The 57671-nt window shown below is 61.4% G+C and carries 53 protein-coding genes and 1 pseudogene (2 of these 54 cut by a window edge); 29 read left to right on the top strand and 25 right to left on the bottom strand.

Translation table 11 applies throughout. The annotated features are described in order from the left end of the window. The 4 genes from G8E03_RS15990 to G8E03_RS15975 form a co-directional block, all read right to left on the bottom strand. On the bottom strand, positions 1–129 hold the 5' end (the start) of the coding sequence (locus G8E03_RS15990) for a GumC family protein (protein ID WP_166194939.1). The gene continues 1998 nt to the left of window position 1, outside the view; the window shows 129 of its 2127 coding nt (coding positions 1–129); the start codon lies at positions 127–129; its stop codon lies off the left edge, out of view. A gap of 84 nt (positions 130–213) precedes the next feature. Further along, positions 214–936, bottom strand: coding sequence for a metallophosphoesterase (locus G8E03_RS15985; RefSeq protein WP_205793477.1), 723 nt, complete (start codon positions 934–936; stop codon positions 214–216). Positions 937–992: 56 nt separating this feature from the next. After that, positions 993–2480, bottom strand: coding sequence for an O-antigen ligase family protein (locus G8E03_RS15980; protein WP_166194933.1), 1488 nt, complete (start codon positions 2478–2480; stop codon positions 993–995). Then, positions 2477–3166: a hypothetical protein gene (locus G8E03_RS15975; protein WP_166194928.1), complete on the bottom strand. Its 690-nt coding sequence runs from the start codon at positions 3164–3166 to the stop codon at positions 2477–2479. The genes G8E03_RS15980 and G8E03_RS15975 overlap by 4 nt, the downstream gene beginning before the upstream one ends. Before the next feature lie 145 nt (positions 3167–3311). Here G8E03_RS15975 and G8E03_RS15970 point away from each other — a divergent pair, with 145 nt between their 5' ends. Continuing rightward, on the top strand, positions 3312–3836 hold the full coding sequence (locus tag G8E03_RS15970; protein ID WP_166194925.1) for a hypothetical protein: 525 nt from the start codon (positions 3312–3314) through the stop codon (positions 3834–3836). A 96-nt stretch (positions 3837–3932) separates the two neighbouring features. Here the strand turns inward: G8E03_RS15970 and G8E03_RS15965 are convergent, their stop codons facing one another. Both G8E03_RS15965 and G8E03_RS15960 read right to left on the bottom strand, forming a co-directional pair. Further along, entirely contained in the window at positions 3933–4955 is a 1023-nt protein-coding gene (locus tag G8E03_RS15965; RefSeq protein ID WP_166194922.1) for an NAD-dependent epimerase/dehydratase family protein, read from the bottom strand. Continuing rightward, entirely contained in the window at positions 4952–6277 is a 1326-nt protein-coding gene (locus G8E03_RS15960) for a UDP-glucose dehydrogenase family protein (RefSeq protein WP_166194919.1), read from the bottom strand. The genes G8E03_RS15965 and G8E03_RS15960 overlap by 4 nt, the downstream gene beginning before the upstream one ends. 293 nt (positions 6278–6570) lie before the next feature. Here G8E03_RS15960 and rfbC point away from each other — a divergent pair, with 293 nt between their 5' ends. Genes rfbC through rfbA form a run of 4 tightly spaced genes read left to right on the top strand, consistent with a single transcriptional unit; the run spans position 6571 to position 9936 of the window. Then, the gene (gene rfbC, locus G8E03_RS15955) at positions 6571–7155 is read left to right on the top strand and encodes a dTDP-4-dehydrorhamnose 3,5-epimerase (protein ID WP_166194916.1); all 585 of its coding nucleotides are present in this window, start codon (positions 6571–6573) and stop codon (positions 7153–7155) included. Continuing rightward, a complete protein-coding gene (gene rfbB / locus G8E03_RS15950) occupies positions 7152–8189 on the top strand; it encodes a dTDP-glucose 4,6-dehydratase (protein WP_166194913.1) in 1038 nt (345 codons plus the stop codon). The genes rfbC and rfbB overlap by 4 nt, the downstream gene beginning before the upstream one ends. After that, positions 8186–9037 carry a dTDP-4-dehydrorhamnose reductase gene (gene rfbD / locus G8E03_RS15945; RefSeq protein ID WP_166194910.1) on the top strand — a complete coding sequence of 284 codons (852 nt, stop codon included), beginning with the start codon at positions 8186–8188 and terminating at the stop codon, positions 9035–9037. The genes rfbB and rfbD overlap by 4 nt, the downstream gene beginning before the upstream one ends. After that, entirely contained in the window at positions 9034–9936 is a 903-nt protein-coding gene (gene rfbA / locus G8E03_RS15940) for a glucose-1-phosphate thymidylyltransferase RfbA (protein ID WP_166194907.1), read from the top strand. The genes rfbD and rfbA overlap by 4 nt, the downstream gene beginning before the upstream one ends. A 19-nt stretch (positions 9937–9955) precedes the next feature. Here rfbA and G8E03_RS15935 read toward each other — a convergent pair whose 3' ends face one another. The 3 genes from G8E03_RS15935 to G8E03_RS15925 form a co-directional block, all read right to left on the bottom strand. Then, entirely contained in the window at positions 9956–10834 is an 879-nt protein-coding gene (locus G8E03_RS15935; protein ID WP_166195002.1) for a tetratricopeptide repeat protein, read from the bottom strand. A gap of 348 nt (positions 10835–11182) precedes the next feature. After that, positions 11183–12094 carry a phage head spike fiber domain-containing protein gene (locus tag G8E03_RS15930; protein WP_166194904.1) on the bottom strand — a complete coding sequence of 304 codons (912 nt, stop codon included), beginning with the start codon at positions 12092–12094 and terminating at the stop codon, positions 11183–11185. Then, positions 12094–12366, bottom strand: a complete 273-nt coding sequence (locus G8E03_RS15925) for a spike base protein, RCAP_Rcc01079 family (protein WP_166194901.1) — start codon at positions 12364–12366, stop codon at positions 12094–12096. Before G8E03_RS15925 ends, G8E03_RS15930 begins: the two co-directional genes overlap by 1 nt. A 219-nt stretch (positions 12367–12585) precedes the next feature. On the opposite strand from G8E03_RS15925, the gene G8E03_RS15920 reads away from it, so the two are divergent. The 4 genes from G8E03_RS15920 (at position 12586) to G8E03_RS15905 (ending at position 17389) form a co-directional block, all read left to right on the top strand. Beyond that, positions 12586–13839, top strand: a complete 1254-nt coding sequence (locus G8E03_RS15920; protein ID WP_166194898.1) for a lipopolysaccharide biosynthesis protein — start codon at positions 12586–12588, stop codon at positions 13837–13839. Positions 13840–14010: 171 nt separating this feature from the next. Further along, positions 14011–15132 carry a Coenzyme F420 hydrogenase/dehydrogenase, beta subunit C-terminal domain gene (locus G8E03_RS15915; RefSeq protein ID WP_166194896.1) on the top strand — a complete coding sequence of 374 codons (1122 nt, stop codon included), beginning with the start codon at positions 14011–14013 and terminating at the stop codon, positions 15130–15132. A gap of 5 nt (positions 15133–15137) precedes the next feature. Next, complete coding sequence (locus G8E03_RS15910; protein ID WP_166194894.1) at positions 15138–16490, top strand: O-antigen ligase family protein; 1353 nt, start codon at positions 15138–15140, stop codon at positions 16488–16490. After that, positions 16487–17389 (top strand): glycosyltransferase family 2 protein, encoded by a 903-nt coding sequence (locus tag G8E03_RS15905; protein WP_166194891.1) that lies wholly within the window; start codon positions 16487–16489, stop codon positions 17387–17389. Before G8E03_RS15910 ends, G8E03_RS15905 begins: the two co-directional genes overlap by 4 nt. Here the strand turns inward: G8E03_RS15905 and G8E03_RS15900 are convergent. Then, complete coding sequence (locus G8E03_RS15900; protein ID WP_166194888.1) at positions 17386–18285, bottom strand: hypothetical protein; 900 nt, start codon at positions 18283–18285, stop codon at positions 17386–17388. The two genes, G8E03_RS15905 and G8E03_RS15900, sit on opposite strands and share 4 nt — an antisense overlap. A 361-nt stretch (positions 18286–18646) precedes the next feature. Between G8E03_RS15900 and G8E03_RS15895 the strand changes: the two genes are divergently transcribed. Together G8E03_RS15895 and G8E03_RS15890 are read left to right on the top strand one after the other, a co-directional pair. Next, positions 18647–19765 (top strand): polysaccharide pyruvyl transferase family protein, encoded by a 1119-nt coding sequence (locus tag G8E03_RS15895; RefSeq protein ID WP_166194885.1) that lies wholly within the window; start codon positions 18647–18649, stop codon positions 19763–19765. Next, positions 19762–20508 carry a WecB/TagA/CpsF family glycosyltransferase gene (locus G8E03_RS15890; RefSeq protein WP_166194882.1) on the top strand — a complete coding sequence of 249 codons (747 nt, stop codon included), beginning with the start codon at positions 19762–19764 and terminating at the stop codon, positions 20506–20508. Before G8E03_RS15895 ends, G8E03_RS15890 begins: the two co-directional genes overlap by 4 nt. A 9-nt stretch (positions 20509–20517) precedes the next feature. Here G8E03_RS15890 and G8E03_RS15885 read toward each other — a convergent pair whose 3' ends face one another. The 5 genes from G8E03_RS15885 to betI all read right to left on the bottom strand — a co-directional run bounded on the left by G8E03_RS15885 (position 20518) and on the right by betI (position 27012). Then, positions 20518–21462, bottom strand: a complete 945-nt coding sequence (locus G8E03_RS15885; protein WP_166194880.1) for an NHL repeat-containing protein — start codon at positions 21460–21462, stop codon at positions 20518–20520. Positions 21463–21661: 199 nt separating this feature from the next. Then, positions 21662–23323, bottom strand: coding sequence for a choline dehydrogenase (gene betA, locus G8E03_RS15880; protein WP_166194877.1), 1662 nt, complete (start codon positions 23321–23323; stop codon positions 21662–21664). Beyond that, on the bottom strand, positions 23323–24774 hold the full coding sequence (gene betB / locus G8E03_RS15875) for a betaine-aldehyde dehydrogenase (protein ID WP_166194873.1): 1452 nt from the start codon (positions 24772–24774) through the stop codon (positions 23323–23325). The genes betA and betB overlap by 1 nt, the downstream gene beginning before the upstream one ends. A gap of 124 nt (positions 24775–24898) precedes the next feature. Further along, a complete protein-coding gene (gene betC / locus G8E03_RS15870; RefSeq protein ID WP_166194870.1) occupies positions 24899–26419 on the bottom strand; it encodes a choline-sulfatase in 1521 nt (506 codons plus the stop codon). After that, a complete protein-coding gene (betI, locus tag G8E03_RS15865; RefSeq protein ID WP_166194867.1) occupies positions 26416–27012 on the bottom strand; it encodes a choline-binding transcriptional repressor BetI in 597 nt (198 codons plus the stop codon). Before betI ends, betC begins: the two co-directional genes overlap by 4 nt. Positions 27013–27276: 264 nt before the next feature. Between betI and G8E03_RS15860 the strand changes: the two genes are divergently transcribed. From G8E03_RS15860 to G8E03_RS15840, 5 genes are all read left to right on the top strand, one after another. Beyond that, complete coding sequence (locus G8E03_RS15860; RefSeq protein ID WP_166194864.1) at positions 27277–28239, top strand: ABC transporter substrate-binding protein; 963 nt, start codon at positions 27277–27279, stop codon at positions 28237–28239. A gap of 232 nt (positions 28240–28471) precedes the next feature. Next, positions 28472–29521 (top strand): ABC transporter permease, encoded by a 1050-nt coding sequence (locus tag G8E03_RS15855; protein WP_166194861.1) that lies wholly within the window; start codon positions 28472–28474, stop codon positions 29519–29521. 4 nt (positions 29522–29525) lie between these two features. Beyond that, complete coding sequence (locus tag G8E03_RS15850; protein ID WP_166194858.1) at positions 29526–30590, top strand: quaternary amine ABC transporter ATP-binding protein; 1065 nt, start codon at positions 29526–29528, stop codon at positions 30588–30590. 86 nt (positions 30591–30676) lie between these two features. Beyond that, positions 30677–31366 (top strand): class I SAM-dependent methyltransferase, encoded by a 690-nt coding sequence (locus G8E03_RS15845; protein ID WP_166194855.1) that lies wholly within the window; start codon positions 30677–30679, stop codon positions 31364–31366. Between the two features lie 19 nt (positions 31367–31385). Next, entirely contained in the window at positions 31386–32234 is an 849-nt protein-coding gene (locus G8E03_RS15840) for a glycosyltransferase (protein ID WP_166194852.1), read from the top strand. Between the two features lie 4 nt (positions 32235–32238). Here G8E03_RS15840 and G8E03_RS15835 read toward each other — a convergent pair whose 3' ends face one another. From G8E03_RS15835 to G8E03_RS15820, 4 genes are read right to left on the bottom strand one after another with little or no spacing between them, the layout of a single operon-like run. Next, positions 32239–33168, bottom strand: coding sequence for a glycosyltransferase family protein (locus G8E03_RS15835; protein WP_166194849.1), 930 nt, complete (start codon positions 33166–33168; stop codon positions 32239–32241). Next, positions 33161–33862, bottom strand: a complete 702-nt coding sequence (locus G8E03_RS15830; protein ID WP_166194846.1) for a class I SAM-dependent methyltransferase — start codon at positions 33860–33862, stop codon at positions 33161–33163. Before G8E03_RS15830 ends, G8E03_RS15835 begins: the two co-directional genes overlap by 8 nt. Before the next feature lie 42 nt (positions 33863–33904). Next, on the bottom strand, positions 33905–37252 hold the full coding sequence (locus G8E03_RS15825; protein WP_166194843.1) for a glycosyltransferase family 2 protein: 3348 nt from the start codon (positions 37250–37252) through the stop codon (positions 33905–33907). Further along, the gene (locus G8E03_RS15820; RefSeq protein WP_166194840.1) at positions 37252–38121 is read right to left on the bottom strand and encodes a glycosyltransferase family 32 protein; all 870 of its coding nucleotides are present in this window, start codon (positions 38119–38121) and stop codon (positions 37252–37254) included. Before G8E03_RS15820 ends, G8E03_RS15825 begins: the two co-directional genes overlap by 1 nt. A 229-nt stretch (positions 38122–38350) precedes the next feature. On the opposite strand from G8E03_RS15820, the gene G8E03_RS15815 reads away from it, so the two are divergent. The 9 genes from G8E03_RS15815 to G8E03_RS15775 all read left to right on the top strand — a co-directional run bounded on the left by G8E03_RS15815 (position 38351) and on the right by G8E03_RS15775 (position 46067). Next, complete coding sequence (locus tag G8E03_RS15815; protein ID WP_166194837.1) at positions 38351–39562, top strand: glycosyltransferase family 2 protein; 1212 nt, start codon at positions 38351–38353, stop codon at positions 39560–39562. Positions 39563–39678: 116 nt separating this feature from the next. Further along, positions 39679–40878: a GSCFA domain-containing protein gene (locus G8E03_RS15810; RefSeq protein ID WP_166194834.1), complete on the top strand. Its 1200-nt coding sequence runs from the start codon at positions 39679–39681 to the stop codon at positions 40876–40878. 43 nt (positions 40879–40921) lie between these two features. Further along, positions 40922–41155, top strand: a complete 234-nt coding sequence (locus G8E03_RS15805) for an acyl carrier protein (protein WP_166194832.1) — start codon at positions 40922–40924, stop codon at positions 41153–41155. A gap of 8 nt (positions 41156–41163) precedes the next feature. Beyond that, positions 41164–42111 carry an LbetaH domain-containing protein gene (locus G8E03_RS15800; protein WP_166194829.1) on the top strand — a complete coding sequence of 316 codons (948 nt, stop codon included), beginning with the start codon at positions 41164–41166 and terminating at the stop codon, positions 42109–42111. Further along, positions 42108–42719, top strand: coding sequence for a hypothetical protein (locus tag G8E03_RS15795; protein WP_185804941.1), 612 nt, complete (start codon positions 42108–42110; stop codon positions 42717–42719). The genes G8E03_RS15800 and G8E03_RS15795 overlap by 4 nt, the downstream gene beginning before the upstream one ends. After that, positions 42716–43660 (top strand): ketoacyl-ACP synthase III, encoded by a 945-nt coding sequence (locus G8E03_RS15790; protein ID WP_166194823.1) that lies wholly within the window; start codon positions 42716–42718, stop codon positions 43658–43660. Before G8E03_RS15795 ends, G8E03_RS15790 begins: the two co-directional genes overlap by 4 nt. Then, a complete protein-coding gene (locus G8E03_RS15785; RefSeq protein ID WP_166194820.1) occupies positions 43650–44078 on the top strand; it encodes a sugar 3,4-ketoisomerase in 429 nt (142 codons plus the stop codon). Before G8E03_RS15790 ends, G8E03_RS15785 begins: the two co-directional genes overlap by 11 nt. Beyond that, positions 44075–45199 carry a DegT/DnrJ/EryC1/StrS family aminotransferase gene (locus tag G8E03_RS15780; RefSeq protein WP_166194817.1) on the top strand — a complete coding sequence of 375 codons (1125 nt, stop codon included), beginning with the start codon at positions 44075–44077 and terminating at the stop codon, positions 45197–45199. Before G8E03_RS15785 ends, G8E03_RS15780 begins: the two co-directional genes overlap by 4 nt. 136 nt (positions 45200–45335) lie before the next feature. After that, positions 45336–46067, top strand: coding sequence for a LysM peptidoglycan-binding domain-containing protein (locus G8E03_RS15775; RefSeq protein ID WP_166194814.1), 732 nt, complete (start codon positions 45336–45338; stop codon positions 46065–46067). 22 nt (positions 46068–46089) lie between these two features. Here the strand turns inward: G8E03_RS15775 and G8E03_RS15770 are convergent, their stop codons facing one another. Beyond that, the gene (locus G8E03_RS15770; protein WP_166194811.1) at positions 46090–47457 is read right to left on the bottom strand and encodes a phosphohexomutase domain-containing protein; all 1368 of its coding nucleotides are present in this window, start codon (positions 47455–47457) and stop codon (positions 46090–46092) included. Between the two features lie 281 nt (positions 47458–47738). Between G8E03_RS15770 and G8E03_RS15765 the strand changes: the two genes are divergently transcribed. The 4 genes from G8E03_RS15765 (at position 47739) to G8E03_RS17525 (ending at position 50257) form a co-directional block, all read left to right on the top strand. Beyond that, entirely contained in the window at positions 47739–49445 is a 1707-nt protein-coding gene (locus tag G8E03_RS15765) for a bifunctional sulfate adenylyltransferase/adenylylsulfate kinase (RefSeq protein ID WP_166194808.1), read from the top strand. A gap of 215 nt (positions 49446–49660) precedes the next feature. Continuing rightward, positions 49661–49792 carry a hypothetical protein gene (locus G8E03_RS17620; RefSeq protein WP_283810369.1) on the top strand — a complete coding sequence of 44 codons (132 nt, stop codon included), beginning with the start codon at positions 49661–49663 and terminating at the stop codon, positions 49790–49792. 7 nt (positions 49793–49799) lie between these two features. Continuing rightward, positions 49800–50003 carry a hypothetical protein gene (locus tag G8E03_RS15760; protein WP_166194642.1) on the top strand — a complete coding sequence of 68 codons (204 nt, stop codon included), beginning with the start codon at positions 49800–49802 and terminating at the stop codon, positions 50001–50003. A gap of 8 nt (positions 50004–50011) precedes the next feature. Continuing rightward, the gene (locus tag G8E03_RS17525) at positions 50012–50257 is read left to right on the top strand and encodes a hypothetical protein (RefSeq protein ID WP_240910496.1); all 246 of its coding nucleotides are present in this window, start codon (positions 50012–50014) and stop codon (positions 50255–50257) included. A gap of 34 nt (positions 50258–50291) precedes the next feature. Here the strand turns inward: G8E03_RS17525 and G8E03_RS17725 are convergent. From G8E03_RS17725 to G8E03_RS15735, 5 genes and pseudogenes are all read right to left on the bottom strand, one after another. Beyond that, positions 50292–50396, bottom strand: a pseudogene (locus tag G8E03_RS17725) (hypothetical protein); the annotation flags it as partial. A 452-nt stretch (positions 50397–50848) separates the two neighbouring features. Beyond that, positions 50849–54178: an error-prone DNA polymerase gene (locus tag G8E03_RS15750; RefSeq protein WP_166194802.1), complete on the bottom strand. Its 3330-nt coding sequence runs from the start codon at positions 54176–54178 to the stop codon at positions 50849–50851. Positions 54179–54233: 55 nt separating this feature from the next. After that, positions 54234–55760: a Y-family DNA polymerase gene (locus G8E03_RS15745; RefSeq protein WP_166194799.1), complete on the bottom strand. Its 1527-nt coding sequence runs from the start codon at positions 55758–55760 to the stop codon at positions 54234–54236. Next, a complete protein-coding gene (locus G8E03_RS15740) occupies positions 55663–56367 on the bottom strand; it encodes an ImuA family protein (RefSeq protein ID WP_240910495.1) in 705 nt (234 codons plus the stop codon). Before G8E03_RS15740 ends, G8E03_RS15745 begins: the two co-directional genes overlap by 98 nt. A gap of 175 nt (positions 56368–56542) precedes the next feature. Beyond that, positions 56543–57671, bottom strand: the 3' portion of a protein-coding gene (locus G8E03_RS15735; RefSeq protein ID WP_166194793.1) for a phospholipase D family protein. Its footprint extends 410 nt past the window's final position; only the last 1129 of its 1539 coding nucleotides appear in the window; its start codon lies beyond the right edge, outside the window; its stop codon occupies positions 56543–56545.

The following is a 57671-nucleotide window of genomic DNA, read 5'->3' as shown; positions in this document are numbered from 1 at the left end:
GAGTGGCGTTAATGAAAACAGCCATAATGTCGTCAGGCCGAGTATCAGCACAACAGTGTAAAAGATGACCCTCAGTTGACGACGCAGCACGCCTAGCAAACCGCGAATGTCGATGCTGTTTTGTTCCATATGGATTGCCGAAACCCTCAAATGACTTCAATTCGGTATGCTAACCGGAGGTTGACTAGCAAAGCAGCTAGGTAGCAACCAGTCTTAATCTGTCTGTATGACACAAGGTAGGTCAATGCCATCTAGCCGCACTGCGGTAAGTGGCCCGCCGGAATATACGCCTGTATCCACATTGATGCGCCATTCCAACAGTTCAGGCTGCTTGCAGGGAGTATGTCCGTGCACAATTACACGGTCGAGCACACAGTCGGGCGGGACCTCGTGGTTCAGGAAGGAATTGCGGATCCACAACAGCGTGTGTTCGTCCTGCTCATCCAGCGGGCGCATCGGATCGACGCCGGCATGGCACAGGAAATGCGTCCGCGTAGAGAAAGCCAGCGGCAGCCCCGCCATGAAGTCCATATGCTCCTGGGGGACCACGGACTGCACCATTTGCGCAGCGTGGCGCGGTACAGTCTGCATTTGATCGGTATACAACCCGTATGAAGCCAGCGTTTCGCGCCCGCCCATGTCCAGCCACGGGGCGTTCAGATCGGGTGCCTGCAGAAACTGCTCGAACATGACCTCGTGATTTCCCTTGAGGCTGTGACGCTCGACCCCCGGCGGGGGCGGGGCGCTCAACCGATCAAGCACGCCGGCACTGTCGGGGCCGCGATCAACATAATCGCCCAGCGTCACGATGCGGACGCGGTCCTCGCCCCTGGCGTGTGCATCGGCCAGAATGGCTGCCTCCAGCCGGTCATAGTGAGCCAGATGACCGTGAATGTCGCCCACGGCATATAGCGGCCCTTCGTCGAGGATTTGCACGGGGGCATATGTTTGTAACTGTCTGGAAGGACGTCCGAACAGGTGCGAAAGTGGATTCATGATCTGCGCCGTCTCCGTTTGCGCACATGTTTCTCCTCTGACGCTTGAGGGTCTGTTTTGCGGGCTGCTTCACTGCGTGTGATCTGCGCACCAGTCCGGTTCCCGCCTAGGGCCAGTGCAACCAATGCGAGAAATAGCCAGACATTTGCCTGCATTTCTAGGCTGAAATCAACCAGAGAGTGTATGGCGCCGGTCGCAATCACTCCTGCGCCGATGGCAGGCAGCACGATATCGCTTTCGCGCCGCAGGGCCGCGCCGAGGCAGGCAACAAAGGCGCCTCCTACCAGCAGAAGCGGGATCGAACCGAACAGAACGCCGGTTTCCGACCAATGCGCCAGATAGGTGGAATGCGCACGCGCCCAACTGAATTCCGACGAGACAGGGGGCGCGCGAAAGGCCCGGTAGACCACTTCGAAACTATCCGCCCCCCAACCGGTCAGCGGACGCTGCGAAATCATGTCCAGAACCTGCCGATAGACAGCCAGACGGACATCCGCGTTTTCCTCAACTGTGCCCAGACGATCGAACAGAACGCCGCCATATAGCCATGCAGCCCCGCCACCTACAGCCAACAGAACCAGCGGCACCAGCAGGATCGTTCCGCGGCCCAATCCCAGGCGACGCGCCAGAATCAGGGTCAGGGTCAGGCCCGCGCCGATCAGCCCGGCAAAAACCCCCATCCGCGAATTGGTCTGCAGCATCGTCGCCAATAGGACCAGGCAGGTCAGGATCAGCAGATAGACATGCATTGTTCCCGCATTGGTCAGCCGCGTGGTGACGCTGTCGCTTCGCACTCCGCCGCGACGTGTTGCGCGATCTGCGGCCAGCCCCAACCCCGTGATCAGACCCATGGCGAGAAAGGTCGCGAACGAATTGCGGTTTACGAAGGGGCCGGTCGCGGATCCCAGATAGGCCCATTTCTCAAACAACAGGATCGTATCGCCGAACTGAAGCAGCGCCAGCAATCCATAGAGCGCCCAACCGGCCACGATAAACACCAGCGCCTGCGCAACATATTTCGCGCGATCCCGGTTTCCCGCGATCTGCAACACCAGCATGAATACCATGCCGTAACCCGCAACCCGCAGGGCTGCCAGGGTCGTGGCGCCAGGGGTCAGGCTCAACGTATTGGTCTCGACGACCAGCCCCGAGGGCAGCAGGGTTTCAAACCCGCCCAGTATCAGGCCCAGTGGCAGCACCTGCACCACAATCCAGCCTAGATATAGCCCGCCCAGGGCAATGGCGGGCTTCAACCAGCGTGCCGATATACGGGTGCGTTCGCCGCGCAGGGCGAAGGCACCGAAATAGAGGGCTCCGCCCAGTCCCGCGACCAGGGCGCCGAGGGCCCAGAACACGGGGCGGTTCGATCCCAATGGCAGGGGCGACAGGGCGAGGGCGATCAGAATCGCGACCATCAGAATGGTTTGGGCGCTGCTTTTCTCGCGCGAGCGGGATCCGGCTGTTGAGGTGGACTGTGTACTCATCCCTGCAGATCCTGTCCGATTGCTCTGACATTTCCCAGGAATCTTCTTTGCTGTCTGGGCGGCAAGGTCTCGATGAGGTCTACGATCCGCTCACGGAAATCCTCGTCAGACCAATACCGGTCTGCCAGGCGGCCGACACCACGACGGCTTTGCGCAAGAATCAGAAGATCGGCATTCTGGCCCCGCGCCTGTTCCGGGTCGGTTTGCAGAACTTCGATGCGCTCATCCAGCCGTGCTCGGCGCAATGCGATCCATAACTCATAGGGGGCAGTCTGGCGCGAACGCTCAAGCGCGGCGAAAACTTCGGGTATATTGCCCCGTTCCATCTGCAGGGCCGCCTTGGCCCACCATACAAAACTGTCACTGGGGGCATGGGCCAGCGCGCGATCGACCTGCGTTTCGCAATGCACGCGAATCGCCTCGCGCTGCGCTGCATCCACCTGCAGAATCGCGGGATTGCTGATCGTATCGACACACAAATCAAGGACACGTTTTTGGGAATCCGTCGAGAACCCGACTTGCGGTCTCCCTGATTCCATCGCCTGCATGCGTGTGGCTTGTGAATGCCCCGCGCCAACCACGGCACGCAGTTCACTCATTAGAACCGGCATCGAGGCTATAGCGAGGAAAACCCCCGCTAAAGCTGGATAAATAGACTTCATTGTTGCACATACCCCCAAGGGCATAGCTACCCCATCTCAAAAACCAGGGGAAGTTACGTTGTTATCAATTCGTTAGTTTCGGCGCGACGTAAAAATACACGTTTTTGGGTCAGGACGTCGCTGCGCATGAGATACAGGTTGTATTTTTGATGCAGTGCGACGTAAACTCATGTATAATCTCGTGTATCAAGGCGTTTATTTTTATCTGGAGGCTATCATGACCCTCACTCTCCGCGCTGCACTTGCAGCCCTCGCGCTCGTGCTCGCGTCTGTGCCAGCTTCCGCTCAGGATGACGGACGCGCCTTCGACGTACAGATCGCTGATCAGATCGCTGCAGCATGCGGTTCGGATTCCGGCGCATGTGCCGCTATCCTCGCAACCATTCCTCCAAATAGCCCCCTGCACGAGCAGGCGATGGTCGCGGCTATTTCCAGCGGGATGTCCGATGCAGAGGTTGCACAGGTTGCACAGGCCGCCAAACTCTCCCCGGCACAGGCTCAGCGCGTTCAGACTGTTGCTGCGGTACAGGGCCGCACTTCGGGAGCTGTCTCTGCAGCGATCGCGGCGGCCACAGTCGGGGTTACTACAACCACGACTACGACCACGACTGCAGGAAACACGAACACTTCAAATACTACGCCTTCCAGCGACAATGACGACGACGATGATGAGGATGAAGGCAGCCCCACATAAGCGACTGCCAGCATTGTTGAGATATCCAAAGGGGGCTTCGGCCCCCTTTTTCGTGCGATCCACACTGCATTTGAACTTTCCCGGGCGTGTTCCCAATCAGCCGCGACGCTCCCGATACCAGTCTACAAAGGCGGCCACGCCCGTGCGCAGGTCGGTGCGGGGCAGGGGGGCACCGGTCAAGGCGCGATACAGGTCGGTACTGGCCCAGGTTGCAGGTACATCGCCCTTTTGCATGGGCATCAGGCGGCGCTCGGCTTTCTGTCCCATCGCGGCCTCGATCGCCTCGACAAAATCAGCCAAGCGGCTGGGAGCGCCATTTCCGATATTAACCACACGCCATGGTGCGGCCGGGCTGAGGCTGTCGCACGGATCGAGTGTGAATGCACCGCGCGCGTCCACTTGTGGAGGCTGCACGTCGATCAGAGCCGCGATTCCCGTGACCAGATCGTCGACATAGGTGAAGTCACGGGACATATCGCCATTGTTATACAACTCGACAGGATTGCCCGCCTCCATCGCGGTCACGAATTTATAAAGCGCCATGTCGGGCCGGCCCCATGGGCCGTAAACAGTAAAGAACCGGAACAGCGTCGTGGGGATCCGCCACAGATGGGCATAGGAATGCGCCATCGCCTCGTTCGCCTTTTTCGTCGCGGCATACAGCGTCAGCGGATGATCGGCTGCGTGAACCTCGGCAAAGGGCATTTCGGTATTCGCGCCGTAGGCCGAGGAGGTCGAGGCCATCATCAGATGCGCGGGTTCATGCATCCGCGCGATTTCGAGCACATTGAAGCCGCCAACCAGATTCGCCTCGACATAGGCGCGTGGCGCTTCGAGGCTGTAGCGCACCCCTGCCTGCGCTGCGAGATGTACGATCAGGTCGGGCTGCGCGGCATCTGCTGCGGCTTCCAGCGCGGGCATATCCTCCAGCATGGCCTCATGCGCGGTGAAGCTCGGATGTCTGTCCAGCAGGGCATGGCGGTCGCGCTTCAGGCTGACATCATAGTAGTCGGTCATACCGTCATAGCCGTGCACGACCCAACCCGCATCCAGCAGGTGGCGGGCAAGGTGGAAGCCGATGAACCCGGCGGTGCCGGTGATGAATGCGCGGCGGCTCACGCGTTTGTTCCGTCTGTCAGGCCCCGGCCGATGGCGATGGCCTTGAACCCGGCGGCGGTCAGATCCTCACTGCGATAGATGTTGCGCAAATCGGCAATGGCGGTGCCGCGCATCGCCTTGCGCAGACGCGTCAGGTCCAGTGCCCGGAACTGGTTCCATTCGGTCAACAGAACCACGGCGTCGGCCTCTTGCACGGCGTCATAGGGATCCTCGTGCCATGTCACGCCGGGCAGCAGACGCTCCCCCTCGTGCCGGCCCTGCGGATCGGTGACGCGAACCTCGGCCCCTGCGCCGACAAGGGCGGGGACGATGGTCAGCGAGGGGGCCTCACGCATGTCATCGGTATCAGGCTTGAACGTCACGCCCAGCACGGCGACCCGTTTGCCGGCGATTCGTCCGTCGAGCATGTCGAAAATCTTGTCCACCATGCGCCGTTTGATCGCCTCGTTCACGTCGATCACGGTTTCCACGATGCGCTGGGGGACGGCGTGCTCCTGACCGATGCGGGCCAGGGCGCGGGTGTCCTTGGGAAAGCACGATCCGCCATAGCCGGGGCCTGCATGCAGGAATTTGGGCCCGATCCGACCGTCCAGTCCCATCCCCTTGGACACCTGCTTCACATCGGCACCGACCCGTTCACATAAAGAGGCGATTTCGTTGATGAAGGTAATCTTGGTCGCCAGAAACGCATTGGCGGCGTATTTGATCATCTCCGCCGAGGCCAGATCGGTGAACATGACCGGCGCGTCGCGCAGGCTGAGCGGGCGATAGATCGCCTGCATCACGTCGCGGGCGCGGTCATTCTCGACACCGACAACCACGCGATCAGGGCGCATGAAATCCTCGATCGCGGCACCTTCGCGCAGGAATTCAGGGTTGGAGGCCACATCGAAATCAGCCTCGGGCGCGGTTTCGGACAGGATCCGGGCAACCCGCGCATTGGTCCCCACAGGCACGGTCGATTTGGTGACCACGACCGTATAATCGGTCAGGGCTGTTGCGATTTCGCGGGCGGCCGCCTCGACATAGCTGAGGTCGGCATGGCCGTCGCCACGGCGGGTCGGGGTGCCCACCGCGATGAACACCGCATCGGCCTGCGCGACTGCATCTGCAAGGTTGGTGCTGAAATCCAATCGCCGGGCCGCCATGTTGCGCGCCATCAGCTCATCCAGACCCGGTTCATAGATCGGCACTTCGCCCGCACTGAGTCGGGCGATCTTGTCCGCGTTCAGATCAACACAGGTGACGCTGTGGCCGAAATCGGAAAAACAGACGCCTGACACGAGGCCGACATATCCGGTTCCTATCATCGCAATACGCATGACCGTTCCTTTCGCCAATATTCTGCATCTTGTGTCTTTTCCGCTCACAAAAGCCAAGCGCAGCCCGAAGCATACAGACAGGACACAGCGAAAGCGCAAGGTAGAGGAATACCTGCTTTCAATTGTATTCCGGCTTTTGCCGTGCATATTTCCGTTGCAATGCAGCGTAAGCCGCCGGATCGTAGCAGAAGCGGGATTTACCATCCTGCCAGGTGTAGGGAAAAGATGCGCAGTATTACGGGCCTCTTCTCCGGTCGCGATTACCGGCTGGAAAACTGACGGATGGAAATTCAGTGGACTTTCGACAAACCGAACTGCCTGGCCTGTGTATTCTGACCCCCGACCGATTTGGGGATCATCGCGGCTTCTTCTCCGAAAGCTGGAATCGCAACAGGCTCGCATCTCACGGTATCGATGCGGATTTCGTGCAGGACAACCATTCGGTTTCCGAACGTGCCGGCACGTTGCGCGGCCTTCATTTTCAGTCGCCCCCTCATGCGCAGGCCAAGCTGGTGCGCTGCGGACGCGGGCGGCTATACGATGTGGCGGTGGATATCCGCAAAGGCTCCCCAACCTACGGACGCTGGGTGGGTGAGGAATTGAGCGCGCAAAACGGGCGTCAGTTGTTCATTCCGGCGGGGTTCCTGCACGGATTTGTCACGCTCGAACCCGATACGGAGATTGTCTACAAATGCACGGATTACTACGCGCCCGAATGTGATGGTGCAGTGCGGTGGGACAGCGCTGTGCTGGCCATCGACTGGCCTCTAGAGGGTGCTCCGCATATCTCGGACAAGGACGCCGCCGCCCCGGACATGGCTGATTTCGACAGTCCGTTCGTGTGGGACGGCCAGATACCCGGGGGGGGCCGGGCATGAAGATTCTGATTACAGGTGGTGCGGGCTTTATCGGCTCCGCCGTGGTGCGGCAGGCCATTCGTGACGGCCATAGCGTCGTTAACCTGGACGCGCTGACCTATGCGGCCTGTCTGGCCAATGTGGCGGAGGCCGCGAAAAGCCCCGATTATGCGTTCGAGCAGGCCGATATCTGCGATGCCGCTGCCCTGACACGCATTTTCGACACGCACCAGCCTGATGCGGTGATGCATTTGGCGGCCGAAAGCCATGTGGACCGGTCCATCGACGGGCCGGGCGCCTTTATCCAGACCAATATCACAGGCACCTATACCCTGTTGCAGGCGGCGCGGGCCTATTGGGAGGGGCGGCGGCAACCAGCTGATTTCCGGTTTCATCATGTATCCACAGATGAGGTATTCGGCTCGCTTGGCGAAACAGGCCAGTTCACCGAGGAAACGCCCTACGATCCGCGCTCACCCTATTCCGCATCCAAGGCCGCATCCGACCATCTGGTGCGCGCATGGGGCGAAACCTATGGCCTGCCCGTGGTGTTGAGTAACTGCTCGAACAATTACGGCCCGTTCCACTTCCCCGAAAAGCTGATCCCGCTGGTGATCCTCAAGGCCTTGTCGGGCAAACCGCTGCCGGTTTACGGCGATGGCTCGAATGTGCGCGACTGGCTGTATGTCGAGGACCACGCCAATGCATTGCTGACCGTATTGCAAAAGGGTGAGCTGGGCCGCAGCTATAATATCGGCGGTGAGAACGAGCGCACCAATCTGCAAATCGTAGAGGGCATTTGCAGCATTCTCGACGAAATCCGCCCGGTCAATCACCCCCATGCGGAACTGATAACCTTCGTCGCCGATCGCCCGGGCCATGATCAGCGCTATGCCATCGATCCCGCCCGCATCCGTACAGAGCTGGAATGGCGCCCCTCGGTTACGGTCGAGGAAGGCCTGCGCAAGACCACCGAATGGTATCTGGCCAACGAGGGCTGGTGGCGCCCCTTGCTGGAACGCGACGGCGTCGGCAAACGGTTGGGCGTGGCATGAAGGCACTGATCTTCGGAAAGACCGGACAGGTCGCACGAGAACTGGCACGCTTGCTGCCCGATGCGGTGTTCCTGGGGCGCGATCAGGCGGATCTGGGTGTGCCCGGCATGTGCGAGGCCGCAATTGCCGCGCATCCGTCGGATGTGATCATCAACGCCGCCGCCTATACCGCCGTGGATAAGGCGGAGAGCGAGAGCGACCTGGCCCATGCCGTCAACGGTGCCGCCCCCGCTGAAATGGCGCGCGCGGCGGCGGCGCAGGGTGTACCCCTTGTCCACATCTCCACCGATTACGTCTTTGACGGCGGGGGTGAGGCCCCGTGGAAGCCAGATGATGAAACCGGACCTTTGGGCGTATACGGGGCGAGCAAACTGGCCGGAGAGCAGGGCGTTCGCGCGGCTGGTGGCGTTCATGCAATCCTGCGGACATCGTGGGTTTTCTCGGCCCATGGCGCGAATTTCGTAAAGACGATGCGACGGCTGTCCGGCACTCACGACCAGCTGCGCGTCGTGGCCGATCAGATCGGCGGACCGACAGCGGCGGCGGATATCGCGGCGGCGGCCGTGCGCATGGCGCAGGTCCTCAACAGCACGCCCGAGCAGACCGGCACCTATCACTTCTCAGGCTTTCCCGAGACGTCATGGTCAGATTTCGCCCGCGAGATCTTCTCGCAACTGGGCACCGGCACCACGGTCGAAGATATTCCCAGCGCCGATTATCCCACCCCGGCGGCGCGGCCCTTCAATTCACGTATGGATTGCTCCTCTCTGAGGGCATCCTTTGGCATCCACCGACCTGACTGGCGTAACAGCCTGCGCGACGTAATCGCAGAACTGGAGAGCACATGACCCGACGCAAGGGCATCATTCTGGCAGGCGGCTCCGGTACGCGGCTGCATCCGATCACGCTGAGCGTGTCCAAACAGCTCTTGCCGCTCTACGACAAGCCGATGATCTATTATCCGCTGAGCGTCCTGATGCTGGCTGGCATCCGCGAGATTGCGATCATCACGACCCCACGTGATCAGGGCCAGTTCCGCGACTTGCTGGGCGACGGCAGCCAGTGGGGACTGGAACTGACCTGGATCGAGCAGCCATCCCCCGACGGGTTGGCCCAGGCGTTCATTCTTGCAGAAGACTTTCTGGATGGCGCACCTTCGGCGCTGGTGCTGGGGGACAACGTGTTCTTTGGCCACGGCCTGCCCGAAATGCTGGATCACGCGGATCAGGCCGAAAGCGGCGCGACGGTATTCGGCTATCACGTGGCCGATCCGGGCCGCTATGGCGTGGTCGGTTTCGATGCGGATGGTGTGGTAACGCGCATCGTGGAAAAGCCCAGCGACCCGCCCTCGAACTATGCCGTGACAGGGCTGTATTTCGTGGATGGCACCGCGCCTGCCCGCGCGCGCGCCGTGACCCCGTCCGAGCGGGGTGAACTGGAAATCACCACATTGCTGGAAATGTATCTGGATGATGGTGCGCTGACGGTAGAACGGATGGGCCGGGGGTTCGCATGGCTGGATACCGGCACCCATGAAAGCCTGCTGGATGCGGGCAATTTCGTACGCACCTTGCAGGAACGACAGGGGTTGCAGGTCGGCAACCCGGACGAGATCGCATGGCAAAACGGCTGGATCGACAATGCGACGCTGGCCGGGCGGGCCGAACTGTTCCGTAAAACGCAATACGGACGCTATCTGGCGCAACTGCCCCGTATCTCGAAGCCTCGTACCAAGGGCGCGACCTGACGATCGCGCCCGGCGATTATCAGCGGAAGCTGCGGATCAGCGCGACCACGGTGTCGCGGTCAGCATTGACCGTCGTGCAATCGAGCGTGACGTTGTTGTTGCCACACCATTGCGTGACAGCAACGGCTGTCGCATCATCCATATTGCCTGAGAATGGCCCGTTATAGGCGCCCTTGGAGGCCAGTTTTTCCTGCATCCAGGCGACGTAATATTCAGGCGCGCCATACTGGATCAACAGCAGCAATGCGCCGGCGTTATCCGTCTCGCGGGCGATGCGGTACAGATTTTCAATCCCTGCATCGCGATCCGCGACCATGCCCCGGCCGGTAATCTGCGAGATAGCAAGCTGCAATTCAGCGCGCACACTGCCCGCTGCGGCACCTTGCTGGAAATAGGCGTTTGCCTGATTGAGATCCCGTTCGACCACATTGCCGCGCAGGCTTTCGCGGCCCAGATTGACGTAGGCGTCGCCATTGCCCATCTGGGTTTGCTCGACCAGCACGGCCAGCCCTGCCTGCGGATCGTAAACCGGGCTCTCCTCATCGAGATAGAGCAGGGAAAGCGGCAACCACGCATTCTCATCGCCATTTGCGTTCAGCTCTGCATAAAGTTCCGCCGCCTGCACGGGGTCATAGAGCGCGCCCTCGGGATCATTGGAAAGCTCGGCAAATGTACGCAGGTCGTCCTCGCTCTCGGGCAGGGATTCAAGCTCGCTGTACAATTCCGCCGCGCGGGCAGGATTATAGAGCGACAGGCTGTCATCAAGGTAATAGCGGGTCAAAATTCGCTTGGCCGTTACATTGCCCAGTTCGGATGCCATCTCGTAATAACGGACGGCCTCGACCGGATCAGCCTCGACCCCTGTGCCCCGGCGATATGCGCCTGCGATGATCAGCATCGCGCGCTCATCCCCCTTCTCAACCATCTTTTGAAGCTGGCGCAGACCATATTTCTGACGCGAGCTGTTGGGCGATTCGCGTAGAAAAGTCTGGGCTTCCCACCGCGTGAGCGAGGATTCGAATGGCAACGGTGTGGCGACATCACATGCGGCAACAGATGTGATGAGGGCCAACGCAGGAAAGCAGCGAAAATTAATCATCTAAAGGGTATCTCTCTTCGCAAAGGTAAGGGGGGAAGGGTACTCTCCTGATATCATAACGCAACTGCGAACAGAATTCCATCACAACGCAGATGCGAAGAGAACTCCACCGCGCCGTTATTCAGGGCGCGGTGGAGCGAAACGCTGTCAGGCCCGGATCAAAAGCATTCCCGCCAGAACTGAACCGGCAATATCGGGGCGGTACCCATCGCCGATCTCAATGGCGTCCAGAACTGTTTCCAGCCCGTCGCCATCGCGCAAATAGACGTCAAACACCCCCGAGACCCCGGATATCGCGATCCGATCGGCCATGCGCGTGACAGGCTGATCGGTCGTCGGGATGTAGCTGGTCGGGGCGGTCCCCGCCTCGCATTGCAGGGCCAGCAGGATCACGTCCTCTCCCTCGACCCCGCTATTTGGACCGATCCCGATCGTGTAAAGATCGCTCGCCGCAGGGATGAAGACGACATCGCACATGATCGTGGAATCCGGCAGCACCGTCTGGGCCAATACGCTGATCTCTCCCGCTCCGTCGCTGACAGTCGCGAATTCCCCCGGGGCGCCGTTGACCATTGAGAAGGTCGAACTGCCCGCCCGTACAATCAATCTGGCCGAGGGCGAACTGCCCGCCTGCAGGAACAGGCGCAATGCATAGGCTTGACCGCCTGTCATGGAGATTTCCGCGCTGTTGAGGCGGTGGGACACCGACCCGTGCGAGATGACCCGAACACCCGGAAACAGCCCCAGCGCGTTCACGGACAGATCCTGTGAACTGGCACCGAAATTTTCCCACGTAGCAGAGGTTGCTGCGGAATAGGGCACCAGATTGGTCGCCTCCCCCTCAATCACCGTGCCCAGCCGCGCGCCCCCGTGCGGTGCATGGGCGGGGCGCTGTATGTTCGGCGGATAGGTTGCGATCTGCCCCTGCGCGTCAAAGGCGGTGGCGCTGCCCGCACGGGTGAAGCCTGCCCGTGCGCCCAGGCCGCCGATTCCCGCAATCCGTATGGGATGCAGGCCCGTCATCGCGCGGTTGCTGACCCCAAGGCGAACCGTCAGCATCAGGCCGCCCCGATTGTGAAGGCGTGCAGCCCACCGGCGGTCGTGCCGCTGGCCAGGACACGGCGAACCTGAACGGGCAGGATCGTCATGTCGGCGACGGCAACGGTGCGTGTTGCGCCGCGAAGCGAGACAAAGGCCACATCGCCGCCCACTTCGACATAAAGCGCGGTTGCTGTCGTGGGCAGGTCGGCCTGATCATCGGGAACAATCGGCATAAGGTCGGTTGCGGAACCGCTGGTCGCGGCCGCGCGACCGGAATGTGCATTGGACATGTAAAAATTCCTATGTTTTCAAATATGAACCGGATCAAAATGAAGCTGCCGCCTATCACTTGCGGCAGGCCGATAATGACGTTTGAAAGGTTAATATCGGGTGAAATCCGCAGCAGAAGGCTTTCCCGCAGGCGTTCTTGTTGCAGCGCGCCATAGCTTCCGGTAAGGATTTTTTAAAATTACAGACCCTGCGCAGCGACTTTTCTTGAGGTTTCGGCAATGAAGGAAAGTTCCGCACGGCTGGTTCTGCTACGCTTGATTCAAAGCGGCGCTGGAATCATTGCCAGTGTGCTGGGCACTATCTTTATCTTTATTCTTGTGGCGCGCAGTCTGGGGCCCGCTGATTTTGGTCTGTTCGCGCTGGCTTATGCGACCGCCTCACTTTTCGGGATCGCCTTCGACTTCGGATATGTGACGCGGCTGCTGCGCGATACGGGCGGTCTGATGACCGCGCATGGCGGCCTTCCGGGCCGGATAGTGCAGACCAAGATCATGCTGTTTGTCGTGCTGACGCCGTTACTTTTGCTGGTTGGATGGATTGCACAGATGCAGCTGGGCCTGCTGTTGGCGATCTGGCTGGGTGTGGCCAGCCTGTCCGTCGGAAACCTGTTTGGCACCATGCTCAAAAGCGTTGATTTGCACTTGCGCGATTCCCTGCACTTGCTGTGCGCCAATGGTGCGGGTGTGATTGCCGCACTGATCCTGACGCAAATGCAGGCACCACCGGCGGGATTTGCACTGATCTTCGTGATCATCGGTACAATCTATACTGCGCTGACCGTGCGATTGTGGCGGCATCATTTCGAACACAGGCCCGAGGCATGGAACATGCGCGCCATCACCACCGAGATCCGGTGCAATCTGTCCTATGCGCTGGATGTCTTTACCCAGCGCAGCTTCGGTTTTCTGGACATCGCGATCCTGTCCATCGTGACCAACCCTGCCGCAGTGGGTCTGTATCAGGCGGGGCAGAAGGTCGCGCAGGGGGCGGGCGTTCTCTCCCAGCCGTTCAACAGTGTCATGTTGCCTCGGTTGAGTCGTATCACACATGAGCAGAAACGCTGGCGTAGCCTGGCCATACGGTTTTTCGCGATGCAATCGCTTGTCGGGTTCGCAGCCCTCGCAGGGCTTAGCCTGCTGGGGCCGTGGATGATCAGCCTGATCTACACCGCGGAATACGATCCGGTGCGCGGCGATATGTGGTTGTTTGGTGTGCTTATGTGCGTGAGATACATCTCAGCCGCGCTAGGACTCATGGTTACGTCGCTAGGGCAGCAGAGGAAACGCATGATCGTCAATATGGTTGGGGTGGTGGCCTTCATCTTATACGCTCCCGTTCTCGCCAATAATTTTGCGATTGAAGGTATGCTCTCTGCCATGGTCCTTTCGGCTCTCAGTATTTTGTCCGGCTATCTCATCGTTCTGGCAATGACCCTGAAAACGAATGATGCAAAGGCGTTCCATGATGGCTGAGTGCGAAACGCATCCCATGAACATCGCGGAGGACCTCGTATGAGCGGGACCGGAACGACAGCGTCCGGGGTCGTGGAGAACGACCTGTGTATCGGGTGCGGTTATTGTGCCAGCCTTTCTGGAATCGGGATGGCGCTTTCGGCGCAGGGGTTCTTGGAACCGGATGCCACGATGCACCAATCGCCGGCCGATGATGCGCTGGTCGCGGCGGCCTGTCCCGGGCGCAACGGACGCGAGGTTGTGGTAGCGGGGCAAGGCCCGGCCGGGGCCACCGATGATTACATGTGGGGCCGTCATCATGAGGTCGCCACCGGATATTCCACCGATGCGCAGGTGCGCCAGCTCGGCTCCTCGGGTGGGGCGCTGACCGGATTGGCGCGCTGGCTGATCGCCTCGGGCCGTGTGGAGCGTGTGTTGGTCACGACCTATGATCCGGCCTATGCCATTGGCACCCGGTCAGGTGCCACGTCAGAGGCAACGGTCATTCTGGACGGCGCGGGCTCGAAATATTGCCCGGCGGCGCCCCTGGTCGCATTGTCGGATTTACGCGCAGAGGGCGATACCGGGCGTGTGGCCGTTATCGGCCGGCCCTGTGATGTTGCCACCTTGCGCCGTGCTATCGCAGCAGGTGATCCGGTAGGCGCGCGGGTCGAGGTCTTGCTCTCCTTCTTTTGTGCGGGCACACCCAGCGATACGGGCAACCGCGAATTGCTGCGCGATCTGGGGGTGGACGATCCTGCGCAGGTCACCCGGTTTCGCCATCGCGGCAATGGCTGGCCGGGCGATACCCGCGCCGATCTGGCCGATGGCGATGCCAGGACCTGCACCTATAACGAAAGCTGGGGCAAGATCCTGCGCCGTCACGTCCATTCCCTGTGCAAGATCTGCCCCGATGGCATTGGCGAGCAGGCCGATATCGTCGCCGCGGATGCGTGGTACGGGGATGATGACGGCTATCCGACCTTTACCGAGGCAGACGGCCGCAGCCTGATCATCGCACGCACACCGCTGGGGCAGGAATTGCTGAATGCGGCCCGCACCGACGGCGCAATAGCGACCGAACCGCTGGATATACGCGAGATCGACCAGATGCAGCCCGGTCAGATCAACCGTCGTCGCCAGTTGCGCATCCGTATCTTTGCCTATCGCCTGATGGGCCACGCCGTGCCTGAGTATAACAGCGCAGCGCTCGCAGGATATCAAAGGGATCTGTCGCTTAAGGCGCGGGCCCGTATTCTGGTCGCGACATTGCGCCGGTTGATTGTTCTGCGCCGCAAGGCTTCGAAGGGCTAGAGCGGATGTATCTTCCCCGGCTTTACCTGTTCGCGCTGCTTTGCATCCCCTTCTATATCGGGCCGGAGCTTGCGGCGAATGTGCAGCTGAATGTTGAGCGTTTGACGCTGGCATTGATGGCGGCGGCGGTGCTGACGGGCGTCTATGGCAAGGTGATCCGCCCTGCTATCTCCCAACTATGGCGGACCAGTCCGGTCTTTCTGTTGAGCTTTATCGGCTTTTTCCTGTGGCGCGCGCTGGCGGCGTTCATGTCGCCATATACGGTCTCGCAATATCTGGTCATCAACGAGGTGGCCAGCAATGCCTTTGTATTCATTTTGTTTTTCTGGCTCTACTTTCAAAACGGCACCATACAGCCGGTGCTCAGGATTTTGACATTCAGCGTGTTCTGGATGGCGGCAGTGGTGGCGATCGAACTGGCAACCCAGTCCAACCCGTTTACGCCCTTTGCCTCCGCCAGTGCGGGGGATGCGATCCTCAATGCCAGTATCGAACGGGGGGGCATGTTGCGATCCAAGGGGGCCTTCGAACATCCGCTGACACTGGGACAGTATGTCGTTTTCCTGCTGCCCATCGTGCTGTTCATGGACCGGGCGCAATTGCCTTTGCGCCGTGCCTTTCTGGTGGCGGTGCTGTTGATCGGGATCGGCATTGCCACCGGATCGCGGGCGACCCTGCTGATCCTGACAGCGCAAATCCTGATCTATCTGCTGTTCTGGGGACTGCGGGTCGGGATTTCCGGGCGTCAGGTCAATTTGGGTGTGTTCCTGTGGATTCTGGTGCCCGTCGCGGCCGTGTTCGTGGCAGCGCTGGCTGAGCGGATCACGGGGAACGAGCTGTTCTCGTCCTACACGCGTGTTGCGCAGATCGTGAACGGGCTGATTGCAGCTGGAAACGCGCCGTGGTTCGGTTTTGGTCAGGGGCCGGGCGGAACGCAGGCGATTGCGGATGCCGTGACCTATGCCAGCGGATCGTTGATGCTGTGGGAGGCGAACCTGAACACCATCGATAACTGGTTCCTCAGCATCCTGCTGGGATCCGGCCTGCCTGCGGTGATCCTGTTCTTGATGTTCAACCTGGTGGTTCTGCTGTCTGGCATGAGGTGCATTCTGCATGGGCCGACACGTAGAGCGATCCGCCAAAGGGGGGAATTGGGGCAGTTCATCGGAGTGTTTATCGCATTTGGCGGCAGTCTGGGCTTCATGGGGATTCTGTCGATTTTCACCCTGCATCCGCTGCATTTCATCCTGCTCGCATGGCTGCTCGCCCTGTGCGCGCGCTATCGCCGGGTTGCCCCCGAAGCCCGGCATCAGACACAGCCCCAAAGACGCAGGCTCGCAACCGGAGCGACCAAGTGACCGATCTTTCGATCATCATCGTCACCTATAATTCCGCGCGGTTCATCGCCAAATGCCTCGACAGTCTGCTGGCCCACCCTGTCACGCGGTACGAGGCACGGATCGTGGTGGTCGACAATGCGTCCTCGGACGATACGGTGTCGATTGTGCGTGAGAGCTATCCGCAGGTCACCCTGATCGAGAGTGGGGGCAATCTGGGGTTTGGCCGAGGCAACAATCTGGGAATGCAGCGCGCACCGGCCCGCTATTACTATCTGCACAATGCCGACGCCTATTTGCAGGAAAACGTGCTGGATGCGGCCCTGGATCACATGGAGGCCAAGCCCCGGACCGGTATTGCGGGATTGCCGCTGGTCTATCCCGACCTCAGCCCGCAAACGGCTGCCTATGGGCGCAGCGCGCCGCTGAAATGGACCCTGCAGGAGCTGGGCGTCGGAAAGCTGGCCGGTGCAATCGCCAGCCATCCGCGCCTGGGGCCGCTGCGTGCGGTTCTGCGCCGGGTGCCTGTTGCGCGCAGCTATCTGGCCAGCCATGCGCCAGAGCAGTCGTCGAAAATCGTCGAAAATCCCGATTGGGTCTGCGGCGCGGCCCTGCTCTTGCGCGAGGAGGTTCGCGTTGCATTGAAGGGGGGGTTCGATCCCGATATCTTCCTCTATGGCGAGGATGAGGACATGTGTCTGATGGCCCGTTCCAAGGGCTGGCAGATCGAGCAACTCGACGTGACGCCGGTCATTCACGAACTGGGCTGGGGCACGAACAGCAAGCCATCGCCCGTCGTCGCGCGGTTCAAGGCTGACAGCCTGCGCGTGTTCATCGACAAGCATTTTACCCGCCCCGGTCCGCGCTGGATGGTGATGCGCGCGATCCTGTGGATCCGCTGCAAGCGCTGGGGCCTTTAGCCCGCCAGCGAAACCCGCGCGCGCAATTCCTCGAACAGCGCACCGTTCAGCGCCTCGCAGGCTTCGATTTCCTGCGGGGACAGTGTTTGCTTCCAGTAGGTGGTGATGCTCTGGGCCGAGCGTTCCTTGACATGTGCCTTTTGCGGCAGGGCCTCGCCGGATGTCGGGGCGGTGCTCAATGCGGCGGCGGCGGCGACCGGCAGGCCGGTGGCGGCCTGCAACCGTTCACCCACGGCCACGCCATGTTCCAGATTATCCTCGATATCCACCACGGTGATGGGACTGTCCGCATCCATCCACGCCCGCAGGTTCAGATGGACCAGATACCAGATCAGCATGGCATCATGAGCATTCGGGGAGATCCCCTCGCCCCGCTGCGGCAGATCCGCAGTCAACAGACCGCTTTGCGCCATGCGCCGCGCCAGATCGGCCGGATCGAAATGCCAGCCCATGCGCGAAAAGCTTGCCACCACGGAAAGCGGCGCGCGCAGGGTAAAGATTACAGATATGTCCGTATTGCGCGTCAGCCAGTCGGCCCACAATACGGCAAAGGGGTCTTTCCAGATCAGATGGGTCAGTCCCGGTTTGAAGGCCGCAGCCAGCATCGTGCGGCGGGTCCGGTTCAGCAGTGGATTGCGACCCGAGCGCAGGCCCGGCCAGCGCCCCCAAAGTTGCCCGCGCCGCAGCCGTGCGACAAAGGCCTGCGCCTGTTCAGGCGACATCCCGCCCGCGCCGACGGTTTCGAACTGGTTGTGTATACCGATATCACCGACCTTGCGGCTCATCGGTTCATACAACTCCGCCACGGTGGGACCCTGCGACAAACGTTCCCCGATCACGGTTGTTCCCGACCGGGGCATACCGGTGACGAGCACGAGTTGTCTGGGGCTGAACATCGCGGCTCCATTGAGGTGAAATATCTACGGGGCAGGGCCGGGCGCAGGGCGCGTACCGCCTGCAGGGATGATTTTGGGGCCAAAATTGCTGCTTTGCAACATTTCGATAGCCCTTCAAACATATGATCTACATGGGAAATCGGCAGTTTATTAGAGTAAGCAACTGATGTATTTGGATTTATATTATACAAACCGGGTATTCTAAAGCTAGACCAAGATGCCCCTTTGTCGTAAAATACGCGTATATGACCTTCGACGTTCCTCAAGAATATGAAGAGTATCCGACGTGATCACCATTGGGCTTCTCTGGCACAGTTTCGTTTCAGGAAATATGGGGGTCAGCGCACTAACGGATGCGAACATGACCATCATTTCCCGCGCACTGAAGGAAACAGGCACAACGGGACCGGTGCGTTTCATATTGTTTGGCCCGCGCGGGGACGATGCCTTTGCCGCACCGCAAGAAGTCGGATCATATGAATATGTGACCGTGTCGAAATTCGCGCAGGCCCCCGCCGTGCGGCGCAAACTGGCGGAATGCGACATGGTGTTTGACATCGGCGGTGGGGACAGCTTTTCGGACATTTACGGCTTCAAGCGTCTGCTCAAGATTGCGGGCCTGAAATTCCTTGTTCCCCAGATGGGCAAGCGGCTGGTGCTCAGCCCGCAAACGATAGGGCCGTTTTCTGCCTCCTGGGCCAGAAAGCTGGGCGGTGCGGCCCTGCGACGGGCGCATAAGGTCTTTGCCCGCGACGCCCCCTCCGCAGATCGCGCGCGCGATCTGTTGCGGCCGGAACAGGCTGAACAGTTGCAGCTGACCACCGATGTCGCCTTTGCGTTGAGCAGGTTCGATTACTGGCCCGATAGCTTTCCTGTGCTGGAGGAGGGCAAAACCCATGTCGCGCTGAACGTGTCCGGCCTGCTTTATTCGGGGGGCTATACCAAATCGAATCAGTTCGGGTTGAGCGTGGATTACGCGACCCTGATCGACAATCTAATTGCGGAGTTGAGCGCGCGGCCAGATGTGGTTCTGTGGCTGCTGCCGCATGTCTACCGCATCTCCTCCACCGCATTGGAGAGCGACCGTTCCGTCTGCATGACCCTGGCCGAGAAGACATCCGGCGTGAACCTTGCCCCGCTGTTTTACAATGCGCGCGAGGCAAAGACCTTCATTGCCGGCATGAACCTGATGCTGGCCGCACGGATGCACGCCGCGATCGGGGCTGTTTCCAGCGGCGTGGCCTGCGTTCCGATGAGCTATAGCGTCAAGTTTCAGGGCTTGTTCGAAAGCCTCGATTACCCGCACACGCTCGACATGAAGACTGTTTCGCAAGAGGAAGCACTGGCGCGCTGCCTGAACGCGCTCGACCATGTGGAGGGGATGCGCGCCGACGCGCAGAAATCGGCCGCCTCAGCGCAGGCACGCCTGCAACCCTATCGCGATTTCATCGCCGAATTCGTCAAGGCGCGCACACGGTGAGCGACGTGCAGACCGTATCCTTTCTGGATGTCTCATTTAGCGTGGCGCAGGGCGATGTGTGGCGACAGAAAATCCTGACCCATGGCCGTGATCGCCCCTTCGGCTATATCGTGACGCCGAATGTCGATCACGTGATCCGCCTGTCCAGGGACGCCGCGCTGCGCCCGATCTATGCCGCCGCCGCCGCGCGGATTTGCGACAGCCGCGTGTTGCAGCACCTCGCGCGGATCAAGGGGTATGAGCTGCAGGTCTATCCCGGCTCTGACATTGTGCGCGATATCTTCAACGACCCGCAGGCCAAGGCGCTGCGCATCGCGGCCTGCGGTCCCTCGGCCGAGGATTTCGCGATTCTGCAGGCGAATTGCCCCGATCTGAACCTGATCTGGATCGACGCCCCCTTCATGAAGGTCGATGACGAGAACTGGGCCCGTGTTCTGGCCGATGTGGAGGCCGCAGATTGCGATATCGTGCTGCTATGCCTGTCCTTTCCCAAGCAGGAGATCATGGCGGCTCACCTGCACCGTCGGGGAAAGGCCGTCGGCATGGGGTTATGTGTTGGCGCCAGCCTCGATTTTCTGACCGGACGCCAGCGCCGCGCGCCTGAACTGATGCAAAAGCTATCGCTGGAGTGGCTGTACCGTCTGGGATCCGATCCCGCGCGGTTGTGGAAACGCTATCTGCTCGAGGGACCGAAGGTCTTCTGGTTGTTCCTCACCCGCGAAGTTGGCAGGAAAGCGCGCTGAGCCCTGCGCTCAAAGCATTGCCACATATTCGGCAGGCAACACGTAGACATTGTTGATCTGCTCGACTCCTTCGATCTTCTTGCAGAAGATCTGCTTTCCGGTTTCCGCGTCGAAAATCTGTACGCCGTTGATGAAGGCAGCGTAGTTCTTGAACAGATGCTGGTAGCGTTGGCGGATATTGGACAGGCCGGCCGCGAAATACCTTCTGCGCCCATGCTCGTACAACGCGCCGCCCCGGCCCCAGCCCGAAGTGGGGATTGCACGCAAAGGGGTCCAATCCGCGGAAAATATACGAATACTTGCCTGTCCGCTGTCGAAAACCCAGTTCTCATCCCCGACAGCCGTCACAGTGTGAGGCGCATGCAGGCGCAGCGGGAACCGCTTTCCATCGCTGAGGCGGATAACGCCGCCATTGCCCTGTGATTTCAATGCGCGTGCCTTGATCTGGTTCAGGATCTGCTTGCCATCAATATGGTGGACCAGCCCGTACAGCTCCCCATCCGCGCCGCGCGCAATGTGGTTCAGGTGATGTTTGTCACGCGGCGCACCCTGCGCAACCTCAACGATATGCCGGCGGTCAAAGGCGCCCGTTTCGGGGTCATAGGTGATATATTCATCGGTGCCGGTGCTGGTCAGCCAAAGCAGCCCGTCCCAGACTTCCATCTCATGCGCATCGACCAGCCCCTTCACAGGCAGCCTGACCTTCGCGCCGGTCGCAAAGTCGATATAGTGCAGATCGGTGCCGCCAGAATAGTACAGGCGCGTACGCTGCGCATCGTAGTACATCGCCGCCACGCCGTTTGCGCCCACCGCATTGAACGCAGGGTGAGGTGTGAAATTGCCTGCCGAATCCAGTGATTGCACACTGACGATATTGTCTCGTCCTAAGGTGCGGTCCGAGACATTTGCCGCTTCGGAACCAATTACGAGCAGTCGGGAAGTGTCACTGATCAAGGGAAATCACCTGGATGTTGCGCTGCAAGATAACTTTGGGTTAACCGCTTCGCGCTACAATTTCTATTCTATTTGTCACTGTGCCGATATTTAAGGGGACTATCCCGCCGGACCCTCGAAAGGGTACTGGGCCTCTACATTAAAGCAATAATCAAGATTATGTTATAATCTTGCCGAATTCTCCTTGTAAAACGGCTATCTAGCGTTGCGATCCTTGCCAATCGAGGTGGATCCAGGGTTCCGCGTTCGAGCGGGGCAGCGGTGTGCGGCCCAGGATATGGTCCGAGGCTTTTTCTCCCACCATGATCGACGGCCCGTTCAGATTGCCATTGGTGATGCGCGGGAAGATCGAGCTGTCGGCCACGCGCAGGCCGTCCACGCCGATCACGCGGCATTCGGGATCCACGACGGCCATGGGATCGTCCACCGCGCCCATCTTTGCGGTGCCGCAGGGGTGATAGGCGCTTTCGACATGCTCGGCGATGAAGGCGTTCAGGTCCTCATCGCTCTGCACGTCGGCTCCGGGCTGGATTTCGTGGCTGCGATAGGGCGCGAAGGCCTCCTGCCCGAAGATTTCGCGGGTCAGGCGGATGCATTTGCGAAAATCGGCCCAGTCCCGTTCTTCGCTCATGTAGTTGAACAGGATCGAGGGATCGGCAGCCGGGTCGGAGGAGGTCAGTTTCACCCGCCCGCGTGACGGGCTGCGCATCGGGCCGGTATGGGCCTGAAAACCGTGCCCCTCCGCCGCGACCTTGCCGTCATAGCGCACGGCCAGCGGCAGGAAGTGATACTGGATATCGGGATAGTCCACCCCGGCGGCGGACCGGACGAAGGCCGCGCTCTCGAACTGGTTCGAGGCCCCCGGCCCCGTCCGCGTGAACAGCCAGCGCGCGCCGACATAGGCCTTGCCCAGCAGGTTCCAGTAGCGAAACAGACTGACAGGTTGCGAGGCGGCCATCTGGATATACAGCTCCAGATGATCCTGCAGGTTCTGCCCCACGCCCGCGCGATCCGCGATCACGTCGATGCCATGTTCCGCCAGATGTGCGGCGGGACCGATGCCCGACAGCATCAGCAGCTTGGGCGAGTTGATGGAGGACGCGGCCAGGATCACCTCACGGTTGGCGCGGATCACCTCGACCTTGCCGCCCCGTTCGATCTCAACGCCGACCGCACGGCCCTGCTCGATCACCACACGGCGGGCGAAGGCGCGGATCATCGTGCAGTTCGGACGTTTCAGCGCGGGTTTGAGATAGGCATTCGCGGTGGACCAGCGACGCCCCTTGTGGATCGTCTGCTCCATCGCGCCGAAGCCTTCCTGCTGCGCGCCGTTGTAATCGTCGGTGACGGGATATCCCGCTTGACGTCCGGCCTCGACGAAGACCTTGACCAGCGGGTTTTGGCGGGTGCCGCGCGTGACATGCAGCGGGCCGTCGGTGCCGCGCCAGTCGGGATCGCCGCCATGGCCGCGATCGGTCCAGTTCTCCATCCGCTTGAAATAGGGCAGCACGTCGGCATAGGACCAGCCGGTCGCGCCGGATGCATCCCAATGGTCGAAATCCCTCGCATGGCCGCGCACATAGACCATGCCGTTGATCGAGGAGGAGCCGCCGACGACCTTGCCACGCGGGGTCGCCAGACGCCGCCCGCCCAGATGCGGTTCCGGCTCGGTCGAATAGCCCCAGTCATAGCGCGGCATGTTCATCGGATAGCTGAGCGCGCCGGGCATCTGGATCAGCGGCCCGGCATCGGAGCCGCCGAACTCGATCACCAGAACCCGGTGCTGGCCGTCCCGCGACAGGCGATCGGCCATGGCGCATCCGGCGGAGCCTGCGCCGACGATGATGAAATCGGGTTGCATCAGAACGCCGCCTCGACTGGGGACATGCCGACATAGACCGTCTGTGCCTCGGTGAAATGGTCCATCGCCATGCGCGCGTTTTCGCGCCCGATGCCCGATTGGCGCGATCCGCCGAAGGGCATTCCGACCGGGGTCAAATTGTACTGGTTGATCCAGCAGGTGCCCGCCCGAAGCTGTGCGACCACCCGGTGCGCGCGGGTCAGATCCTGTGTGAACAGACCGGCGGACAGGCCGAACTCGGTGTCGTTGGCGCGTGTGATCACATCGGCCTCATCCGTGAAGGTCAGCACGGACATGACCGGGCCGAAGACCTCCTGCCGGGCGACTGTCATGTCATCGGTGACGCCGGCCAGCACGGCGGGGGTGATCCAGAAGCCGGGCTTGTCCAGCACCTCGCCGCCTGTGATCACACGCGCGCCCTCGGCCTGCGCGGTTTCCAGATGGTGCCGCGTGATGTCCAGCTGCGCCTGCGTGGTCATCGGGCCGAAATTCGTAGCCTCATCCATCGGATCGCCAATCGTGGCGGACTCGACCCGCGCCTTGAGTTTTGCCAGAAACGCCTCCTGCACATCCGCATGGACGAAGACCCGCGTGCCGTTCGAGCAGACCTGACCCGAGGAATAGAAATTCGCGTTGATCGCGCCGGACACTGCGTCGTCCAGATCGGCATCGGCGAAGACGATGAAGGGCGATTTGCCGCCCAGTTCCATCGTCACCTGCTTCATCTGGGCGGCGGCGGCGGCGTAGACCTTGCGCCCCGTGGGCACCGATCCGGTTAGGGAAACCTTGGCGACGCGCGCGTCCCCGGTCAGGGCGGCGCCGACCGCCCCCCTGCCCTGCACGACGTTGAACAGACCGGCGGGCAGGCCCGCCTCGATCAGGATTTCCGCGACTTTCAGCGCGCAGAGCGGCGTGGTCTCGGACGGTTTGAAGATCATGGCGTTGCCGGTGGCCAGTGCGGGTGCGGCCTTCCAGCAGGCGATCTGCGTGGGATAGTTCCACGCGCCGATGCCGACGCAAACACCCAGCGGGCGGCGGATGGTATAGGCCCAGTCGCCGCCGAATTGCATCGCCTGCCCGGTCACGTCGGCGGCCAGCCCGCCGAAATATTCCAGCGCATCCGCCCCCGACGTGGCATCGGCCACCAGCGTTTCCTGAAGCGGCTTGCCGGTGTCATAGGTCTCCAACACCGACAATTCGCGGTTGCGCTCCATGATGATTTGCGCGGCGCGGCGCAGGACACGGCCCCGCGATGTGCCGTCGCGTGCGGCCCATTCGGCCTGCGCGCGCGCGGCGGAGGTCAGCGCCTGTTCCACGATGGCGGGCGTCGCCTCGTACACGGTGGCGATCACCTGACCCGTGGCGGGATAGATCACCTCGATCGGGGTGCCGGAGGTATCCTCGACATATTGGCCGTCGATGAAGTGGCTGGCTTTCGGTTGGGTGGTCATGGTCGGTCCCTCAAATAACTGTCTGGCCCGGACGAAGGCCGGGCTGCCCCCGACCGCCCCCCCGGGCGGGGGCTTCGCCACCACCCGCGGTCGGGAGCAGCCCTTTGTTCCTTGCCGCGCGCTTTCACGGGTCCGGCTGCTGACCCCTTGGGAAGCGTGCCCGCTCCTCGACCTCGTTCAAATCCATGTGGTTGCGCATGAAGCGCTCGGATGCCTTTTGCAGCGGCTGGTAATCCCACGGGTAATAGCCGCCCTGCCGCAGCGCCTCGTAGACCACCCAGCGGCGGGCCTGCGATTTGCGCACGTCGTCGTCGAAGCGTTTCAGATCCCAGCGGGCATCGGCCTGCGCGCGGAATTTTTCCAGCATGTCTGCGGCGGCGGGATCGTCGGCGCGGTTTGTCAGCTCGTGCGGATCGGCGTTGAGGTCGAACAATTGTTCCGGGTCCAGATCGCAGCGGGTGTATTTCCAGCCGTCCTGCACCAAGGCCACCATCGGGGCGTAGGATGCCTCCGCCGCGTATTCGATGGCGACGGGCGTGTCGCGGGGGGTGCCGTTGGCCAGCGGCACGACGCTTTCGCCTTGGGTCCAGGGGGCGACCTCCTCCATCGACAGGCCGGCCAGATCGCACAGCGTCGGGCAGACGTCGATATTGGACACCGGCGTCGTGACCAGACCGGGCGTCAGGCCGGGGGCGCTGATCATCATCGGCACGCGGGATGAGCCTTCGAAAAAGCTCATCTTGAACCACAACCCCCGCTCACCCAGCATGTCGCCATGGTCCGAAACGAAGAGGATCACGGCCTCCTGCCCGGTGGCCTCCAGCGTGTCCAGCACCTCACCTATCTTGTCGTCGAGATAGGAGATATTGGCGAAATACGCCCGCCGCGACCGGCGGATATCCGCATCCGTGATGTCGAAATCGCGCCAGTTGTTCGCGTCGAAGATGCGCTGCGAATGCGGGTCGTGATCGGCGTAATCCATCGCGGGCACCGGCGGGTCGAGATGCGCGCAATCCTCGTACAGATCCCAGTATTTCCGGCGTGCCACATATGGATCATGCGGATGGGTAAAGCTGACCGTCAGGCACCACGGCCGCGCGTCCAGCCCGCGGCTGTATTCGCGGATCTTGCGCACGGCGTGATAGGCGACCTCATCATCATATTCCATCTGGTTGCTGGTTTCCGCGACCCCTGCCCCGGTGACGGAGCCCATGTTGTGATACCACCAGTCGATGCGTTCACCGGGCTTGCGGTAATCGGGGGTCCAGCCGAAATCGGCGGGGTAGATATCAGTGGTGGTGCGTTCCTCGAACCCGTGCATCTGGTCGGGGCCGACGAAATGCATCTTGCCCGACAGGCAGGTCTGATAGCCCGCGCGGCGCAGATGGTGCGCATAGGTGGGCAGATCCGAGGGGAATTCCGCCGCGTTGTCATAGATGCCGGTGACGCTGGGCAATTGCCCCGACATGAAGCCACCCCGCCCCGGCGCGCAGAGCGGTGAGGCGGTATAGCAATTGGCATAGCGCACCGAACGTGCCGCCAGCCGTTTCAGGTTCGGCGCGTGCAGCCAGTCCGCCGGGCCGTCGGGGAACAGCGTGCCGTTGAGCTGGTCCACCATGAAGATCAGGATGTTGGGCGTGCTCATGAACCGGTCCTTTGAGTGTGCGCGCGCAGCGCCATGTCGATGACCTGCTCGATGGAGGCGATGGCCTCCAGCCGGCTGCCCTGGGCACCTTGCAAGGCCTGGCGAATGTAGAACCCGTCGATCAGGGCGGCGATCGTCTCGGCCAGGGCGCGGGGATCGCCCTCCATCAGGGGGCGCAGGTCGTGCATCAGATTGCTGCGCAGGCGCTGCTGATAGACCCGCAGCAGACGGTTGGTTTCCGGCACCGTCTGGGCCGAGACGTAGAAGGCCAGCCATGCCGCGATCACATCGTGCTGAAAGCTGTGGTCGGAGAAGCTGGCGGTGACGATGGCGCTGAGCCGCCCCCGCGGCGTGCGGGCCAGTGCGAGTTGCGTCCGCACCTCCGCCCCCAGCCCGCTGAGGATGTGCCGCATGGCCGCCGTCAGAATGCGTTCCTTGGAGCCGAAATAGTGATGGGCCAAGGCGCTCGACACGCCTGCGCGGCCCGCGATCTGGGTCACGGTCACGTCCAGCGATCCCTGGCGGCCGATCTCGGCTATGGCGGCCTGCACCAGCGCGGCGCGGCGCAGGGGCTGCATTCCGATCTTGGGCATGGATGACTCCTCGCATGGCAATACACGCATAGGGATGGTTTTTTTTGACTGACGCGTCAATCAAAACACTGCCAAACCGCTGCGGACGTCACGCGAATTGTGGTCTTGCGAAATCTTTTTATAGCGATAACAGATAGTTGAACGTTTCGGGAAAAAGGGTTGCAAACCACCCCCTATTGTTCTCTGATTTGCGCCACACTTGAAAATTGCCGTCGGGGGCCGATAAACGGGGCCGGCGAGATTAAAAACAAACAGGGAATTCAGATGAAAAAGATCATTCTGGCCGCATCGTTCGGCCTGGCCATGCCCACACTCGCGGCGGCGCAGGACTGCGGTGAAGTTTCGATTACCGAGATGAACTGGGCGTCCTCCGCCGTGGTTACGCATGTGTCCAAGTTCCTGATGGAGCAGGGCTATGGCTGCGATGTCACGACCGTGCCCTCGGCCACCGTGACTTCGCTGGCCTCCGTTTCCGAGACGGGCAAGCCGGACATCATCACCGAATTGTGGATCAACGGCACCCCGGCCTATGGCGAGTTGTCCGAGGCGGGCCGCATCGTGACGCTGGGCGACGTGCTGTCGGATGGCGGTGAGGAAGGCTGGTGGATCCCCACCTATCTGGTCGAGGAGCATCCCGAGCTGGCAACGCTCGAAGGTGTGCAGGCCAATGCCGATCTGCTCGACAACCGTTTCCACAACTGCCCCGACGGCTGGGGCTGCAAGAACACCAATGCCGCGCTGGTCGAGGCGGCGGAGCTGGAGGCCCACGGCTACGAGATCTTCCAGCACGGTTCGGGTGAGACGATGGCGACCTCCATCGCCTCGGCCTTCGAGAACCAGGAGCCGTGGCTTGGCTATTACTGGGCGCCGACCTCGGTTCTGGGCAAGTACGACATGACCATGGTGGATCTGGGCCCCTATGACGAGGAAATCCACACCTGCAACTCGAACCCCGAATGCGAGGAGGTCGGCCTGTCGTCCTATCCGGTCGGCCCCGTCAAGACGATCGTGACCACCACGTTCCAGGATGAACACCCCGAGGTTGCCGAGCTGATGTCCAAGGTGTCGTTCACCAACGCACAGATGGGCGAACTGCTGGCATGGCAGGAGGAGAACAACGCCTCCGCCGAGGAAACCGCCGTCTACTTCATCACCACTGGCAGCGACACCTGGTCCGAGTGGCTGAACGATGACGCGCGCGAGAAGCTCGCCGCCTTCATCCAGTAAATCCATTCAAGGCCCCTGCTAATCGCGGGGGCCTTTCGACCATCACGCGCAGGGGCCCGGCATCGACGGGGCTTTTTGCGTATCCACCGGGTCGCGGATCGGCTTCGCGTTACCGTAAGAAATCGCGAACCTGCCTTCGCGTACTGCAAAAACCGCGAACTTGCCTTCGCGTAGTCACAAATCGCGGATCAGCTTCGCGTATCAACAAAATCGCGAACGGAACGGACGGGACATGGCCTTCTACGACGGATTGATCGAGACGCTCGGCCTCAGCAACTGGTGCGGAGAAGCGGATGCAGGCGGGGGCGGGCCGGTCACCATGGCCGAACTGCTGGCGCGCGCCAATGGCGGGGGCGCCGGTGCGCCCGAACCCGACGTGCCCCTGCTGGAGACGCCGTTCCCCTCGCTCGACACGCTGCACCGCTCCTGCGATGCGATCCCGCGGACCCGCGACATGACCGAGGCGGTCGAACAGGGTTTCCTCAACATCAAGGACGGGCTGAAATTCGTGCTCGACCCGCTGACCACGCCGCTTGGCTGGTTGCTGGATGCCTCGCTGGATCTGTTTCAGGCGACGCCCTGGTTCATCATGATCCCGCTGCTGATGCTGCTGACCTGGGTCACAGCCCGGTCGGTGGGCGTGCTGGTGCTGGTGACGCTGTCCTTCCTGTTCATGGCGTTCATCGACCATTACAACGAGGCGATCCAGACGCTGTCGATCATCTTCGTCTGTACGATCTTCAGCGTGGTTCTGGGCGTGCCCATCGGCATTGCCATGTCGAAAAGCAACACGATGCAGCGCATCGCCATTCCCATTCTGGACATGCTGCAAACGCTGCCGACCTTCGTCTATCTGATCCCGCTGATCTTCCTGTTCTCGGTGACGGAGAGCAAGCTCTACGGCATTGCCATCATCCTCTATGCCATCGTGCCGGTGATCCGCCTGACCGATCTGGGCATCCGGCTGGTGGACAAGGACGTGATCGAGGCGGCGGATGCCTTCGGCATGTCGAACTGGCAGAAACTGACGGGCGTGCAGGTGCCGCTGGCCCTGCCCAACATCATGGCCGGCATCAACCAGACCATCATGATGAGCCTGGCGATGGTGGTGATCGCCTCGCTGGTCTCGGCTCCGGGTCTGGGGCGTCTGGTCCTGCGCGGCATCAACAACCTGGAACTGGGCGTCGGTCTGGTGGCGGGTTTCTGTATCGTGCTGCTGGCGGTCCTGCTGGACCGGGCCACCAAGGCGGCGCTTGGCCGCATCAATTCGAGCGAGCAGTGAGACCATGACAGAGCAAAACAACATCAAGGTCTCGATCCGGAACCTGTACAAGATCTTCGGCACCGATCCGCAGGCCGCACTGGAACATGTGCGCGGCGGTCTGGGAAAGCCGGAATTGCTGGAACAGCACGGGCATGTGCTGGGCTTGCAGGATATCAATGTCGACATCCGCGCGGGTGAGATCACGGTCATCATGGGGCTGTCCGGGTCGGGAAAATCCACGCTGATCCGCCACCTGAACCGTCTGATCGAACCCACCGCGGGTGAGATCCTCGTCAATGGCGAGGACGTGCTGGCCTACGATGCGACCAAGCTGGATGCCCTGCGCCAGAACACCATGTCGATGGTCTTCCAGAAATTCGCGCTGTTCCCGCACCGCACGGTTCTGGAAAATGCCGGCATGGCCCGGCGCGTGCGCGGCGAAAACGCCAAGGCGGCGGACAAGGAGGGGCAAAAGTGGCTCGACCGGGTCGGGCTCTCCGGCTATGGCGGGCATTATCCCAACCAGCTGTCGGGTGGCATGCAGCAGCGCGTGGGCATTGCGCGCGCGCTAGCCTCGGACAGTGAGATCATGCTGATGGATGAGGCGTTTTCCGCGCTCGACCCGCTGATCCGCACCGATATGCAGGACCTGCTGCTGGAATTGCAGCGCGAATTGCACAAGACCATCATCTTCATCACGCATGACCTGGATGAGGCGCTGAAGCTGGCGGATCATCTGGTGATCCTCAAGGACGGCGCCGTCGTCCAGCAGGGTGAACCGCAGGAAATCCTGCTGCATCCCAACGATCCCTACATCATGGACTTCATCGCCGACATCAACCGCGCGCGCGTGCTGCGCGTCCGCTCGGTGATGGAGGTGACGACCGATCCGGGCACCAATATCGCAGGCGACGTCGATGCCAATTCCAACCTGGAACGGGTGATCGCGCTGTCCGAGGGGGACACCAACCTCAACTACCGCGTGATGGAGGACGGCGCGCAAGTCGGCCTGCTGCACATGCGCGACCTGGTGCGCGCCTTGGTCCCGGTGGAGGCATCCGATCCGGCCCGCAGGCTGGCGTCGTAGTACAAGAACTTCAGTTATCGTTTCGATCTGTTATGTATCTTAGGAACGACAGATGCGTTCTGTATTACAATTACGGATGAAACGGCATGAGCACCCTTTCCAGCGGGCCGAACCTAACCGATCTGGCCGATAAGTACGGGTCGGACAAGGGATCGGGAAAGCACCGCTATACCGAGCTGTACCACATGCTCTTCTCCCCGTTTCGCAATCGAAAGATCACCTTTCTGGAAATGGGCCTGCTGATCGGCGGGCCCGAGCATGGCAAGGACGCGGACCGCCAGACGACCGACCTGCCCTCGATCCGCATGTGGCTGGACTATTTCACCAAGGCGCGGATCGTGGGGCTGGATGTCTCTGATTTCTCGTGGTTTGAACATGACCGGTTCGATTTCGTGCGCTGCGACATGGACGATCGGGCGAATATCAACGAGGCGATCGGGCGGATCGGTGCCCCTGATATCGTGATCGACGACGCGTCCCATGCCTCGCATCACCAGCAGAACGCGTTTCTGGAGATCTTCCCGCTGCTGCCATCGGGGGGGCTGTATATTATCGAAGATCTGCGCTGGCAGCCGCCGCCCTATGAAAAGGCTGGCATCACCAAAACAGCGGCCCTGTTTCAAAGCTGGCTGCATCAGCGCACCTTTGAACATTCCGACCCCACCGTGGCGGAACAGTTCAACGCACTGGCACCGGATATTTCAGGCTGCTTTGTGTTTCAGGCCGGCTATAAAAAGGCCCGCCGCGATCAGGTCGCAGTGATCCACAAACGCTAATTCCGAAAAGGCTCGCACCATGAGCACTGATATCGACGTGACCTGCGTGGTTCTGGCCTATCGTCAGGAGGGCATCGTCGCGGAAGCGATTGCCTCAATCTTTGCGCAGGAATTTGACGGGCGCATGGAAATTCTGCTGTCGGATGATTGCTCGCCCGATGGCACCTTTGATGTGATGCAACGCATGGCGGCGGAATATGACGGGCCGCATCAGATCACGCTGAACCGGAACGCCGAAAACCTTGGCGCGATTTTCCACGTGAACCGCGTGTTCGAGCTGGCCCGCGGTGATCTGATCGTTGTGAATTCCGGCGATGATATCTCCACGCCCAACCGCGCGGCGCGCCTGTATGAATGCTTTACTGCGGATGAGGTCCGCCCGCTCATGATCCATTCCGCCATGGATATCATCCGGCTGGACGGCACACCGACAGGCCAACGGTTCGATGTGAATGACCGGATCGCCAAGATGGGACCGCATCAGGCGGCCATTGCGGCGGTGGGGTGTTATGGCGCCAGTTGCGCGTGGAACAAGGAAATGTTCGAGATTTACGGCCCGATGACCGAGGCTGGCAGCTATGGCGATCTGGTCTCGACCTATCGCGCAAAACTGTTGGGCCGCTTGGCCCATGTTGACGAACCACTGGTCCTGTACCGCGAGGGCGGCGTTTCGGACGTTGCACAACTTTCAGCCGAGCAACGCGAAGCCTATAAAATCAAGCGTCAGGAAATTCAGCTCTCCGTATTACGCCAACGATTACTGGACACACGCACCGCGGCCGCAGGACGACGACAGTTGATTAAGCGTCTGAAATCGCGGATCGCCGAGGTGAATAGGCTGGTCATCACGTCAAAGGCGCAAGCCTGAGCGATCACCCCCGCGCCTGAACCGCCCGCGCCCAATTCTCGATCGTGACGGCGCGTGCGGCAAAGGAATGCTCCTGCCGCACGGTTTCGGCAAAAGCGCGACGTTCTGCACGGCGCTCTGGCCCCTCAGCCAATGCGGCCTCGGCCCCCTCGCGAAAACTCGCCTCGTCCTTGAACGTATAGACCCACGGTTCCAGCGCGGCAGGCAGGCCCGCAACCTTGTCCGACAGCAGCGGCGCGCCGCAGGCCAGCACGTCAAACACGCGGTTCGATACCAGCCCATTGGCCCGCATATCGCGCCAGTGATCGTTCAGCACCACGCCAGCGCCCGAATAATGCTGCCCTAACGTGCCATTGGGCAAAAACTGCCCCTGTAGGAACGGCGCGAACCGCTCATGCTCGACCCAACCCTTGCCCCACAGCTTCACGTCGTAGCCGCAGCGCTGCGCCATATCCAGCGAGGGCCGCCCGCCCCGTCGGTTCACCCCGACAAACAGCATCGAGCCATCGGATTCCACTTCATAGGGGCGCATAATTTCAGGGTCAGTGGCCTGTAGCAGTTGCGAAACACGCCCCCGTCCCAGCAAGCGGCGCAGCGCACGCTGTCCCCGACCCGATGCGGTGAAAACGTGGTCATACTCCAACATCTCCTCACCACGCACATTGCCCGGATGCGAGATGATCCACAGCATACTGGTGCGTCCTGCAATGGGTTGAAACCCGCCAAAGCCGCGCAGCACCAGATCAACGCCGCCCGGCGTCGTATCCGCTTGCCAGGTATCGCGGGCATCAATCTCTACGGTATGGCCCCGCGCGCTCAACGCATCCTGTAATGATCGCGCAAAGAAGTAATCGCCCCAACGCTGGGCCCGCACCAGATTAGCGGGCGCAATCTTGAGCCGAATGGAAAGGGGGGATTGATCGGCTTCAGGCATCTTTGTTTGCATCTGCGATATAGGCCGCACTGCTGGCATACTCGAACATGTCATAGAAACGGGTGGCCCCGAAATCCGAGATGTTCAGGTCAATATAGCGCGCCATCAGGTCGTCATAAGCATCATTCAGTACGCGGTTTTGCGGGTCCAGTCCGGTGATCGAAACGATCCCCGTCGGCGCCGCGTCATAAACCGTGATCTGCAAATCAGGGCGCAGCTCCAACAGGATCACCAGAACCTTCCACACATCACCGGTCCACGCACGGCCACGCACATTGGCGCGGTCGCGCTCCGTCATATTTGCATTGAACGGGCAGCAGTCATGCAGGGTCAGCGTGGCCCCCGGCGCGGCATTCCGCTCCGAATTCATGAAGTCGCGCAGCAGGAATTCGAAATGGTGCATTCCATCTAGAAAGCCGAAATCGATCTGGCGGCCCACGGCCTGCAGAAAGCCCGTCTCGAAAAAATCATCGCTGGGCATCTGGAACAGGTGCCCCTGTTGCCCGGGAAAGGTCGTGAAGCGCTTCAGCACAAATGTCGGATCAATCGCGATGAAATCCCCCGCCGCCATGGACAGGGAATTGCCTGTGCGCGACCCGATTTCCAGATATAGCGCGGGTTTCAGCTGTTTGTGCATCGCCTTGAGCAAGGCAAAATACTCAGTCCCCTGTGCGGGGCGGAATTGGTTCGTCACGCTATCTCTCCTGACAAGGTGCTGTTTGCTTTGCGGGCACACTCAATCATCACCGCCCTCCTCAACCTCAGCGACGTAAATCGCATCGGGCAATTCAGGGTCGGTGATGCTGTTATAAAGCGCGAGGTAATCGGGCTGTGCCTTTAGATAGGCGATGCGCGCGCGGTGCCACTCCACCGCTTCGGCGTGCAGGCGACTCAGCTCCGGGTCGGCCTTCAGCTCCGCCAGAACAGGTGCAACACGTTGCGCCATGAACTGCGCGGCGCGGGTATCGGTTTCGGTCGAGTAATTGCGCGCCGTCCAATAGGCCAGGCCCTGATCCTGATCCACATGGTTGATGCGGCCCCGCTCACGCTTGACGAGGAAACTCTCGGCCGAGCGCAGGATATAGTGGTTCAACGTCACCATGTCATAGCCGATGGACGCCTTGCGCGAGAACCATGTCGAATTGCCCATCGATTTTTCAGGCATGATCCGGCCAGATCCGTTGACCCAGCGGATATCGCGGCTCTCGTCCAGATTTAGCGGCCGGTGCACTCCGATCTTGTCCGAGGGGCCAGACGGGCGGGCCATGGATTTGAACCCCCAGCCCAGCCGTGGTCGGGGCAGATATTCCGGCGCACATCGCAAGAATTGTTCGGTTACCGGGCGATCCTCATAGGCATGCACATTGCCATTGCCAAAAAAGCGCCACGTCATCGACACGATATCGGGGTTGTTCATCGCGGCCAACATGCCCTGCATCGTGCCATCGCCCACATGCACATTGACGAATTCATCGCAGTCGATGACCAGATACCAGTCGCTATTGCGTACAATCGGCTGGCGGATCGCATCGTTCAGCGCGCCGCGCTGCGGCTTTTGCCCGCCCTCGCGGTTGAACGGGTTCTCCAGTCGTGTGACCAGCCCCATCTTCGCCAACCGGTCCAGCATCGGGTTGGTCTGGTCGGTGCAATCATTGGTGTAGACGAGGAAATGCTCCGCCCCCACGGCCCTGTGCCATGCGATCCATTCAAGGATGAACGGCGCCTCGTTCTTCATCGAGGTGATGACAACGATATTGTCGTTGGGCAGCGGCACCGCTGGCGCCTCCAGCATCGGATATCGCGGCTGGGTCCGTTCCAGCAGTGCAGCAAGGGCACGGCGGTCATCCTCGCCCAGATAGATCGGATCACCGGAAGGCGCGACCCCGGCAGCACGCGCCGCAGGTTGCGAGGATGCTGCCGGTTTTGCCACCGCAGCGGAGGAGGTCACCACGGGTTCGACAGGTTCCTCGGGGATCACATGCGCCAGATGCAGGTCAGACCCCGCAGGCAGCAGCCGGTTCGGGTCTGCCTCCTGCGCCGGTAATGGTACCGGATCGTGCAGCGTATTGGGCAGCGGTCGTTTGATCCGCGCGCCTGCGCTGGCCCATTTCAGAACAGGATCGGGCAGCGCCTGTGGTCCGGCCTCGAAAATCCGGTTGCCGAAATGCGGCGTGACACGGGACAGCCCGTCCATCACCGGCGCGGTAATCGCGGCATGCAGCGCGGCCATATCGGGGCGGCTATGCAACGTCGCAATCCTGGCCCGATGCGCCGCCACGCTGGCCTGATGGGCCGCGGCGATATCGGCATCCGCCATCAGGCGCGCATATTCGGCGCGGGTCGCGGCGAGGCGCGGCATGATCGAGCGTTCTTCAACCACGTTGTGGTTCATGCGGAACCAATAGCCCAGCCCCTGATCCTCGGACACATGATTGACGCGGCCCCGATCCCGTTTGACCAGATAGCTTTCAGCGTCGCGCACGGCGTAGTGGTTCAGACTGACCAGATCATATCCGGCCCAGTCCTTTTGCATACGCCAGCCGCTGTCGCGATATGCCGGCATCATCTGCAAGCCACAGCCCGAGGCCCAGCTGATCTCCGCCTCACGGGCGGGGTCGGGATTTTTCGGCCGGTGGACCGATATCGTCTGCCAGCGCCCGTCATTGCGATACATCGTTTTGAAGCCGAGCGCCTGATAGGGCTTCTTGCACCGCTCGATGGCGGCGCGGTGAAACCGCTCGGTAACGAAAGCATCCTCATACCGGTGCTGTCCGTCATTGCCGAACAACCGCCATGGTATCGAAATCGTATCCACCCCCGGCAGGGCCGCAAACAGCGCGGCCAGCGTGCCGTCGCCGGTGCGGATGTCCATGAACTCATCGACATCCAACGGCATCAGCCAGTCGGCGGCCTGAATCTCGGGGCGTTCCTCCGCGTCCTTGAAGGCGGTGAATTGCGGGTTGCTCATCCCGGCCGTGTCGGGTTTCCACGGGTTGTCAAAACGCGCTGTAACGATGCCCTTCTCAACCAGCAGATCCAGCAAGGCATCCGTCCCGTCCGTGCAATCATTGGTGTAGATAACGAAATCCGTCACCCCGATGGCCCGATTATGCGCAATCCATTCCAGGATGAACGGGCCTTCGTTTTTCATACAGGACAGCACGCAAATCCGCGGGGCTGCGGCCGGCGTCGCGGGGTCGGCCTGTTGCTGCGTGGTAACGATCGGCGCCTTGTCGGCACGATCCTTCCACCGGTCATCCTTGATATGCAAAGCCATGCCATTGGGCAGGTGCCGGCGCGGGTTCACCTCGATCCCGCGCAGGATTTCCCCCACGGGGCACCAATATCGCGGCAAACCCGAAAACGTTTCAGAGATTTCGCGCAACATCTCCGAAGGCCAGATTTGCACGGCCAGCGTGTCCGGCCGGACCAGATCGCCCAGCTTCTCCTTGCGGGACAACAACACGGCACGATCGGCATAGGCCACGGGCGACAGAACATGCACCGGATGGGCGGATGCGATGCGACCACTGGCGCGCAGGACATGGGTCAGGCCAACAGCCCCCAACATGCCCCATGGCAGATACCCCGCCGGCACGGGGTTTCCACGTGAAGCGGCGGCGCGCAGCTCGCCCTGCAAATCATCGTCCAGCCATTCGGGCACCGGCGCAGGGTCCGCGCCCAGCTCGATCAGGGCGGTCAGTTCGGGACTGTCCGCAGGCAGGGCCACGGGATCCGCGCACAGATATTGCGCATCCTGCCAGCCGAACAGATAGCCCTGCGCGTCTGGCACCAGTTCACGCTGCACCATCACACCCGGAGAGACAAAGATCGCCCCCGGTTGGGCGGCAAGGGTAAGCCAGCGCATCCGGTTTGCCACCAGCGACCGGTTCGCGACAGGCACCGTAACGGGGTCAAGCAGGGCATGGGCATCGCGCACCATCACGCCTGCCGGCACGTCGGGGACGGGACCATGCATCCACAACGTCACCGCATGACCCGCGCGTATGCACGAGGCCAGTCCCGCATAACGCAGGTAGTCCAGCGCCCCCCCGGGCCAGTAACTGACAACAGGTGCAGGCATCAGCCCGCCTCGGTCGCGTCTTCGGTATCGGAATAGTCGAACTTGCCATGGCTGGTGATCGGTGCCGCCATCGGGTCGATGCCGTGATGCTTCAGCTTCGCATCCAGCCAGCAATTGACGGGAACCCCGCCATCGTGACGCTTGGCCGAAATGCGCTTGATCCGCCCCCAGATATGCACGGTCCGGGTTTCCGGCGTGATCTGGCGGGCCACCAGGATGGGGCGTTTGAAGAATATCGCGCGATCCGCGAAATGCACTGGATACAGGACAGGTCGGGGCAAGGCGTGCTCGACCTCTCCGGTTTCATGCATGGCCCATGTTACGCCCACCGGCCCCCAGACGCCCCATGGCATCTCACCCGCGTGAATCGGCGTGCCCGCTGCTGCTGCGGCCAGCAACTGCGCGCGGAACTTGCCCGTATAGAAGGCAGGCACCTGATAGGGATCCGCCGTCAGATCCAGCAGCAGCTTCAGGGCCGCGCTTTCCGGTGGCAGTGCCAGAATTGCGCCGTTCAATCGGTTTTCATCGGTCTCAAAGCCAACAATGTAAGGCCCCATGTCCAACGGCTTGACACAATACACATCCGTATCGATCCAGACCGTTCCGGGCGCCTTTACCATCAGGTGAAAGCGGAAAATGTCCGAGAACAGCGCGACCGAGCCGGAGCGTTCATGCGTATAGACATCCGGGTTGGACATGATGTCATTGCCGTCGCAAACCTCCACCCCCTCGGGCACGCCGGTGACCTCCCCGTAAGTGTATAGCGTGGTGGGATGGCCCATTTCGACAAAGGAGGTCAGGCAAAGCTGTTCCAGCCATGTCAGCGATCCACCGATCCACAGGGCGGCAACGCGGGGTAGGTCGGACATGGACATACTTTCTGTGAGAGCGGATTTCCTTTTGTTTTGGCTTGTGTCAGCCTGTTTTTCAATTGGCGATTAGGGTTCGAGGCCCGCCAATCCCCGCAAATGCAATTCATTAGTTACCCTTGCAATGAGTCTGACCGGGGATTGTGCCCAGCGATTGTGACCGGCGATTGTGCCCGGTCCGGCCCCCGCGATAGGGTGGGCCCTGCAACACCCGCAAGAGGACGGCACCATGGCTGGCACAGGACCGCTCATCATCTCGACGATGAAGAATGAAGGGCCCTACATTCTGGAATGGGTCGCCTATCACCGGGCCATCGGATTTGCCGATTTTCTGATCTACACCAATGATTGCGAGGATGGCACGGTTGAGCTGCTCGACCGGCTGACCGAACGCGGTATCGTACAGCATGAGCGCAACAAGGTACTGCGCCGCGGTCCGCACAAGAGCGCGCTCAAGGCCGCGCGCGTCCATCCGGTGACATTGGCGGCGGAATGGATGCTGATATCGGATGTGGATGAGTTCCTGAACATCCATATCGGTGACGGATCGGTTCAGGCGATGCTGGACGCCCTGCCCGACGACACCGACGCGGTGCCCGTCACGTGGAAGCTGTTCACCCATGATGATCAGGTCGCCTTCGAGGATCGCCTGCTGATCGAGCAGTTCACCGACGCCCAGAAATCGCTTGAGGATGGCGGCGTTCCCGATCGTTTCGTCAAGACGATCTTTCGCGGGCAGCACCGCGTCGAGCGGTTCGGCCTTCACCGCCCCGTCGTGGCCGAGGAACATGTCGAGGGCTATACCTCGCGCCACCCTGACGGCGTGATTTTCAACGGAAACATGCGCCATTCCAAGGCAAACACGCATTTCGCCTATGATGCCGCGCAGATCAACCACTACGCCGTGCGTTCGATCGACAGCTATCTGGTCAAACGCGATCGCGGGCGCGCCAACCATGCGGGGCAGGTTCTGGGGGCGGACTACTGGCAACGCATGTGCCTGGGCGGTGAGCGGGACCTGAGCATCCAGCGCCACCTGCCCGCCGTGCAGGCCGGTCTGGCCGAGCTGCGTGCCGATCCCGAAACCGCCCGCTTGCACGATCAGGCCGTAATCTGGCACCGGGACAAGATCGAGGCCCTGCGCCAGCGCCCCGAATTCGCGGCCCTGCATGAGGAGGTCATGGCCCTGGCCAGGGCAGGCGACCACCTGCGCAACTTCGACGATGCACCGATGCCCTTGCGACAGGTAGCACAGGCCGCCCCGGATCCCGAACCCGTTGCGGCCCCTGCGGTCGATGCCGATTCCAGAGCTCGATTGCGCGATCTGGCCGCCCAGATGCGGCCGCTGATCGACCATGTCAGCCCGTCCGATGCGGCCAGCGCGGCCCATAGCCGGCTGGACGAAATTGAACGCGGTCTGTTTGGCAAAACAAGCCGCTAAACCACAGCATGCCATCCGAATACCGCATCGGGTGAGTATTACACTCGCACCACAGGCCCGATCGGCCTATCCTGAGATATTCTCGAGCCGCTGAGACAACGCATGAGGGCACCGCCATGGCAGATAAAGAACGCAAGGCCGCTAAGCTGCAATTTCAGACCACGTCGCGCAGCGGCAAGGAATATCGCACCTGGTTTCGCGGGGAGCATACGAATGTCCAGCCCCATAACCGGCACTTCTTCAAGGCCGGCGCGATCGAGAAATACGTGCTGAAGGGCTGGCAGCCCAAGGAACCCGTAATCGACGTCAACACGCAAGTCACGGCGTTCGGATCCTGCTTTGCCGCCAATATCTCTAACTGGCTGTCCAAGAGAAACTATAACGTTCTCAACAAGTCACCGGATGCCGGCCGCGCCTATGTGGTCGCCTGCGGCGAAGGAATGGTGAACTCCTTCGTCATCCTGCAGCAGTTCGAATGGGCTTGGGAGGGTAAAGTCTTCGATCAGGAACTGTGGCACGGCTACGATACCGAGAGCTATGGCTACGACCCCGAGGTCCAGGCCCAGACCAAGAAGATGTTCGATGAGACCGATGTGTTCATCCTGACCTTCGGGTTGAGCGAAATCTGGTATGACGAACCGACCGGAAACGTCTTCTGGCGCACCATCCCCAAGGATGCCTATGACCCGTCCCGCCACAAGTTCCGCGTCTCCACCGTCGAGGAAAACAAGGCGAACATGCGCAAGATCTACGATCTGATTCGCAAACACCGGCCCGACGCAAAGATCATCTTCACCCTGTCGCCAATCCCGCTGCAGGCCACGTTCCGCGACAATTCGTGCATGACATCCAATGCGGTGTCCAAGGGCGTGCTGCGCGTTGCGATTGATGAGCTGTACCGCGAATTGCGCGATGAGGGTGTGCTGCATTACTGGCCGTCCTATGAACTGGTTACCGATGCGTTCGGCCAACCCTACAAGGATGATCGCCGCCATCCCCGCGACGAGGTTCTCGACTACATCATGATGTTGTTCGAACGCACATGGTGTGTCGACAGCACCTTGGACGAGGGCGAACTGCTGCGTGGTTTCGTCACCGCCGGCGCGGCGGCGGGCATGTTCCCCAGCATCCTCCAGCGGATTTGCGAAGCTCGCAAACCCTTCCGTCTGGAAAAGGTCCTGGCCCGTGAACAGTTGCTGGACGATCCTCAAACGGACAAGGCGCTGCGCGGCCTGCTGAACGTGTTGCTGGAGCACTGGAAAGCCGAAGATGCCTCTGACGAGGAAATGCATGAAGCCCAGACGGGCACCGCCTGATCCTGCCCCCTTCAGTCAACATCCGCGGAATATGGAATAAAACATGAGCGAACTGACATTGACCAGATTGCGTGACCTTCTCAAGGAGGTTTCGCCCGCGCAGGATTGGTCCAGGCTGGAAATGGAAGACAGCCTCAGTGCCGCGGGGCTGGATTCCCTCGACAAGGCGACATTCGTCATGCGGCTGGAGGACGAGACAGGCCAGTCGATCCCTGACGAGGTCTACGAAGACCTCGACACACCGGCCCAAATCCTGAGCCACATCTCGGCTGGCTGAAGGCCAGCATGACCCCAGATGCCCCCCCGCAGGCTGTGCTCGACCCGATCCCGGCGCGGAATTTCAGCCGGTTCGCACAGGTGGTCCGGCCCGGCCGCTTTTGCGCCACAGGCTTTGCCGATCTGGCATCCGTGCAAGGCACGCTAAGCTGTGCGCTGGAACAACGCTATCTGGATCAGGCGGTTGCGAATGCGGCCGTGTCAGCGATTATAACCACGCCGGCCCTCGCGCCCGGCCTGCTGACAGATATCGATGCGGCGGGCCGCGATGATCTGGCCGTGCTTTGCGCGGATGACGCGCAGCGGGCATTCTACCTGATCCACAACGCGCTGATTTCGGATCACGGTCTATGCGCCCCGCTGCGCCCGGGCATCCACCCCGATACGCAGATCGATCCGACCGCCATTGTGGACCCCCATGTTCAAATCGGCTCGCAGGTCAGCATCGCTGCGGGGGCCATGATCGGGCGGGGCACCATCCTCGATGCCGGCGTGCATATCGGACCGGGCGCACTGGTCGGCGTGGATGGACACTTTTCCAAGCGGTTCGGCGGTGAATTACTGCGCATCCGTCATGCTGGCGGCGTTCGGATCGGGGCGCGCAGCCAGGTTCTGGCCGGCGCGATCGTGCAACGCGCCCTGCATTCCGACTTTACCCAAATCGGCACGGACTGCGTAATCGCACCGGGTGCACAGATCGGGCATGGCGTATCCATCGGTGATGGCAGTACCCTGACAGGCGGGGTGATTGTCGCGGGCTATACCCGTATCGGACGCGATGTCTGGATCGGCCCGGGCGCCGTGATCCGCAACCTGACCGAGATCGGCGACAATGCCCGCATCGATATCGGCGCGGTTGTCGCAACCCCCGTGCCTGCGCGCGGACACATGGCGGGGTTCTTTGCCCTGCCCCGCGCCCGTGCACTGCGTATGATGGCAAAATGGATGGCCAAATGATCGTGGAACAACGCCCTGTCACCCTGCCCTTTATCGGCGCGCGCGATTACCTGCACGGGCCGGACCTGTTCTATGCACTGGCCGATTTTCTGGACCTGCCTGCGGATGCGGGACCGCTGAATTACAGCATTCACGACTTTATCCGCACGAACCACGCCCTGCTGGTGCAGGTGGAGCAGGCCGAGCAGATCGACCGCAAGACAATGCCCACCCTGCTAATTGCGCAAACCCCCGACGGGCCGCGTGTTGCCGCCATCGGCCCCGATCCGTCGCAAAGCGGTGCGCGACAGGAACGCCCCTCGGACGAGGCGGAAGTGATTGCCGCCAGCACGCAATCAGAAACCACCATCACAGCGCCCCATCTGGCCGACGTGTCCCCGCTGGAGCAGGCGGTTTTGATGAACAAAGCGCTGCTCAGCACGCTATTGCCCGATCTAGCCGTCAAATGGGCCTTTACCCGCGCGGATTTCACCGCCCCCCTGCCCGCGCGTGCCGCGCAGATACAGGTGGATTGCGAAACACCGCGTCCGGGCAGGTTGTATCGCAGCCGTCTGCACATTGATGGCCATGATTACGGCACCATTTTCTTCTCGGGGATCGCGATATGAACCAGAACACGATCGGTATCGCCGCCATCGGCACGTGGTTGCCGCAGGACGGTGTGAACATGTTGGAACGCCGCGCCGATTTCGGGGTGGAGGAGGATTTCCTCCGCGACAAAACCGGCTTTCTGAACCTGCGCCGCAAACCGGCAGATATGGAAACCTCGGATATGTGCGTCGAGGCGTTTCGTGACCTGCAAACCCGCGCCGAAATCGACCCCGCGCAGGTGGATTGCATCGTGGTCTGCACCCAGAACCCCGACGGGGCCGGCCTGCCCCATACCGGTGCTGCGGTTCATGCCAAGCTGGGTCTGGGTCTGGAATGCGCCGTATTCGACATCTCGCTGGGTTGTTCGGGCTATGTTTACGGGCTGTCGATCATCAGCGCCTTTATGCAGATGAACGGGTTCCGGAACGGGCTGCTGTTCACAGCGGACCCCTATTCCAAGGTGATGGATCCGCAGGACCGCAACACCGCGATCCTGTTTGGTGACGGTGCGACCGTGACCCTGCTCAATGACGCGCCGGTCTGGACAATGGATCATTTCAAGTTCCGCTCGAACGGCAAGGGCCGCGCCGCGATCGCGGTGCGCGATGACGGTGTGCTGAACATGAACGGGCGGGCGGTGTTTACCTTTTGCGCGCGAGAGGTTCCGACCCTGATCCGCGATACGCTGGCCATGGCGGGTCACGCCCAATCGGATATCGACCTGTTCCTGCTGCATCAGGGCAGCAAATACATTGTGGAAACCATCCGCACCGCATTGGGCGAACCGGCCGCGCGCGCGCCCTTTGCGGCGGCGGATATGGGCAATACCGTGTCCTCGACCCTGCCGTTTCTGCTGTCCGATCCGAACCATGCGCAGGCGCAGCGCCTGATGCTGTGCGGCTTTGGCGTCGGGCTGTCATGGGCCGCCTGTATTCTGGAGCGTAGCGATGGTGTTTGATGACGCCAAAAGTTCGCGCTGGAATGTGTTCGAGTTTCCGCGCATCACCGATCCACGCGGTGATCTGACCTTTCTGGAGGGGGGAAATCACATCCCCTTCGACATCGCGCGGGTCTACTATCTGTACAATGTGCCGGTGGATGCGGATCGCGGCGGGCATGGGCACAGGGACCTGCAGCAGGTGATCTTTGCCCTGTCGGGCAGTTTCCGCATCACCTTGGATGATGGCGCCGTGCGTCAGGAATATCTGCTGCGCAATCCACGGCAGGGCCTGTATCTGACCGGCAAGGTCTGGCGCGAGATCGACCTCTTCTCGCAAGGGGCCGTGTGCATGGTCCTGGCCTCTCTGCCCTATGATGAGGCGGATTACCTGCGCGACTACAACGACTTCCTGACCTATGCGCGGAATACGGGATGAAGGTTCCGTTCCTCGACCTTTCGCAGATGGCCGCTGAAATCGGGGATGAGCTGACCCAGGCCGCCGCACGGGTCATCGCCTCGGGCTGGTATATTGGCGGGCCGGAGGTTGAAGCGTTCCAGGCCGAATGGGCCGCGCATTGTGCCGCGGATCATTGCGTGGGCGCGGCAAACGGGCTGGATGCGCTGGTCCTGGGGCTGCGCGCGCTTGGTGTTGGGGCGGGGGATGAGGTGATCGTGCCCTCCAACACCTATATCGCATCATGGCTGGCGATCTCGGCCGTGGGCGCGCATCCGGTGGGGGTGGAGCCTGATCCCGCCACCCACAATATCGACCCGACCCGCATCGCCGCCGCCATCACGCCGCGCACCCGCGCGATCATGCCGGTGCATCTCTACGGGCAACCCTGCGATCTGGACCCGATCCTGACCATCGCCCGATCCAGGGGGCTGGCCGTGATCGAGGATGCCGCACAGGCCCACAGCGCCACCTATCGCGGGCAGCCCATCGGCGCGCATGGTGATCTGGTCTGCTGGAGCTTTTACCCCGGCAAGAATCTCGGCGCGCTTGGCGATGGGGGGGCGGTCACGACGAATAACCCCGATCTGGCCCGTACGATACGCCAGCTAGGCAATTACGGGTCCGAACGTAAATACGAACACACGATGCGCGGCCTGAACAGCCGGCTTGATCCCATTCAGGCGGCGATGTTGCGGGTGAAACTGGCCTATCTGCCCGCATGGACCGATATGCGCCGGGCCCGCGCCGCACAATATATGAACGGGCTGGACGGTGCCGGATTCGGCCTGCCCCATGTCATCGCCGGTGTTGATCCGGTCTGGCATCTATACGTGATCACATCACCGCATCGCGACGATCTGGCAGCACGCTTGACGGATGCGGGAATCGGCACGCTGATCCATTATCCCCACCCGCCCCATATGCAGGGCGCCTATAGCGATCTGGGGCTGGCGCCGGACAGTTTCCCCATTGCGCGCGATCTGTCACGACAGGTGCTCAGCCTGCCAATGGGGCCGTTTCTGAAGCCGGACCAATGCCAGCATGTCATTGATATATTGCGAGAGCTGAATTCGACATATCGGGCAGCCCATCTCGGCTGAATTCCGCCGAGATGCTGCATTGCACCCCTTCGCATCGCCATGGTTTGCAGGGGTGTGACGCCCTGTGGCGCCAATCTGCTTGCAGTACAGCGAACAGACGATAGACAGAAAACTTGTAATACGAGAGGACCCCAGTATGCGCTTCTATCTTATGTCGAGTTATCTTGCCGGTTCGGTGCTGATGGCACAGGCCGCAATGGGCCAAACTGTTACTGTACAGTCAGGCGATTCGCTCTATTCAATTGCACGAACGCAATTGGGCGATGGGACCGCATGGTCCGAGTTGTGCGCCGCAAACAGCGACCTGCTCCGCGGAGATTGCAACCTCCTGACACCCGGCATGGTGCTGACCCTGCCCGGCCAGACAGAGCCCGCCCCCACCCCCGACCCCGTTATGGAGCCTGCACCGGCGCAAACCGCAACACTGGATGCCGTTTTCGATTTCAGTACGCTGGAGGAAGAAATCTTCACCGCGCCGGACGGGTTCAATGTCGATCAGCAAATCCCCGGCGGGCCGGCATTGCTGTCAGGCAATGCTGACCAGGCGACCCCTTCGGGCGCACCGGGCATCTCGCTGGTCATCCCGACCGAGCTGGAGCAAGCCGTCAGCGGTCAGGAAGTCGTGGTCGAGATCCTCGCACGGCTCAGCACGCCGGGCGAGATCGCCATGGCCTATTCCACAAACGAAGTCGGCAATAGCCGCTGGCAGCGTTTTGAACTGGGCACCAACTACGAACGTCTGGAAATGCGTTACGATGTTTCGGAAATGGTGAATGGGAACAATGATTACCTCGGCTTCCTGCCTGACCCGATGAACACGGGGCAGGTTCTGGATATCTCGTTCATCGGCATTTCTGTCGCGGAATAAGAGCCGGTGTTACTGGTCCGGGTCAGCCCCGGATCAGCGCTTCCAACTCAGCAACGCGCGCGGCCAGCAATTCAGCATCGCCGCGCGTTTCCACATTCAGCCGCAACAATGGTTCGGTGTTGGACCGACGCAGGTTGAAGCGCCATTGCGGAAATTCGAGGCTGATCCCGTCCATCTCGTCCCGCCGTTCCTCGGCGCCGGCAAAAACCCCCAATACCCGCGCAGTGGCCGCATCGGCATCGTCCACCTTGAAATTGATCTCGCCCGAGGATGGGAACGCCGCACGCCGCGCCGCGACCAGATCGGCCAGGCTGCGCCCCGTGGCTGACATATGCGCAATGACCAGCAGCGCGGGGATCATGCCGCTGTCGCAATACATGAAGTCGCGGAAGTAATGATGGGCCGACATCTCACCGCCATAAACCGCATCATGTTCGCGCATCACCGCCTTTAAAAAGGCATGGCCGGTGCGCGCCTGCACCGGCTGCCCGCCCGATGCGGTGACAAGGTCGATGGTGTTCCACGTCACGCGCGGATCATGCACGACCTTCGATCCGGGGTTCCGCTCCAGAAAGGCGGCGGCCAGCAGGCCGACCATGTATTCACCCGGCACAAAGCGGCCATCCCCGTCGAAGAAGAAGCAGCGGTCGAAATCCCCGTCCCATGCCAGTGCCAGATCGCAGCCATTGGCCAGAACGGCCTCGCTGGTCACGGGCTGGTTTTCCTCCAGCAGCGGATTCGGGATGCCGTTGGGAAAGGTATGATCCGGCTCGTGATGCATGCGCACCCACTCGATCGGCGCGCCGGCCGTGGTCAGCGCCTCGATAATCGCGTCCAGCGTCGGGCCCGCCGCGCCATTGCCCGCATTGACCAGAACCTTGAGCGGGGCCAGCGCCTTTGGCTCAACAAAGCTCACCACACGCTGCACATATGCGGCACGCGGATCGACCGTGCGCAGCGTGCCGGGGGCTTCGACATCGGGATGCGGGATTTCCGATGCCTCACGCACCGCATCCAGTTCCGCAGGGATCAGCGGGCGCGCGCCTGTCTGAACCAGCTTGATTCCATTGTAATCAATAGGGTTGTGCGAGGCCGTAACGCACAGCCCGCCATCCGCACCCAGATGATCGGTGGCGAAATACACCTCCTCGGTGCCGCACAGCCCGATATCGAGCACATCGACACCGCCCGCGATCAACCCTTCGGCCAGGGCCTGTGCCAATTCGGCCGAGCTTTCGCGGGCATCCCGTCCGATCACCACGGATTTCGGGGTCCGCGCGGCGGCAAATCCCCGCCCGATGGCGCGGGCAATATCCGCATCCAATGTGTCGCCTAGACGACCGCGCACATCATAGGCCTTGAAACAGGTGAGCGACTGGGGATGGTTCATGCAAAGCTCCGGGCAGACGGTGGCACTCTTTTATCCCGATAATTCGTAAAAGAGGAAGCAGGTCGATTGATATATGACACCGTATCGTGAATTTATGAGGGTCAGTAATCTCTCCTGCGCATGTAACAGAGATGATTTTTTCCATCCATCGCCACAATCCGGAAAGCTGTCCCGCCGGAACTTTTACGCATAGCTGGTTTTAATTCGCGACTATTGCGTTTTTTGGGGATTAGCTGCAAATAGCCGCGAGATTTACCGTATATCACAGTGCGAGGGCCCCGATGCAGCCGCAACCACACGCTCCGATTCCAGAACTTTATGTTTCCAATGACAGCGCGGCAAAGCTGCGCGTCGAAGCGGGCGACCTGCCCTCTTGGGATCTGACGCCGCGCCAGGTCTGTGATCTGGAACTTCTGATGAATGGCGGGTTCAACCCTCTCAAGGGCTTCCTGACCGAGGAAGACTATGACGGTGTGGTGGAAAACATGCGTCTGGCCGACGGTTCGCTGTGGCCGATGCCGATCACGCTGGATATCTCCGAAAAGTTCGCGGGCACCATCGAGGAAGGCCAGGACATCGCGCTGCGCGATGCCGAGGGTGTGATCCTCGCCATCCTGAGCGTCACCGACAAGTGGACCCCGAACAAATCGCGTGAGGCGGAGAAGGTCTTCGGCGCCGATGACAGCGCGCATCCGGCGGTCAACTACCTGCACAACCATGCCGGCCCTGTCTATCTGGGCGGACCGATTACCGGCATCCAGCAGCCGGTGCATTACGATTATCGCGGTCGCCGCGACACGCCCAACGAACTGCGGGCCTATTTCCGCAAGATGGGCTGGCGGCGCATCGTGGCGTTCCAGACCCGCAACCCGCTGCACCGCGCGCATCAGGAACTGACCTTCCGCGCCGCCAAGGAAGCGCAGGCCAACCTGCTGATCCATCCCATTGTCGGCCTGACCAAGCCGGGCGACATCGACCACTTCACCCGCGTGCGCTGCTACGAGGCGGTTCTGGACAAGTATCCTCAGGCCACCACCGCGCTCAGCCTGCTCAATCTGGCGATGCGCATGGCCGGCCCACGCGAAGCCGTCTGGCACGGCCTGATCCGCAAGAACCACGGCTGCACCCACTTCATCGTCGGGCGCGACCATGCAGGCCCGGGCAAGAACTCCGCCGGTGAGGATTTCTACGGTCCCTATGACGCGCAGGATCTGTTCCAGCAGCATCAGGAGGAAATCGGCATCGAGATGGTCGATTTCAAACACATGGTCTGGGTCGAGGATCGCGCCGAATACATGCCCGTGAACGAGGTGCCCGAGGGCGCCTCCGTGCTCAACATCTCCGGCACCGAACTGCGCCGCCGCCTTCAGGAAGGGCTGGAGATCCCCGAATGGTTCTCCTTCCCCGAAGTGGTCGAGGAATTGCGCCGCACCAAGCCCGCACGATCCAAGCAGGGCTTCACCGTGTTCCTGACGGGTCTCAGCGGCTCGGGCAAATCCACTATCGCCAACGCCTTGCTGGTCAAGCTGATGGAGATGGGCGGCCGCCCCGTGACGCTGCTGGACGGCGATCTGGTGCGCAAGAACCTGTCGTCGGAGCTGGGCTTTTCCAAGGAGCACCGCGACCTCAACATCCGACGCATCGGTTATGTCGCGTCCGAGATCACCAAGAACGGCGGCATCGCGATCTGCGCTCCCATCGCGCCCTACACCGCGACCCGCCGCGCCGTGCGTGAAGACATCGAAGCCTTCGGCGCCTTTGTCGAGGTGCACGTCGCCACCTCACTGGAGGAATGCGAGCGCCGGGACCGCAAGGGCCTGTACAAGCTGGCGCGTGAGGGCAAGATCAAGGAATTCACCGGCATCTCCGACCCTTACGAGGCACCGGATCACGCTGAGCTGGTGGTAGATACCGAAGGTCTGGACGTGGATTACTGCGCCCACCAGATCCTGCTCAAGCTCGAAGCGATGGGTCTGATCGCGGCCTGAACCGCACGGCCCTCGGCTTCTTTTGTGCCTCAAAGATCCGAGACATTCAAACGTTCAATAAAGACAATTTCGGGGCGCAAATTAGTAGACAGGTACACCTTATCCGTCAGGGGTGTACTTGATTATACGCCTAAGATGGTGCTCAGGCTCAGGACTCATTGATTGAGCTACCCCCCCCGAAATTCGGACACTGACGTAAGTTCTTTTGCTGTCTGTTGATCTTCACCACGAAGGAGATCGAAGATGTCGGAACGAAGCAGCATGCCTCGGAGTTCGAGGCGAAGGTGGCGCTGAAAGGCGAGGTGACCGTGTCGGAGCTGGCGAGCCGGTTCGGCGTGCATCTATAACCGGCAGGTGTTTACATGCAAACACCGAGAGGCGATCAACCAATGGAAACTTGCGCTGCTGGATGGCGCGTCCGGTGTCTTCGAACGCGGCAGCCGCAAAGTGCCTGTCATTGACGAGGATCAGGTTCGGGATCTGCATGCCAAGATCGGAGAGCTGGCGGTGGCCAACTCTTTTTTGGAAAGAAAGCTCAAGCCCTGGGGCGGGAAGTGAGGCGCGTCATGATCGAACGAAACCATCCGGACTTGTCGATCGGTCACCAGTTCTCGGGTGGTTCGGCTCAAACACTGATCGTCACTGGGTTGGTGCCGCTTGGCTTTCCGGTTTGGTCTGCCCCAAACAGCGACCGACCTGACACATGTCTTTCCCTGGACCTGTCGACCGACCGGGAACGCCTTGCGGTGAGGCGTTGTCTCGAAGATGCCGCGAGACCCAATGTGGAAGGGGTCGCCCTGGATCTGGTCTGAACGCCATGAACCGTGCAATGAGTTCTGCGTCGATCCGACCCGTCTTGGCCCGCGTGCCCCGGCTCGCTGCAAAGGCTTTGATTTGCGCTGGCGGCAATTGCCGCGTCGCGATTGCTGCCGCATCGAGAGCAGACCACAAGCGCCATTCGTGGCCACCAGTCGCCTCAACCCCACAAGCGCTTCGTGCGAAGCCGACAGATCGACAAGCTGCGCGTGGCCGTCTCCAGTGTTGCGCAGGCGCTGTCGTTGCCCACTTGGCAAACAATGAATGTCCAGCCAATCGCGGCTGACGTCTATGCCAATAAACGGCCGGTGTGTTACGGTATCCATGTTTTCTTCCTTCTGATCCGTGGTCCAAATTGGCCGCATGCAACTGTTCGAGATTATAAAGAGAGACGATGCTGGCTCGCTAGCAAACGTGGTCGGGCCACAAGGCTCGGACGCCATACACCGCCCCATCACCGATCTTCGCCAAGGCCGGTGATGGGGTATCAATAACAGATCAGGGATACAGAAGGGTCAGGATAGCCCGGTTGCGGAAAGCGGGCGGTACCAAATCGGCGCTCAACCGTCGTGAGTATGGCCACCGCTTCAATGGAAATCGCGCGATTTGGGAATGACACGCACGTTGCGCGGATGGGCGCGGATGCCGACTTGTCCGGGCAGCGGGTTGGTTGGGTGGTCGCCGCGTGTGGTGATGCCGGGCATGTCGTCCTGGGAGAGGCTTTCGAGCCGGTCGGAGCGGTCCTTCAGATAATCGGCCACGATGTGGATGACGCGGCCATCGGTCTGGACGCGGCCCTGCACGACCAGCAGGCGCGCGGACATGATGGTGGGGCGGTAGGTCTCGAACATCTTTGGCCAGATCACCAGATTGGCGACGCCGGTTTCATCCTCCAGCGTGATGAAGCACACGCCCTTGGCGCTGCCTGGCTTTTGACGGACCAGCACCAGCCCGGCGTGGGAGACCTTCGCGCCGTGCCTTATACGGGGCAGATGAACGGAACGGGTGAAGCCCTGCTTGGTCAGGCTGGCGCGGTAGAAGCTCATCGGGTGGGCCTTCAGCGACAGGCGCAGGGTCTGGTAGTCGGCCACGACGTGTTCCGCGCGGCGCATGGCGGGGAGTGCGACCTCCGGCTCCTCCCCGATGGTCGCGGCCTCGACATGTTCGAAGATCGGCAGGGATGGCGCATCGCGCAGGGCCTGAACTTGCCAGAGCGCCTGCCTGCGATCGAGACCCATGGATCGCATGGCATCAGCGGCGGCGAGACGGCGCAGACTTCCCACGTCGAGGCGCGCGCGTTCCTTCAGCCCCTCCACATCCGTAAACGGTCCATCGCGCGCGACCATGATGCGCAGGCCTGCTTCACACTGCAATCCGTCGATCTGGCGCAGGCCGAGGCGCAGCGCGAAGCCGCCCGCGCATGGCTCCAGAGTGCAATCCCAATCGGAATAATTCACGTCCGCCGCGCGGACCTCCACGCCGTGATCGCAGGCGTCGCGCACGATCTGAGCGGGCGCGTAGAAACCCATCGGTTGTGAGTTCAGCAGCGCGCAGGCAAAGGCTGCGGGATAATGGCACTTCATCCAAGACGACACATAGACCAGTTTGGCAAAGCTGGCGGCGTGGCTTTCGGGAAAGCCGTATTCGCCGAAGCCCTTGATCTGATCGAAGCAGCGTTGCGCAAAGTCCGGATCGTAGCCGCGTGCCGTCATGCGCCCGACCATCTTCTCCTGCAACTTCTCGATCGTGCCGCGGGATCGAAAGGTCGCCATCGCCTTGCGCAACTCGTCACTTTCCTTGGCTGAAAACTGGGCCGCGTCCATCGCGATTTTCATCGCCTGTTCCTGAAAGATCGGGACGCCCAGCGTGCGGCCAAGGATGCGGATCAATTCGTCCTGCGGATGCTCCGGTCCCGGCGCGGGATAGACGACAGGCTCCAGCCGTTGGCGACGGCGTAGATAGGGATGCACCATGTCGCCCTGTATGGGGCCTGGGCGCACGATGGCAACTTCGATAACCAAATCGTAAAATACACGCGGTCGCAGCTTGGGCAGCATCGCCATTTGCGCGCGGCTTTCCACTTGGAACACGCCGAGGCTGTCACCGCGACACAGCATATCATAGGTCGGGCGCCGGTCGTCCGGCTCTCGATCCTCGATCGGCACGGTGGCCAGATCGTAGCGCGGACCGTAATGCGCCTCGATCAGATCGAAGCCCTTGGCGATACAGGTGAGCATCCCCAACGCCAGAATATCGACCTTGAAGATGCGCAACGCCTCGATGTCATCCTTGTCCCACTCGATGAAGCTGCGCTCGGGCATCGCGCCATTGCCGATGGGCACCATCTCCGTCAGGGGGCGCTCGGTCAGGATGAAGCCGCCGACATGCTGCGACAGGTGTCGTGGCATTCCGATCATCTGCCGCGCCAGTTTGAGGACCATGCGCAGATAGGGATCACTGAGGTCCAGTCCGGCCTCCTTGGCGCGCGCATCGTCCACATCCCCCTCGAAGCTGCCCCAGACCGTGCTTGCCAACTTCGAGGTTATATCCTCGGACAGGCCCATCGCCTTGCCCACTTCGCGAATGGCGGAACGGGGGCGATAGTGGATGACGGTGGCGCAGAGGCCCGCCCGCTCCCGTCCATATTTGGCGTACATGTACTGGATGACCTCCTCGCGCCGCTCATGCTCGAAGTCCACGTCGATATCGGGCGGCTCGTCGCGGGCTTCGCTCAGGAAGCGTTCGAACAGCAAATCATGCTCGGTCGGATCGACGGAGGTGATGCCGAGACAGTAGCACACAGCGGAATTGGCGGCGGACCCGCGCCCTTGGCATAGGATCGGGGGCGTGGCCTCCTCCCGCGCGAAACGGACGATGTCGCGGATGGTCAGGAAATAGCGGGCGATGTCCTTGGCCGCGATCAAGCCGAATTCCTTTGCCAAAACCGTGCGCACCTTTTCCGGCACGCCATCGGGGTAACGCCTTGCGGCGCCCTGCCAAGTCAGCCGCTCCAGTTCCTCCTGTGCGGTGCAGCCCTTCGGAATGATCTCATGCGGGTATTCGTAGCGCAGATCGTCGAGGGTGAAGGTTATGTCATCCGCAACCTTGCGCGTCGCGGCGATAGCATGGGGCCAGCGCCCGAACAGGCGGCACATCTCGGTCGGGGATTTGAGGTACCGCTCCCCGTTGGCAAGCAGGCGAAAGCCTGCCTGCCGGATCGTAACGCCCTCGCGGATACAGACCATCACATCCTGGATCGGCCGCCTGTCGGGCGCGTGGTAGAGCACGTCATTCGTTGCCAGAATGCCCAGCCCCGACCCGCGCGCCATGATGTCGAGCCGGTTGATCCGCGCCACGTCGTCACCACGATACAGGAAACTCGCCCCGATATGGCGCATCCCCGTCAGAGCCGCGCGCAGTCGGGGCAGTTCCGCCTCGAACCGGTCCAGGTCCTCTCCGGGCATTGCGATCAGGTGCAACCCTTCGGCATGCTCGGCCAGCATATCCAACGTCAGATGCGTCTCGCCCTTGGCCTGCCAGTCGCCATCCGCCGTGGCCATCTTGCCGCGCGACAGCAGCGTGGACAGACGCGCGTAGGCGGCGCGGTCACACGGATAGGCGAGGAATTCCGCACCGCACAGCAACACCAGCCGCACGCCGATCAAGGGCCGGATGCAGGCGGTCTTAGCCTCGGTATGCATCCGCACGACACCGGCCAGCGTATTACGGTCCGCGATCCCCATCGCATCATAGCCAAGGTGGTTCGCCGTTGCGCACAGCTCACTGGCGGTGGAGGCCGCGTGCAGGAACGAGAAGCAACTGGCCAGCCCCAACTCGACATATGCACTTCGCGGATTGGGGGTGAAGCCGATCTGCGTATCAAGCACAATACGCTTATGTCCTTCCTGCTGCGGCATCAGCGGCCTCCTCTACAATCTCTTCTGTCCCGAAATATCCCCGCCGGAGGCCCCTTCATGCGAAGAACCCGTGGACGAACCAGCGCGGTTCCTCCCCCCTCCCATCACCGAGCACGCCTTGTCGGTAGAGCCAGAAGCGGCGGCCATCCTCGACCTCCACCTTGTAGTAATCGCGTAGACGCGAACCGGGCTTGTCGCGCCACCATTCCGGCGCGATCCGTTCCGGCCCGGCATGGCGGGCGGTGCGCAGGGTGACGCGCCGCCAGACGAACTGCGCCGGTGGCCCCTCGGGGACGGCATAGAGCACGCGCACCTCCTCGGGTGTGTCGAGCAGGCGGATCGGGCGTTCGGCGGCGATCTGCGGTATCGCGCCCGGCACATGGTCCAGGGCGGGAACGCGCGCCTCCATCCGTTCCGGCACATGGCTTTCCGACCACTGCGACCACGACACCGCGCGCGGACCCAGCCGCGCGGTTAACCGGTCGAGCAATCCGGCCACGTCCGCATCCGCATCCCGCGCACCGTCCAGACCTTCCTGCACCTCATCCAGTGGGTCGGTGCGCAGCGCCTCTAGCGCGATCAGGTCGAAACCGAAACCGGGATCGATCCCGTCGAGCTTGCCGCCAAGCAGACGCAGCATGTGGGCCGGATCGCGGCTGACCCGTGCGAAGGCCACATCGACGCGCCGCGCGTCCCCGTCCACGCGGTAGATGGTCAACCGCAACGCCCGCGCACCCAGACCCGTTCCTGCCAAGTCGGTGCAAAGCTCCTCTGCCAATTCCGGCAGATATGCGGTCGGATCCATCACGGGTTCGGGCAATCGCGTTCGCACGATCCAGTGTACGTGATCCGCAGGCGCGTCGAGCGGATCGGGCTGTTTGCCCAGGGCGCGGTCCAGCAGGATCAGCGGATTACGCTCAGCCGGAACCCCTGAAAACCGCCGCATCAGGGACAGGCGCGGGACGCCGTCAAGCGCGCCGATGGTCTTGAGCCCCAAACGATCCAGAAGCCGCTCCGTCTCGGCTCCGACACGTAACGCTCGCACACTGAGGGTGGCGAGGCTGGGGGCCGGATCCTCGCCCACGATGCGAACCTGACCGAAGCGCGCCAACATCTGCGCAGCCATCGGTGTGGAGGCTATAGCGGCCTGTACGGTAAGGCCCTGCATGGCGAAACGCGCTGTGATGTCATCCAGCAGCTGCGGCTCCCCACCGAACAGATGCGCGATACCCGCGACATCCACGAACAGGCCATCCTCGCCGTCGCGCGCGCTCCACGGTCCCCAGCGGCGCGACCAGAACACCAACCGATCGAGCAGGGCCAGATCGCCAGCCATATCCGCAGGCTCCACATGCAGATCCGGATGGATCGCCTGTACGTCCACGATGCGCATGCCCGGGGCAATCCCGCGCGACAAAGCTGCATCCGATACGGCATGAACCACCGCGCCATGCGTGCCATCGCGCGACAGCACGACCGGCACGTCATGCGCGGGTAACGTCCTGTCGCAGCGGATCGTCACCTGCCACCGCTCCATCGCCAGCTTCGGAAACCAGATCGAGGCGATCCTGCGCAAAGTCATGTCGCATCACCCATTTGCCCGGCGGTCGTCCACGCGCCCGGAACAATTCCACCTGCCAACAGGGCGGACCGGGCGCGCCGGGGTCGTGCGGCGCCCGCATCGAGGGGGCGGAGCGGATCCGCCACCGCTCGCGCGCCGCACTCAACCCTGCCGCATCGTGGGATCGGATCAACCAGACCGGCACGCCGGACGCCTCCGCCCGCAGGGCCAGACGCTTGGTCGCCGTAAAGTCGAGCGCTTTGGGATTGCCGTCGATCTCTCCCACCACGGCCCCCAAACCGGAACATGAGGCCCCTTCCTCCATCGCCCAGAGTACATCGCGCGCGTGGCTGACCTCGATCTGCAACAGCGCGGAAAAGGCCATTCGCTTGCCGCCGCCGGGTAGGTAGAGGCGCCCCCTCTCGCGTCGCGACACCCTGTCCTGCACCCACAGGACAGGCCGCGCACTGCGCCGAAGCGCCGCCAGAATAAAACCCGCCACGGCGATATCGCCCGCAAACGCGGCCTGAACCTCCTGCAAGGCCACTTGGCCCACACGCGGTTCCGGCGCACGAACGGGCGCATGCGGCAGGTGGATCACCTGCCCATATGTCGGATCGATTCCCATACACCCACCCATATGTTCATACTTTGTTCTTATTTGGAATATGGTGAAATCAACACAGGCTGCGCGCCTGTTGCATGATGCGGGGATAGACCATCAGACCTTCGCGGCATACTTCCAGACCCTGAGGATCTTTTTCTTGTCAGGACTGTGTATGGCGACGCTATGACTTCAGAATCTAAAGAAGCCATTCGACTGGAAGCCACCCGATAAGCCGCAAGACGATGCGGTTATGCAGGCTCGTCCCGGGTTCTTTTTCTGTCGTGGTGGTCCCTTCAGTCCAAACTGGTTTGCCATCCTGCAACCGTAACTGCCAGGCCAAACCGCGAAGCCCGGTGTCAAACGCGTGGTGCAGCGCCTGCGCCATTCCTTCGCTTTCGATCACAAGCCCCATCTCGGTGTTGAGCATCGCTGAGCGTGGATCAAAATTGAATGAGCCTATGAAAATACGGGCTCCATCCACCGCAAAGGTCTTTGCATGCAAGTTTGACCCCGAAGACCCCAATCGGGCCAATTTGTCCCCGTCCGACGGAGCAGCAGCCTGGGCGCGCAGTTCAAAAAGCCCGACCCCCATGCGCAGCAGGTCCTTGCGGCGTTTGCTATACCCTGCGTGGACTGGCAGCATGTTGGTGGCCTCAAGCGAGTTGGTCAACATACGCACGGCAACGCCACGTTCCCGAAGGCTGGCAAAGGCCTCTTGACCTCTTTCACCTGGTACAAAGTAGGGGGTTACGCCATCAAAACGGTGCTCGATGGGTTTCATGGCATCGCGAAGCCGTGTGGTGAACAGTTCCGCTTCTGGCGCCTTGCCCATGATCTTATCAGGGTCATCGCTTATCAGGTCAGCTGAGGTCCATTCCAGCGCCAATGTACCTTCCTTCAGCGATGTGACGATGTCCGAATTCTCGAGAGAAGCGCGGTAATCAGAGTACTGCGGCGCATCCGCAAAGCGAGCCAACCGCATGGTGAGCAGATCAGGTTGTCTTACCTTGCCGAGGATGAAAGCTGCCTCATGCACGGACGCGGCATTCCAATACCGGTCAAAGTCTGCGGAGATATGCGAGACGACTTCGCCCACGGCCAGGACATCGAGGTCAATTTGCAACGGGTTCCGGCCGGTGCCGAAGTATTCGTCACCAATGTTTCGCCCGCCAAGGATGCTGGCCCGCCCATCTACGGTAAAGGCCTTGTTGTGCATACGGTGGTTCAGCCGAAAGAAATCAAAAGCATAAGACAACCGCTTGAAGCGGCGCAGCATAAATGGATTGAACAGGCGGACCTCAATGTTGCGGTGGGCGTCCATACTG

Origin of the sequence: Pontivivens nitratireducens (genome assembly GCF_011290545.1) — a bacterium.
Classification (GTDB): Bacteria; Pseudomonadota; Alphaproteobacteria; order Rhodobacterales; family Rhodobacteraceae; genus Pontivivens; species Pontivivens nitratireducens.
Note: the sequence above shows the minus strand (reverse complement) of the source record. Positions and strands in the feature narration are given on the sequence as shown.

Coding starts and splice junctions, on each gene's coding strand:
- G8E03_RS15980 (WP_166194933.1), bottom strand. CDS start 2,480: ATGAGTACACAGTCCACCTCAACAGCCGGATCCCGCTCGCGCGAGAAA.
- G8E03_RS15975 (WP_166194928.1), bottom strand. CDS start 3,166: ATGCCCTTGGGGGTATGTGCAACAATGAAGTCTATTTATCCAGCTTTA.
- G8E03_RS15970 (WP_166194925.1), top strand. CDS start 3,312: ATGTATAATCTCGTGTATCAAGGCGTTTATTTTTATCTGGAGGCTATC.
- G8E03_RS15960 (WP_166194919.1), bottom strand. CDS start 6,277: ATGCGTATTGCGATGATAGGAACCGGATATGTCGGCCTCGTGTCAGGC.
- rfbB (WP_166194913.1), top strand. CDS start 7,152: ATGAAGATTCTGATTACAGGTGGTGCGGGCTTTATCGGCTCCGCCGTG.
- rfbD (WP_166194910.1), top strand. CDS start 8,186: ATGAAGGCACTGATCTTCGGAAAGACCGGACAGGTCGCACGAGAACTG.
- rfbA (WP_166194907.1), top strand. CDS start 9,034: ATGACCCGACGCAAGGGCATCATTCTGGCAGGCGGCTCCGGTACGCGG.
- G8E03_RS15935 (WP_166195002.1), bottom strand. CDS start 10,834: ATGCTGATCATCGCAGGCGCATATCGCCGGGGCACAGGGGTCGAGGCT.
- G8E03_RS15930 (WP_166194904.1), bottom strand. CDS start 12,094: ATGCTGACGGTTCGCCTTGGGGTCAGCAACCGCGCGATGACGGGCCTG.
- G8E03_RS15925 (WP_166194901.1), bottom strand. CDS start 12,366: ATGTCCAATGCACATTCCGGTCGCGCGGCCGCGACCAGCGGTTCCGCA.
- G8E03_RS15920 (WP_166194898.1), top strand. CDS start 12,586: ATGAAGGAAAGTTCCGCACGGCTGGTTCTGCTACGCTTGATTCAAAGC.
- G8E03_RS15915 (WP_166194896.1), top strand. CDS start 14,011: ATGCACCAATCGCCGGCCGATGATGCGCTGGTCGCGGCGGCCTGTCCC.
- G8E03_RS15910 (WP_166194894.1), top strand. CDS start 15,138: ATGTATCTTCCCCGGCTTTACCTGTTCGCGCTGCTTTGCATCCCCTTC.
- G8E03_RS15900 (WP_166194888.1), bottom strand. CDS start 18,285: ATGTTCAGCCCCAGACAACTCGTGCTCGTCACCGGTATGCCCCGGTCG.
- G8E03_RS15895 (WP_166194885.1), top strand. CDS start 18,647: ATGACCATCATTTCCCGCGCACTGAAGGAAACAGGCACAACGGGACCG.
- betA (WP_166194877.1), bottom strand. CDS start 23,323: ATGCAACCCGATTTCATCATCGTCGGCGCAGGCTCCGCCGGATGCGCC.
- betB (WP_166194873.1), bottom strand. CDS start 24,774: ATGACCACCCAACCGAAAGCCAGCCACTTCATCGACGGCCAATATGTC.
- betC (WP_166194870.1), bottom strand. CDS start 26,419: ATGAGCACGCCCAACATCCTGATCTTCATGGTGGACCAGCTCAACGGC.
- betI (WP_166194867.1), bottom strand. CDS start 27,012: ATGCCCAAGATCGGAATGCAGCCCCTGCGCCGCGCCGCGCTGGTGCAG.
- G8E03_RS15860 (WP_166194864.1), top strand. CDS start 27,277: ATGAAAAAGATCATTCTGGCCGCATCGTTCGGCCTGGCCATGCCCACA.
- G8E03_RS15855 (WP_166194861.1), top strand. CDS start 28,472: ATGGCCTTCTACGACGGATTGATCGAGACGCTCGGCCTCAGCAACTGG.
- G8E03_RS15850 (WP_166194858.1), top strand. CDS start 29,526: ATGACAGAGCAAAACAACATCAAGGTCTCGATCCGGAACCTGTACAAG.
- G8E03_RS15845 (WP_166194855.1), top strand. CDS start 30,677: ATGAGCACCCTTTCCAGCGGGCCGAACCTAACCGATCTGGCCGATAAG.
- G8E03_RS15840 (WP_166194852.1), top strand. CDS start 31,386: ATGAGCACTGATATCGACGTGACCTGCGTGGTTCTGGCCTATCGTCAG.
- G8E03_RS15835 (WP_166194849.1), bottom strand. CDS start 33,168: ATGCCTGAAGCCGATCAATCCCCCCTTTCCATTCGGCTCAAGATTGCG.
- G8E03_RS15825 (WP_166194843.1), bottom strand. CDS start 37,252: ATGCCTGCACCTGTTGTCAGTTACTGGCCCGGGGGGGCGCTGGACTAC.
- G8E03_RS15820 (WP_166194840.1), bottom strand. CDS start 38,121: ATGTCCGACCTACCCCGCGTTGCCGCCCTGTGGATCGGTGGATCGCTG.
- G8E03_RS15815 (WP_166194837.1), top strand. CDS start 38,351: ATGGCTGGCACAGGACCGCTCATCATCTCGACGATGAAGAATGAAGGG.
- G8E03_RS15810 (WP_166194834.1), top strand. CDS start 39,679: ATGGCAGATAAAGAACGCAAGGCCGCTAAGCTGCAATTTCAGACCACG.
- G8E03_RS15805 (WP_166194832.1), top strand. CDS start 40,922: ATGAGCGAACTGACATTGACCAGATTGCGTGACCTTCTCAAGGAGGTT.
- G8E03_RS15800 (WP_166194829.1), top strand. CDS start 41,164: ATGACCCCAGATGCCCCCCCGCAGGCTGTGCTCGACCCGATCCCGGCG.
- G8E03_RS15795 (WP_185804941.1), top strand. CDS start 42,108: ATGATCGTGGAACAACGCCCTGTCACCCTGCCCTTTATCGGCGCGCGC.
- G8E03_RS15790 (WP_166194823.1), top strand. CDS start 42,716: ATGAACCAGAACACGATCGGTATCGCCGCCATCGGCACGTGGTTGCCG.
- G8E03_RS15785 (WP_166194820.1), top strand. CDS start 43,650: ATGGTGTTTGATGACGCCAAAAGTTCGCGCTGGAATGTGTTCGAGTTT.
- G8E03_RS15780 (WP_166194817.1), top strand. CDS start 44,075: ATGAAGGTTCCGTTCCTCGACCTTTCGCAGATGGCCGCTGAAATCGGG.
- G8E03_RS15775 (WP_166194814.1), top strand. CDS start 45,336: ATGCGCTTCTATCTTATGTCGAGTTATCTTGCCGGTTCGGTGCTGATG.
- G8E03_RS15770 (WP_166194811.1), bottom strand. CDS start 47,457: ATGAACCATCCCCAGTCGCTCACCTGTTTCAAGGCCTATGATGTGCGC.
- G8E03_RS15765 (WP_166194808.1), top strand. CDS start 47,739: ATGCAGCCGCAACCACACGCTCCGATTCCAGAACTTTATGTTTCCAAT.
- G8E03_RS17525 (WP_240910496.1), top strand. CDS start 50,012: ATGATCGAACGAAACCATCCGGACTTGTCGATCGGTCACCAGTTCTCG.
- G8E03_RS15750 (WP_166194802.1), bottom strand. CDS start 54,178: ATGCCGCAGCAGGAAGGACATAAGCGTATTGTGCTTGATACGCAGATC.
- G8E03_RS15745 (WP_166194799.1), bottom strand. CDS start 55,760: ATGACTTTGCGCAGGATCGCCTCGATCTGGTTTCCGAAGCTGGCGATG.
- G8E03_RS15740 (WP_240910495.1), bottom strand. CDS start 56,367: ATGGGAATCGATCCGACATATGGGCAGGTGATCCACCTGCCGCATGCG.